General features: G+C 63.3%; 57 protein-coding genes and 7 pseudogenes (1 of these 64 cut by a window edge). 29 read left to right on the top strand and 35 right to left on the bottom strand.

Annotation, left to right across the window (positions count from 1 at the left end; genetic code table 11):
* From M5I08_RS17370 to M5I08_RS17325, 10 genes are all read right to left on the bottom strand, one after another.
* Window positions 1-261, bottom strand: the start of a protein-coding gene (locus tag M5I08_RS17370; protein ID WP_219070676.1) for a DEAD/DEAH box helicase. The gene continues 2,109 nt to the left of window position 1, outside the view; only the first 261 of its 2,370 coding nucleotides appear in the window; its start codon is at window positions 259-261; the stop codon falls past the left edge of the window.
* A gap of 34 nt (window positions 262-295) precedes the next feature.
* Window positions 296-808, bottom strand: coding sequence for a GNAT family N-acetyltransferase (locus M5I08_RS17365; RefSeq protein WP_219070678.1), 513 nt, complete (start codon window positions 806-808; stop codon window positions 296-298).
* 3 nt (window positions 809-811) lie between these two features.
* Window positions 812-1,081, bottom strand: coding sequence for a type II toxin-antitoxin system TacA family antitoxin (locus tag M5I08_RS17360; protein WP_219070687.1), 270 nt, complete (start codon window positions 1,079-1,081; stop codon window positions 812-814).
* Window positions 1,082-1,331: 250 nt separating this feature from the next.
* Window positions 1,332-1,916, bottom strand: coding sequence for an SIR2 family NAD-dependent protein deacylase (locus M5I08_RS17355; RefSeq protein WP_249762872.1), 585 nt, complete (start codon window positions 1,914-1,916; stop codon window positions 1,332-1,334).
* A gap of 71 nt (window positions 1,917-1,987) precedes the next feature.
* Window positions 1,988-3,235 (bottom strand): ISL3 family transposase, encoded by a 1,248-nt coding sequence (locus M5I08_RS17350; RefSeq protein WP_249762871.1) that lies wholly within the window; start codon window positions 3,233-3,235, stop codon window positions 1,988-1,990.
* A gap of 95 nt (window positions 3,236-3,330) precedes the next feature.
* Window positions 3,331-4,437, bottom strand: a complete 1,107-nt coding sequence (locus tag M5I08_RS17345; RefSeq protein ID WP_373368833.1) for a TOTE conflict system archaeo-eukaryotic primase domain-containing protein — start codon at window positions 4,435-4,437, stop codon at window positions 3,331-3,333.
* A 177-nt stretch (window positions 4,438-4,614) separates the two neighbouring features.
* Window positions 4,615-4,977 (bottom strand): VapC50 family PIN domain-containing toxin, encoded by a 363-nt coding sequence (locus M5I08_RS17340; protein ID WP_249762869.1) that lies wholly within the window; start codon window positions 4,975-4,977, stop codon window positions 4,615-4,617.
* Window positions 4,974-5,198: a hypothetical protein gene (locus M5I08_RS17335; protein WP_249762868.1), complete on the bottom strand. Its 225-nt coding sequence runs from the start codon at window positions 5,196-5,198 to the stop codon at window positions 4,974-4,976. Before M5I08_RS17335 ends, M5I08_RS17340 begins: the two co-directional genes overlap by 4 nt.
* Window positions 5,199-5,210: 12 nt before the next feature.
* A complete protein-coding gene (locus tag M5I08_RS17330; RefSeq protein ID WP_219070124.1) occupies window positions 5,211-5,747 on the bottom strand; it encodes a helix-turn-helix domain-containing protein in 537 nt (178 codons plus the stop codon).
* Window positions 5,748-5,773: 26 nt separating this feature from the next.
* Complete coding sequence (locus tag M5I08_RS17325; protein ID WP_219070126.1) at window positions 5,774-7,057, bottom strand: sensor histidine kinase; 1,284 nt, start codon at window positions 7,055-7,057, stop codon at window positions 5,774-5,776.
* 228 nt (window positions 7,058-7,285) lie between these two features.
* Here M5I08_RS17325 and fdhA point away from each other — a divergent pair, with 228 nt between their 5' ends.
* Window positions 7,286-8,506 carry a formaldehyde dehydrogenase, glutathione-independent gene (gene fdhA / locus M5I08_RS17320; RefSeq protein ID WP_249762867.1) on the top strand — a complete coding sequence of 407 codons (1,221 nt, stop codon included), beginning with the start codon at window positions 7,286-7,288 and terminating at the stop codon, window positions 8,504-8,506.
* A gap of 34 nt (window positions 8,507-8,540) precedes the next feature.
* Window positions 8,541-8,942 (top strand): GlcG/HbpS family heme-binding protein, encoded by a 402-nt coding sequence (locus tag M5I08_RS17315; protein ID WP_219070130.1) that lies wholly within the window; start codon window positions 8,541-8,543, stop codon window positions 8,940-8,942.
* 281 nt (window positions 8,943-9,223) lie between these two features.
* On the opposite strand, the gene M5I08_RS17310 is transcribed toward M5I08_RS17315, so the two are convergent.
* Both M5I08_RS17310 and M5I08_RS17305 read right to left on the bottom strand, forming a co-directional pair.
* Window positions 9,224-9,439, bottom strand: coding sequence for a hypothetical protein (locus M5I08_RS17310; protein ID WP_219070146.1), 216 nt, complete (start codon window positions 9,437-9,439; stop codon window positions 9,224-9,226).
* 90 nt (window positions 9,440-9,529) lie between these two features.
* Window positions 9,530-9,994 carry a hypothetical protein gene (locus tag M5I08_RS17305; RefSeq protein ID WP_219070132.1) on the bottom strand — a complete coding sequence of 155 codons (465 nt, stop codon included), beginning with the start codon at window positions 9,992-9,994 and terminating at the stop codon, window positions 9,530-9,532.
* A 600-nt stretch (window positions 9,995-10,594) separates the two neighbouring features.
* Between M5I08_RS17305 and M5I08_RS17300 the strand changes: the two genes are divergently transcribed.
* The 3 genes from M5I08_RS17300 (at window position 10,595) to M5I08_RS17290 (ending at window position 12,916) form a co-directional block, all read left to right on the top strand.
* Complete coding sequence (locus M5I08_RS17300; protein ID WP_219070144.1) at window positions 10,595-10,828, top strand: hypothetical protein; 234 nt, start codon at window positions 10,595-10,597, stop codon at window positions 10,826-10,828.
* A gap of 662 nt (window positions 10,829-11,490) precedes the next feature.
* Window positions 11,491-12,114, top strand: coding sequence for a GAF and ANTAR domain-containing protein (locus M5I08_RS17295; RefSeq protein WP_370328655.1), 624 nt, complete (start codon window positions 11,491-11,493; stop codon window positions 12,112-12,114).
* A 43-nt stretch (window positions 12,115-12,157) separates the two neighbouring features.
* A complete protein-coding gene (locus M5I08_RS17290) occupies window positions 12,158-12,916 on the top strand; it encodes a GAF and ANTAR domain-containing protein (protein ID WP_219070136.1) in 759 nt (252 codons plus the stop codon).
* A 5-nt stretch (window positions 12,917-12,921) separates the two neighbouring features.
* Here the strand turns inward: M5I08_RS17290 and M5I08_RS17285 are convergent, their stop codons facing one another.
* Window positions 12,922-13,725 carry a GAF and ANTAR domain-containing protein gene (locus tag M5I08_RS17285; RefSeq protein WP_219070138.1) on the bottom strand — a complete coding sequence of 268 codons (804 nt, stop codon included), beginning with the start codon at window positions 13,723-13,725 and terminating at the stop codon, window positions 12,922-12,924.
* A gap of 64 nt (window positions 13,726-13,789) precedes the next feature.
* A pseudogene (locus tag M5I08_RS17280) lies at window positions 13,790-14,988 on the bottom strand (AMP-binding protein).
* Between the two features lie 910 nt (window positions 14,989-15,898).
* Between M5I08_RS17280 and M5I08_RS17275 the strand changes: the two are divergent.
* Entirely contained in the window at window positions 15,899-17,215 is a 1,317-nt protein-coding gene (locus M5I08_RS17275; protein ID WP_219070140.1) for a fatty acid desaturase family protein, read from the top strand.
* A 184-nt stretch (window positions 17,216-17,399) separates the two neighbouring features.
* Here the strand turns inward: M5I08_RS17275 and M5I08_RS17270 are convergent, their stop codons facing one another.
* On the bottom strand, window positions 17,400-17,603 hold the full coding sequence (locus tag M5I08_RS17270; protein WP_219070142.1) for a cold-shock protein: 204 nt from the start codon (window positions 17,601-17,603) through the stop codon (window positions 17,400-17,402).
* Window positions 17,604-17,789: 186 nt separating this feature from the next.
* On the opposite strand from M5I08_RS17270, the gene M5I08_RS17265 reads away from it, so the two are divergent.
* Window positions 17,790-19,055 (top strand): integrase catalytic domain-containing protein, encoded by a 1,266-nt coding sequence (locus M5I08_RS17265; protein ID WP_249762798.1) that lies wholly within the window; start codon window positions 17,790-17,792, stop codon window positions 19,053-19,055.
* 107 nt (window positions 19,056-19,162) lie between these two features.
* On the opposite strand, the gene M5I08_RS17260 is transcribed toward M5I08_RS17265, so the two are convergent.
* Complete coding sequence (locus tag M5I08_RS17260; RefSeq protein ID WP_249762866.1) at window positions 19,163-19,963, bottom strand: transposase family protein; 801 nt, start codon at window positions 19,961-19,963, stop codon at window positions 19,163-19,165.
* Window positions 19,964-20,733: 770 nt separating this feature from the next.
* Between M5I08_RS17260 and M5I08_RS17255 the strand changes: the two genes are divergently transcribed.
* The 3 genes and pseudogenes from M5I08_RS17255 to M5I08_RS17245 form a co-directional block, all read left to right on the top strand.
* Window positions 20,734-21,045 carry a hypothetical protein gene (locus M5I08_RS17255; protein WP_219070701.1) on the top strand — a complete coding sequence of 104 codons (312 nt, stop codon included), beginning with the start codon at window positions 20,734-20,736 and terminating at the stop codon, window positions 21,043-21,045.
* A complete protein-coding gene (locus tag M5I08_RS17250; protein WP_219070699.1) occupies window positions 20,999-21,370 on the top strand; it encodes a transposase in 372 nt (123 codons plus the stop codon). Before M5I08_RS17255 ends, M5I08_RS17250 begins: the two co-directional genes overlap by 47 nt.
* A 9-nt stretch (window positions 21,371-21,379) precedes the next feature.
* Window positions 21,380-22,336: pseudogene (locus M5I08_RS17245) on the top strand (transposase); the annotation flags it as partial.
* Here the strand turns inward: M5I08_RS17245 and M5I08_RS17240 are convergent.
* The 3 genes from M5I08_RS17240 to M5I08_RS17230 form a co-directional block, all read right to left on the bottom strand.
* Window positions 22,217-22,714, bottom strand: a complete 498-nt coding sequence (locus M5I08_RS17240; protein WP_249762865.1) for a DUF5994 family protein — start codon at window positions 22,712-22,714, stop codon at window positions 22,217-22,219. The pseudogene M5I08_RS17245 and the gene M5I08_RS17240 overlap by 120 nt on opposite strands.
* Before the next feature lie 58 nt (window positions 22,715-22,772).
* A complete protein-coding gene (locus M5I08_RS17235; RefSeq protein WP_219070697.1) occupies window positions 22,773-23,576 on the bottom strand; it encodes a transglutaminase-like domain-containing protein in 804 nt (267 codons plus the stop codon).
* Window positions 23,577-23,767: 191 nt separating this feature from the next.
* Window positions 23,768-24,580, bottom strand: coding sequence for an ATP-binding protein (locus M5I08_RS17230; protein WP_219070695.1), 813 nt, complete (start codon window positions 24,578-24,580; stop codon window positions 23,768-23,770).
* Between M5I08_RS17230 and M5I08_RS26195 the strand changes: the two genes are divergently transcribed.
* Together M5I08_RS26195 and M5I08_RS26970 are read left to right on the top strand one after the other, a co-directional pair.
* A complete protein-coding gene (locus M5I08_RS26195; RefSeq protein WP_256469625.1) occupies window positions 24,579-24,707 on the top strand; it encodes a hypothetical protein in 129 nt (42 codons plus the stop codon). The two genes, M5I08_RS17230 and M5I08_RS26195, sit on opposite strands and share 2 nt — an antisense overlap.
* A gap of 49 nt (window positions 24,708-24,756) precedes the next feature.
* Window positions 24,757-25,272: a hypothetical protein gene (locus M5I08_RS26970; protein ID WP_370328501.1), complete on the top strand. Its 516-nt coding sequence runs from the start codon at window positions 24,757-24,759 to the stop codon at window positions 25,270-25,272.
* Between the two features lie 2 nt (window positions 25,273-25,274).
* Here M5I08_RS26970 and M5I08_RS17220 read toward each other — a convergent pair whose 3' ends face one another.
* The 3 genes from M5I08_RS17220 to M5I08_RS17210 form a co-directional block, all read right to left on the bottom strand.
* Complete coding sequence (locus M5I08_RS17220) at window positions 25,275-26,198, bottom strand: IS3 family transposase (protein ID WP_249762864.1); 924 nt, start codon at window positions 26,196-26,198, stop codon at window positions 25,275-25,277.
* Window positions 26,195-26,689, bottom strand: coding sequence for a transposase (locus M5I08_RS17215; protein WP_249762863.1), 495 nt, complete (start codon window positions 26,687-26,689; stop codon window positions 26,195-26,197). The genes M5I08_RS17220 and M5I08_RS17215 overlap by 4 nt, the downstream gene beginning before the upstream one ends.
* A gap of 685 nt (window positions 26,690-27,374) precedes the next feature.
* The gene (locus M5I08_RS17210; RefSeq protein WP_249763390.1) at window positions 27,375-27,848 is read right to left on the bottom strand and encodes a DUF732 domain-containing protein; all 474 of its coding nucleotides are present in this window, start codon (window positions 27,846-27,848) and stop codon (window positions 27,375-27,377) included.
* 1,015 nt (window positions 27,849-28,863) lie between these two features.
* Here M5I08_RS17210 and M5I08_RS17205 point away from each other — a divergent pair.
* The 4 genes from M5I08_RS17205 (at window position 28,864) to M5I08_RS17190 (ending at window position 35,382) form a co-directional block, all read left to right on the top strand.
* Entirely contained in the window at window positions 28,864-31,329 is a 2,466-nt protein-coding gene (locus tag M5I08_RS17205) for a SpoIIE family protein phosphatase (protein WP_219070376.1), read from the top strand.
* A complete protein-coding gene (locus tag M5I08_RS17200) occupies window positions 31,329-31,646 on the top strand; it encodes an STAS domain-containing protein (protein ID WP_219070368.1) in 318 nt (105 codons plus the stop codon). Before M5I08_RS17205 ends, M5I08_RS17200 begins: the two co-directional genes overlap by 1 nt.
* 200 nt (window positions 31,647-31,846) lie before the next feature.
* A complete protein-coding gene (locus M5I08_RS17195) occupies window positions 31,847-33,856 on the top strand; it encodes a glycoside hydrolase family 172 protein (protein ID WP_219070374.1) in 2,010 nt (669 codons plus the stop codon).
* Between the two features lie 41 nt (window positions 33,857-33,897).
* On the top strand, window positions 33,898-35,382 hold the full coding sequence (locus tag M5I08_RS17190; RefSeq protein WP_219070366.1) for an MFS transporter: 1,485 nt from the start codon (window positions 33,898-33,900) through the stop codon (window positions 35,380-35,382).
* 216 nt (window positions 35,383-35,598) lie between these two features.
* On the opposite strand, the gene M5I08_RS17185 is transcribed toward M5I08_RS17190, so the two are convergent.
* A complete protein-coding gene (locus M5I08_RS17185) occupies window positions 35,599-35,763 on the bottom strand; it encodes a hypothetical protein (RefSeq protein ID WP_249762862.1) in 165 nt (54 codons plus the stop codon).
* A 665-nt stretch (window positions 35,764-36,428) separates the two neighbouring features.
* Window positions 36,429-37,229, bottom strand: a complete 801-nt coding sequence (locus M5I08_RS17180) for a transposase family protein (protein WP_249762759.1) — start codon at window positions 37,227-37,229, stop codon at window positions 36,429-36,431.
* Between the two features lie 160 nt (window positions 37,230-37,389).
* Here M5I08_RS17180 and M5I08_RS17175 point away from each other — a divergent pair.
* Window positions 37,390-38,003: pseudogene (locus tag M5I08_RS17175) on the top strand (hypothetical protein).
* A 4-nt stretch (window positions 38,004-38,007) separates the two neighbouring features.
* On the opposite strand, the pseudogene M5I08_RS17170 reads toward M5I08_RS17175, so the two are convergent.
* Window positions 38,008-38,852, bottom strand: a pseudogene (locus M5I08_RS17170) (SDR family NAD(P)-dependent oxidoreductase).
* A 135-nt stretch (window positions 38,853-38,987) separates the two neighbouring features.
* Here M5I08_RS17170 and M5I08_RS17165 point away from each other — a divergent pair.
* Window positions 38,988-39,740: a GAP family protein gene (locus M5I08_RS17165; RefSeq protein ID WP_219070859.1), complete on the top strand. Its 753-nt coding sequence runs from the start codon at window positions 38,988-38,990 to the stop codon at window positions 39,738-39,740.
* 368 nt (window positions 39,741-40,108) lie between these two features.
* Window positions 40,109-41,374, top strand: coding sequence for an integrase catalytic domain-containing protein (locus M5I08_RS17160; RefSeq protein ID WP_249762861.1), 1,266 nt, complete (start codon window positions 40,109-40,111; stop codon window positions 41,372-41,374).
* A 67-nt stretch (window positions 41,375-41,441) separates the two neighbouring features.
* Here M5I08_RS17160 and M5I08_RS26965 read toward each other — a convergent pair whose 3' ends face one another.
* Entirely contained in the window at window positions 41,442-41,600 is a 159-nt protein-coding gene (locus M5I08_RS26965) for an integrase core domain-containing protein (RefSeq protein WP_370328500.1), read from the bottom strand.
* 266 nt (window positions 41,601-41,866) lie between these two features.
* Here M5I08_RS26965 and M5I08_RS17155 point away from each other — a divergent pair, with 266 nt between their 5' ends.
* Genes M5I08_RS17155 through M5I08_RS17145 form a run of 3 tightly spaced genes read left to right on the top strand, consistent with a single transcriptional unit; the run spans window position 41,867 to window position 43,577 of the window.
* Complete coding sequence (locus M5I08_RS17155; RefSeq protein ID WP_249762759.1) at window positions 41,867-42,667, top strand: transposase family protein; 801 nt, start codon at window positions 41,867-41,869, stop codon at window positions 42,665-42,667.
* A gap of 32 nt (window positions 42,668-42,699) precedes the next feature.
* Window positions 42,700-43,239 carry a DUF732 domain-containing protein gene (locus M5I08_RS17150; protein ID WP_219070919.1) on the top strand — a complete coding sequence of 180 codons (540 nt, stop codon included), beginning with the start codon at window positions 42,700-42,702 and terminating at the stop codon, window positions 43,237-43,239.
* Window positions 43,236-43,577, top strand: a complete 342-nt coding sequence (locus tag M5I08_RS17145) for a DNA cytosine methyltransferase (protein WP_219070920.1) — start codon at window positions 43,236-43,238, stop codon at window positions 43,575-43,577. The genes M5I08_RS17150 and M5I08_RS17145 overlap by 4 nt, the downstream gene beginning before the upstream one ends.
* On the opposite strand, the gene M5I08_RS17140 is transcribed toward M5I08_RS17145, so the two are convergent.
* The 4 genes from M5I08_RS17140 to M5I08_RS17130 form a co-directional block, all read right to left on the bottom strand.
* Window positions 43,459-44,034, bottom strand: a complete 576-nt coding sequence (locus tag M5I08_RS17140) for an IS3 family transposase (protein ID WP_249763389.1) — start codon at window positions 44,032-44,034, stop codon at window positions 43,459-43,461. The genes M5I08_RS17145 and M5I08_RS17140 overlap by 119 nt on opposite strands.
* A 159-nt stretch (window positions 44,035-44,193) precedes the next feature.
* Complete coding sequence (locus tag M5I08_RS26960; RefSeq protein ID WP_370328499.1) at window positions 44,194-44,472, bottom strand: group II intron maturase-specific domain-containing protein; 279 nt, start codon at window positions 44,470-44,472, stop codon at window positions 44,194-44,196.
* On the bottom strand, window positions 44,469-45,701 hold the full coding sequence (gene ltrA, locus M5I08_RS17135; RefSeq protein ID WP_249762860.1) for a group II intron reverse transcriptase/maturase: 1,233 nt from the start codon (window positions 45,699-45,701) through the stop codon (window positions 44,469-44,471). Before ltrA ends, M5I08_RS26960 begins: the two co-directional genes overlap by 4 nt.
* 555 nt (window positions 45,702-46,256) lie before the next feature.
* A complete protein-coding gene (locus M5I08_RS17130; protein WP_249762859.1) occupies window positions 46,257-46,538 on the bottom strand; it encodes a transposase in 282 nt (93 codons plus the stop codon).
* Window positions 46,539-46,607: 69 nt separating this feature from the next.
* Between M5I08_RS17130 and M5I08_RS17125 the strand changes: the two are divergent.
* The 4 genes and pseudogenes from M5I08_RS17125 to M5I08_RS17110 form a co-directional block, all read left to right on the top strand.
* Window positions 46,608-47,771: pseudogene (locus M5I08_RS17125) on the top strand (class I adenylate-forming enzyme family protein); the annotation flags it as partial.
* A pseudogene (locus M5I08_RS17120) lies at window positions 47,760-47,987 on the top strand (class II aldolase/adducin family protein); the annotation flags it as partial. The pseudogenes M5I08_RS17125 and M5I08_RS17120, both read left to right, overlap by 12 nt.
* 141 nt (window positions 47,988-48,128) lie before the next feature.
* Window positions 48,129-49,397, top strand: coding sequence for an amidohydrolase family protein (locus M5I08_RS17115; protein ID WP_219069033.1), 1,269 nt, complete (start codon window positions 48,129-48,131; stop codon window positions 49,395-49,397).
* Entirely contained in the window at window positions 49,397-50,206 is an 810-nt protein-coding gene (locus tag M5I08_RS17110; RefSeq protein ID WP_249762858.1) for an MOSC domain-containing protein, read from the top strand. The genes M5I08_RS17115 and M5I08_RS17110 overlap by 1 nt, the downstream gene beginning before the upstream one ends.
* Window positions 50,207-50,800: 594 nt before the next feature.
* Here the strand turns inward: M5I08_RS17110 and M5I08_RS17105 are convergent.
* Window positions 50,801-51,388, bottom strand: a complete 588-nt coding sequence (locus tag M5I08_RS17105; RefSeq protein ID WP_219069022.1) for a hypothetical protein — start codon at window positions 51,386-51,388, stop codon at window positions 50,801-50,803.
* Window positions 51,389-51,556: 168 nt separating this feature from the next.
* On the opposite strand from M5I08_RS17105, the gene M5I08_RS26955 reads away from it, so the two are divergent.
* Window positions 51,557-51,865 carry a trehalase-like domain-containing protein gene (locus M5I08_RS26955; RefSeq protein WP_307728247.1) on the top strand — a complete coding sequence of 103 codons (309 nt, stop codon included), beginning with the start codon at window positions 51,557-51,559 and terminating at the stop codon, window positions 51,863-51,865.
* On the top strand, window positions 51,820-52,509 hold the full coding sequence (locus tag M5I08_RS17100; RefSeq protein ID WP_307728245.1) for a glycoside hydrolase family 15 protein: 690 nt from the start codon (window positions 51,820-51,822) through the stop codon (window positions 52,507-52,509). The genes M5I08_RS26955 and M5I08_RS17100 overlap by 46 nt, the downstream gene beginning before the upstream one ends.
* Here M5I08_RS17100 and M5I08_RS17095 read toward each other — a convergent pair.
* Window positions 52,506-52,646: a hypothetical protein gene (locus M5I08_RS17095; protein ID WP_249762857.1), complete on the bottom strand. Its 141-nt coding sequence runs from the start codon at window positions 52,644-52,646 to the stop codon at window positions 52,506-52,508. The genes M5I08_RS17100 and M5I08_RS17095 overlap by 4 nt on opposite strands.
* Before the next feature lie 36 nt (window positions 52,647-52,682).
* On the opposite strand from M5I08_RS17095, the gene M5I08_RS17090 reads away from it, so the two are divergent.
* Window positions 52,683-52,988, top strand: coding sequence for a hypothetical protein (locus M5I08_RS17090; protein ID WP_249762856.1), 306 nt, complete (start codon window positions 52,683-52,685; stop codon window positions 52,986-52,988).
* Between the two features lie 21 nt (window positions 52,989-53,009).
* Here the strand turns inward: M5I08_RS17090 and M5I08_RS17085 are convergent, their stop codons facing one another.
* The 3 genes and pseudogenes from M5I08_RS17085 to M5I08_RS17075 all read right to left on the bottom strand — a co-directional run bounded on the left by M5I08_RS17085 (window position 53,010) and on the right by M5I08_RS17075 (window position 56,246).
* Window positions 53,010-53,426: an FAD-binding oxidoreductase gene (locus M5I08_RS17085; RefSeq protein ID WP_249762855.1), complete on the bottom strand. Its 417-nt coding sequence runs from the start codon at window positions 53,424-53,426 to the stop codon at window positions 53,010-53,012.
* 94 nt (window positions 53,427-53,520) lie between these two features.
* Window positions 53,521-55,323, bottom strand: a complete 1,803-nt coding sequence (locus tag M5I08_RS17080) for a thiamine pyrophosphate-requiring protein (protein ID WP_219069020.1) — start codon at window positions 55,321-55,323, stop codon at window positions 53,521-53,523.
* Window positions 55,324-55,357: 34 nt separating this feature from the next.
* Window positions 55,358-56,246 (bottom strand): annotated as a pseudogene (locus M5I08_RS17075) (SDR family oxidoreductase).
* Window positions 56,247-56,428: the final 182 nt, after the last annotated feature.

Genomic DNA, 56,428 nt, shown 5'->3' with positions numbered 1-56,428 from the left:
ACGGCCATCTCGACGACTCTCCCAGCGCAGCGCGTAAACATCGGTGCGACAACGGAACAACTCGAAGAAGAACCGCACCTTGTCAGCGGAGCTGGAGCCCATTGTCACCGGTGAGGCCAGCGCCCCCGTCAGCGTCGCCTGGTCACTGGCGGCTGCGCGTGCCTGTTCCTCACTCAGCTGAAGAAGACGACGCAAACGCACATTGTCGACACGCAGCGTGTCCAACTCGCCAGGGAAACTCTCGACACCGCTAACGGTCAACTCCTTTGTGCAGCACACTCTTCGGCGGAAGGGTTTACTCGCGCCAGCGCTCCCCGAGCGCTTTCGCCGCTGTGGACACCTTCATGACCAGACGACGCTCGCGGTTCCTGACGGGAACGAAGTGGTAGTGCTCGTAGAAGGATTGTGCTTCGTCGTCGATGGCATCAACGACGATGAGCCGGCCGCCGCCGATTTCCGATGCGGCGACGGCTTTGCCTAGTGCGTCGAGGAGCAGCTGCTCGCCATATCCCTGACCCCGCAGCGACGTGTCGATCGCCAGGCGGGCAATCAAGTATCCGGGTATGCGGGAATAGCCGCCGGCCATGGATCCCGAGACGCCGTCGTCGTTGCGTACTATTTCGGTGGGGCAGATGGCGAAATAGGCGCTGACTTTCTGTTCGCCGAGCGGGGTCCACACGTAGACGTGCGCGACTCCGCTGCTGTCCGCGCGACGGGCATGGGCGATGAGCCAGGTATTCAGCGACTCCTTACCGCAGTCGAATCCTTCCAGCGTGTGGGCGTCGGTGAGTCGCGCGGACTCGAACATTGTTCAACGCCTTGTGAAGACCGCTGGTTTGCGTGCGGCTGCCGCCAGCCGCGGCGCTTCGTCGGCAGCATCGAGCGAGGACATCAGTTTGTCGAACTGTTCGGGCTCCATTGCCGTTACCAGCTCCTGACGCAGGATGTCTTCGGCCCGTTGCATCGCAGCTTTCCGCACGAACTCCGACGTCTGCTCATGGACAAGGTTGGCGGCGCGCTGGATGCGGTCCAAGGTCGCTTGCTCCGCGCGAAGCTCGATGCGCTTCGTTTTGACTGACACAGCGACACCTCCTTCCTCCAGTCATCTCTGCTCGTAGCTGTTGGTTGCTTCATTGTACGGTGAATGTACGTACGCGGCTAGTAAGAGTTGCGGCCAGCACCTGGGGACCACCCAGGGACCACACGTCATGCGCGATGCCGAACGACCTGTACGTCGGTGAACGTCACGCACCACGTCCTCGCAGCGAAAACCGCTGGCGACCTGCGAAAACGCGCTACCGCCACTTCCTGGGGGTCAAGTGGTCGCAGGTTCAAATCCTGTCAGCCCGACACACGAAAAGGTCATTTGAACTGCACTTATTCGGATCGACCGATTGTCCCTGTCGTCGGTTCTGGGACCAATTTGGGACCACGCCCCCGCATTCGCCGGTTCGCGCCCGCCGCCGGCGGGGGCTTAGTTGGCGGTTGTAATCGTCGACGCCGGGGCAGGCACGGACGGGTTGATGCGCGTCAGAAAGCCGGGCATATCGTTCCAGCCTGTCTAACCAGACGGTGTTCACCCCGAGCGAGCCAAGGTAACGCTCCTTGACTGGGTTGCGACGTCCCTGCACCGTGTACGACGCGGGCAGGTTCATTCCGTATACGAGGCGGATGTCGTCGTGGATCAGGTTGAAGTTGGGATCACTGAGGCTGAAACCCACGAACAGGAACGCCGTGTCGATCATCTCGTTACGTAACGCACTCAGCATCTCAGTGCGCTCCGCACGAGCCCGTGCGTAATCGAGCCTGGTTAGCACGATGGTGTCTGGTTGATCGATCGACCCATGAAGCTTGACCAGATGCCAGGGCGGCCTCTCGGCACGCCGCGCTCTGAACTGTTCTTCGGTGATACTCACGCGCAGAGATTGGCCTGCACTCAGATACGCAGCTTCTATCAGGATCTCCTGACGTTTCCGTGGGTCGGGTTTCATGCTGCTCGGCCGGGTAGTGCGGGGCACACGCCGCCGCGGGTGAGCATGGCCATGCCGATCAGCGCCTCAGGGCTGTGAAACCCGTACGCACGCTTGGTCAAGGCCCGCAGGTGGGTATTGGTGGCTTCCGAGCGGGCATTCGACAGTTGGTGGTCGAGGGTGTTGCCGATGAGCTCCTTGTGACGGCGGACGGTGCGGGCTACGGCGACGAACTCCGGGATGCGCGAGTGCGACGCCCAGGACAGCCAACCGGCCAGCAGACGACGGCCGTCGCGCCCTTTGACCCGGAAGACTTCGCGGAGTTGCTCTTTGAGCAAATACGCCCGATACAGCGTGGCGTTGGTAGCCGTGATTGCGGCCAGGCTGGTGCGTTGCTCACCGGTCAAGTCGGCCGGGTTCTTGCGCACCGCCCACATCGCATGCCGGTCGCGGACGCCGGCGCGGGCCATGGTACGCACCCGCACCTTGTCGAGGGCCTTGAGCGCCCAGGCCACGACATGAAACGGATCCAGGCAGATCACCGCGGCCGGGGCCCGGTCCCGCAGCACGGCGTGAATCCATTCCGCCCCATCACAGCTGACGTGAGTCAACGCCGCGGCACGTTCGGCGCCGAGCTGGTCGAAGAACCGGCCCAGGGTGTCTTTGTTGCGGCCTTCGGCGGCCCACACCAACCTGCCTGTCGTGTGGTCGATCACGCACGTCAAGTAGCGGTGGCCTTTGCGGTAGGCGATCTCGTCGATGCCGATGCGGGTCAGTCCGACGAGCAGGTCGTTGGTGTCGCGGCCATCGGCGACCACCCGGCCCACGATCGCGGCGATGGTGCGCCAGGCCACCCGCAAAAACACCGCGACCACACTGATGGCGGCATGCGCGCTCAGCCACGCGGCTGTGTCCTCAAACGCCCAGGTGTGGCGGGCGCCGGGCCGCGCCCAGGGCACATGCGCCACCACCACTCCATGCTCGGGGCAGGCTACCCGCGGTGCGGCGGCCTGCAGATAGGCCTTCGTCGTCCCCAGATCCAGGCTGCGCCAGCGCCTGATCGCGTCCCCGCCGTCATAGCCCGGACAGCGTTTCTGGCACCGCGAGCACCGGCTGGCCTGGTTTGCCTTGGGCCGCACCGCAAACACCAGCGCTTCGCTGGTCACCGGCCGCTTGCCGCGCGAAGTCTCGGTCTCGATCATCACGTCGTCGATGACCATGTCCTGGCCGCCGAGGACCGTCGCGAATACCCTGGATTTGCGCAACGCCGTACACCCCTTCCGTCTTGAACCCGATTGCAGTCCAAAACGTAAGCAGGACACGGCGTTGCGCCCCAAAACCCCTGGTCACGAACCCACGACTATGGCAGAAGAGCCAACGGCGTGCTGCAGGTGAACTCGTGGGGTTGACCGAGGATGCGTTTGTCGTCGACGTGAAGCGTGCTGTCGGCCGATTCGACGAGTTCTGTCAGCAGAGGATGGAGGCCGCGAGGCAGAACGAGATCACCATCGGCCGTTTCGTCGTAGCTGTAGAGGAACCGCGGTGTGTCCCAGGTGCTGCGGCGGGCACGTTGACGTGCATCGAATTCGGGGTTGCGAATCGATGCGGCATGTTTGACGGCCGAGATCATCGCTGGGCCAAGATCGTTGGCGGTCAAGGTGAGTCGTGATGTGAACGTTGCGCGCACGATTGCCGCCGGCCGTGGGATGATTCGCGATGAGGTCGGTGGCTGCAGACGCCGGACGGTGTGGCCGACTTGCGGGTCGGGGAGTTGGCGTGCCAACGCGGTCACATCTTTCGTAGACAGTCGAGCGATGCTCGACAGGTAGGCCCACTGGTCCTCGTATGGCTCCAGGTTGGCGGGATCGAGGAAGACGGTGGTGCCGTGCTGCCGCCGCTTGCCGTTCATCGGTGCGGCGATCAGATTGCCCACCCATCGCCCCGTGTGGACATCCTGGGAAGGGAACAAGCGGTCATAGCTGCTTAGCTGCATGCTCCCGCGCAGGCGAAACGCCTCACCCAACAGACTTGTAGCGACGCTGCGGGCAACGGAAGCTGAGATCGCATGAGCAAAGAAGATCCAGACATGTGCTCCTCGTCCGGATTGTGACACCTCCAAAGCAGCCGGAACCCCATGGGAGCGAGCTGCTTTCATATACGCGAGCGCGTCGAGCATTGCGGCTTCTTTGTCGAAGTCCGCTGCGACCCACCAGCAGGCGTCGTCGTCGCCGAGTGGGTAGAGGCCGATGTGCGCGTCTCCCCGCAGATGAGAATCAACGACTTCCGGGGTCAACGGGAGGTAGGGGGCGTCGGCCCGATTCATGCCCTTGCGCCAATAGCCCTTGATCGCTGGCATCCATCCCGATCGACCATCTCGCCGGTTCTCCCAGCGCACCGCGTAAACGTCAGTGCGGCAACGGAACAGGTCAAAGAAGAATCGAACCTTATCGGCAGAGCTAGAGCCCATCGTCACCGGCGAGACCGGGGCTCCTGTCAGTGTCGCCTGGTCACTGGCAGCCGCACGCGCCTGTACTTCACTCAATTTAAGGAGATGACGCAAACGCGTGTTGTCGGCACGTAGCGTTTCCAGCTCCCCAGGAAAACTCTCGATACCGCTAACGATCAGATCTCCTTTCAGTACTCGTTAAGTGGCGCCTCGGATAAGTTCGACAGCCTCGACCATGGCGTAGCGTGCCGCGAGGCGGTCGAGGATCTCGTCGAGGGTCGACGGCGGTCGAACGAATCTGGTAGCCATCGCAATGACTGCTTGGCGGGCGTTGTCGGGCGACACCGCCACGGTGTCAGCAGCGAACTGTGCAGGCGAGATCACCTTGAGCGGTTGGGGGATCTGTTGCGGTGGAAAGTCTTTCAAGTTGCTGGTCACGATCACCTTCGCTCCGCCAACCAGTGCGGCCGCAACCACGTGTTCGTCATCGACGTCGGGCAGTCCGAACGTGCCCGGCAAGCTTTCCCAGTTCAACACGATGGCGTCATCAAAAGCACTCATTTGATTGACGAGGCGTTGTGACCGCTGCGTGGTGACCGCTGCTCCGCAAGAACTCGATCGTGGCCGCGACCTACGAGCTTTCGCGTCTCGTGATAGCGCAATTCATCGAGGATCGCAGTGGACCGCAACGGCCGATACAACCCCTCGACAGCAAGCGAAAGCAGAAAGTCGCGCTGCAGGCTGGGCCATAGCACCCAGGTATCCAACGTCGCGGCGAACATTGGTCGATGTTGTCAGCGCGTTGAAGCCTTGGAACGCCGCCGTTCGGCGACGACCCGGCGGGCTTCGCGCAGTCGCTCGCGAACGACTTCAGGATCGTCGTCAGCGTCGATGTCCACCGCTGTGGCCGCCAGCGCCTCGTACTGGCGATTGCGGCGCCGCTCACGGTAGGCGAGAACATCGTCGAGTAGCAGTCGGTGACGATTGCCGATCCGCTCCGCCGGCAACGTACCGCCGGTGATCAGGCGGACCACCGTCGGTCGGCTGACTCCCAACAGATCTGCCGCCTGTTGGGTGGTTAGCTTCATCGTCTGCGGGGCGATGGTGACTGCTTTGCCGGCATGCAGCGCCGCGACGACCTTGGCCAATGCTTGGTGCACTGAACGTGGTAGCTCGATGCGGTCATGTTCACCGATCCCCACGAGGGCATAGCTAGGCGATGCCACCGTTCCTCGGAGTCGCTCATGGGTAGCGAGAAACCCGACGACCGAGGCGAGCCCGTCAGGATCCTCTGGGATGAAGGTGGCAGCCTCTGCGGCTTCGGCGCTCACGTCTGCTCCTATCTGAACTATCCGAATTAATTTTCGGAACGTTCGAATAGTACTGCAGAATGCCGACACAGTGTTAGCGCGCTTCGCTCCGAGCAGCTGCAGATCCGGCGGCACTGCGCCTTTTCCGAGGACCACGCTGGGACCACACGCTGTGCGCGATGGTGAACGACCTGCGCGTCAGTGAACGTCGCACACCACGCCCCGCCCCCGACCACTTCGTGCTCGCGTGGGCTGAGACTTGCCAGGCGTGATTGGTCGTGGAGGAGGGGCGGCGGATCGAGCGGCATGACGACCCACATCTGCGATCCCCAACCGCTGGTAGCGCTTACGCCGAGCCGCCCGTTGAGCGCCGTGACGCGCTGCTGGAGTGGTTGGAGCTGGGGACTCTTCAGCGATAGCCGACCAGGCCCGTCATCGCGCACGTCAATCAAGAGATTCTTGCCGTCGCAATCCCATTGAACGCGAATCCTGTTGACGCCGTCCTGGTCGGCGACCGCCAGGATGGCGTCCCGGACGACTGCCCGTGCTCCGTGTGCGATCTCACTTGGCGGGGCGCGTCCGTCGACTGGTGGCTCCACGAATTGGACGTCGACGTCGCGATACGTCACCAACGGCCGCAGATCGTCCCGCAGACGTGCAAACGCACAGGTGACTGGCTCCTCGGTGTACGTCAAGATCTGGTCGGTCGCTGTTCGTAGGCGAACCACTGCCTCTGTCGCCAGGATGGTGGCTGTCTGGCGTGCCCCGCGGTCATCGAGGTTCGTCGAGCGCAGGACACCGAGCAGCGATTCGAGGGTCGTCGTGTGGTGGTCCGTGAGATCGTTGACCGCCCGGGCCCGTACGCTTGCGGCCGCCCTCGACTCGATGAGGTAGGTCGGTGACGCTTCGCGCGCGTGGTGCTGAATTCGCAGGGCAACGATCTCCCACAGGCGTGCGACCAGCTGGCCCTCGGGGTCAGTGAGCACGAGGACCGCGTCGGTGCGGGCGACGGCCGCGAGCACCGGCCGTGACTCGCGAGCAAGCAGCGCGTCGTACCGCAGGTGCTGACCGGTCGGGATGCGGTCGCGGATAGCCCGCAGCTCCTGCAGGGTCGCCGCTGCAGTGATGGTCGCATCGCCCGAAGTACTGACGGGGTGACCGACGTCCGCAACCGACAGGATGAGCGGCGCTGAGTGCGGGACGTTGGGCGCGACAAGGTCTGAGACTGACCTTGCGATCGCCGACATCGGCGCGGCCAGCACCGAAGCCACCTTGTCCAGAACCGTCAGTGGCACCCGGGCGGCCGAACTCACCTGGCCTGATGGATTCATCTCCGCAGACTCGGGGACCCTTTGTCGCCAACTTGTTGAGACTTGTCTTGAGTTTTCAGGCTGCTTTTGTGGGAGCCTGGCCGTATCGATGTATTTGGTGATGTGAAAGTCTATGGAAGTTCGCCGCCGTAACCGCCCGTTCGGGTGGTCGGGACCGTCCCGAACGATGATCGCGCTACCCGAAGGCGCCGGCCAGGCTCGATGAGAACACCCGCGAGGAGGGGCAACGTGTCAGGGAATAGAGCAGTCGCCTACAAGGGCCCGGGATTAGTTGATGTAGTCGACATCGACTACCCCACTTTCGAACTGAAGGACGGCCCCGGAGTCAATCCCGCCAACGTCGGGCGAAAAGTCCCGCACGGGGTAATCCTCAAGACCGTCACTACGAACATTTGCGGGTCCGACCAGCACATGGTGCGCGGTCGGACGACGGCGCCGACCGGACTGATTCTCGGGCACGAGATCACCGGCGAGATCGTCGAGGTCGGCTCCGACGTCGAGTTCGTCGCAGTGGGCGACATCGTCTCAGTTCCGTTCAACATCGCCTGCGGACGTTGCCGAAACTGTAAGGAGGGCAAGACCGGCATCTGCCTCAACGTCAACCCCGATCGTCCCGGCAGCGCCTACGGCTATGTCGATATGGGTGGTTGGGTCGGCGGACAGGCCGAGTACGTGCTGGTGCCCTATGCCGACTGGAACGTGTTGAAGTTCCCCGACCGCGACCAGGCGCTGGACAAGATCCTCGACCTGACGATGCTGTCCGATATTTTCCCGACCGGTTTCCATGGTGCGGTGACAGCCGGCGTCGGTGTCGGCTCGACCGTCTACGTCGCCGGCGCGGGACCGGTCGGGCTGGCCGTCGCCGTCTCAGCCCAATTGTTAGGCGCCGCAGTGGTCGTCGTCGGCGACCTCAACGAGAGCCGCCTTGCGCAAGCACGAAGTTTTGGTTGCGAGACGATCAACGTCGGAGCGGGCTCAGTCCCGGATCAGCTCGCTCAGTTGCTCGGCGTTCCCGAGGTCGACGCGGCTGTGGATGCCGTTGGTTTCGAGGCCCGCAGCCAGGGCCACGGCGCCAATGCCGCCGAAGCGCCCGCGACAGTACTGAACTCCTTGATGGAGATCACCGCTGCCGGCGGAGCGATCGGTATTCCCGGTCTGTACGTGACGGGCGACCCCGGCGCCGCGGACGAGGCGAGCAAGGTCGGCACGCTGTCACTCGGTCTCGGCACGGGATGGGCCAAGTCGCTGTCCTTCACCACCGGCCAATGCCCCGTCATGAAGTACAACCGTCAACTCATGATGGCGATCCTGCACGACAAGGTCGCCATCGCGAAGGCTGTCAACGCGACCGCCATTTCGCTGGACGACGCGCCCCGCGGCTACGCGGAGTTCGACGCCGGCGCCGCAACGAAATACGTCCTCAACCCCAACGGCTACGTCTCGGTTTGAGGCGTCCCCGGCTAAACCCAAACGAAGGAGACGCATGTCGCACCTCACCCTCGCCGACGCATGCACGATCATCGCAGCAGCAGGGAAAAAGGCCGATGAGATCGGGCAGCCGATGAATATCGCCGTCGTCGACGCCGGCGGCAACCTGATCGCGCACGTCCGACAAGACGGCGCATGGATCGGCGGCATCGACATCTCCATCAGCAAAGCGTGGACTTCCAGGGCATTCGACATCCAGACCAAGGACCTCGGCGACAACTCGCAACCAACACAACAGTTCTTCGGAATCCACACCACCAACGGTGGCAAAGTCGCGATCTTCGCCGGCGGCGTTCCGCTGAGCCGCGATGGCGTCATCGTCGGTGGTCTCGGCGTCAGCGGTGGCTCCGGTGAGCAGGATCAAAGTGTTGCGCTGGCGGGCCGGGCCGCGCTGTGACACAGGCATGGCCACCGCGGGATGGCCGTGTAGGTGCTGGAGGTCCCGGACTCGCACTCGCGCCCGGTTTCTGGGAGTGCGCCCGGTGTTCTCAGCCACCCGTGAGCAGCGGTGCCGGTACCATCAGCGGCCAACGTCGTTGCTGCGCTCACGAAATCACCACTACGGGGCGCGATCGCAGCAACGCTCGACATTGATTCCCGCTCGCGTTGCCGGCCACTGCGACGATCGATCCCATCTACCGTTTATCCGCGGGTCAGCTCCGCCCGCACCGCGCAAAACTAGCCAGCGTTAAGGCCGGCAGAGTGGCGATCGAGCGCGGCGAGGATGGCTTCGCGTGCAAGGGATGCGGCCCACCGGTGATCTCCCTGAGCGTCCTGGCTGACCGCAGTGGCGTGGGTTCCACTGCCACGCTGTGGCGGCTGGTCGATGCGCGCATCGACGCCGTCCACCTGCCACGGATTCAGGCGGCCCGCGCGCACGCCCGAGCCTGTCACGAATTTTGTGTAAGTCAGAGGTGACTTGACTGCGAATTGTATTCTGACGCTACGTAATTCGTCCTGGAAACAGTCTGACCAATCTTCGCGTCAGAACGTATTCGTCAAATACAATTGCAGCGAGTCCAATACGCTCTCGAGCAGTCCGCTGCCAGCAGCGCCGTGCTCGAATACCGCGCTTATCCAGGCGTCGAAGTTGTTGACGTCGCTGTCGGCGATGTTGACAAGGGTGAGGTCGCCCTCGGTCGACGTGGTCGCATCCGCGACCTCCGTCGGTGTCAACCCCACGTATTCCACGTGCGGGCCGACTATGTCCAGCAGTGCGCTAAACAGGCCCTTGCTATCGAAGACGTCTTGGAAGTTGGCGACCGGATCGGTGTCCAGGCTGTAGATGGTCGCTGGATAGAGATCATCCGGCGTCACGTTGCCCAGGACGGCGTCAAAGCCGAGATCCGTGAGAATAGTGTTCGTCAGGCTCGAGCCGAATATCGTGTCCATGTCTGGTTCCAGGTTGGGCCATATGCCGCCCGGCAGGGAGGGGTCGCCGATGAACACGAAGTGCAGATCGTTGCTGGGGGACGCCGGCTTCTTCGAGTCGGGTCATTGCGATCGACTCCGCGGTGGCGCTCTGCGAGTAGCCGAAAATCGTCAACGGGTGCTCGGCGCTGATAGCGCCTGGATCGCCGTTCATTTCGTTCTCCACGGCGAGGACGACGTCCGACGCGCCGGTGAGACTGCTCGGGCCCTGCTGGATCAGTTCGGGCGTCGTCAGCACCTGCAGCGGCGCGCTGCACGGGTCGGTCCCGATCATGTCGCAGACCGTCGAGTAGGTCGCGCCGTCGTCGAAACCCAGCGGGTAACATCGCGCTACGAGCACCAAACACCTGGGCCCAGTCAACGGTCCCCAGCGCGGCGTGAAGCGCGGCAGCCAGCCACGAACAACAGCTGCAAGCCTGGCCATTCATGGCCGGGTAGTTGACAAGACTCCGTTTGGGGGTCCGGCTCGCTGGCCGGGGCAGCGTTGCGCCACCTTGCCTTTTCTCCGGCGTCACTAGAGGAGAATCCCGGCGCCGGTCGGGGGCAGGCCCAAGGCGTGATTGTCGGCATCCGATGCCGCGCAGGGGTAGTCTGATGGAAACAAAGGAAATGGGTGGCATGGCCATACAGAACTGGTGCGATGCACCCGAGATTCATCCGTCGAAGATCCGAGTCGGCGACATCATCGGCACGACGAAGTCCACGGATCAGCGATATACGGTCAAGCTAATCAGCGAACCTCAGAAAAGTCCGGGGCAGTGGACATTTTTCGGGCGCGACGCCAAGGGGCTCCAGCACACGAAAACGTTTGGAGACGACGAGTTAGTTCGCCGGTTCACCACAGCATCGTGACAGCGTTCTGAAGGCTGGCCTACCCGAATTAGGTTGCAACACAACGTAATTCATTCGGGAGCGATTACTCTCTGATCTGGCGATTGACGAGGCCCGTAACGAACCGGGAATCGATCTTCTCGCCCCATCGCCGTAGTAATCGCCGTAGTAGTAGACGCGATAGCTATCCTCGTCGGAGCAGTCGTGCGCGACGCTCATCGTGCCGTCGGCGGTTCCCCCAGCCTTGATCCACTTGCCAGAGGCCGGAGCTTGGAGCATGCCGCCCTCGCGGATTTCCGACAGCGGCATCTGTTCGATTGCATGTTCAGCCGCTTCTTGCGAGGAATCCCGGTCGTTGACGTCGGGGAGGAATCGCATTGCTTCCCCTGGGGGCCGTCTCGGCGTCACCCTGAGCATTGTCCGCCCGAGCCCGCCCGGGTCAATCACAGATTTACCCGGGTGGCCGAACCGAGCCTGCGGGTCAATCACACAGCGGCCTCGCTCGTAAAACACCCCGACTAGTGCCAGGGTAAGAGGATGACGTTCGCGCCGAGACCCCCGGGCGCCCGTACGGCTGCCCGGAACGTGGTCGGCTAAGTGTGGAGATCCACGAGCGGTTCCTCGCCGCCGTCGACGGCCACCGTGGGGTAGCAGCCGCCGACGGTCTATGCGACGCCTGCGTGATGCTCCTGCACGTTGACGCAGCAGCGATTTCGCTCGTCTTCGACGGCACCAACAGCGGAACTATGGGATCGAGCAGCCCGGCCGCGCGCCAGTACGACGAACTGCAGTTCACTCTCGGCGAGGGACCGTGCCTGGAGTCGGTCACACGGCGGATTCCGATTCTGGTCGTCGACCTCGAGGATCCCGAAGAGGCTCGGTGGCCCGCGTACCGGCCCGCCATGCTGGCCCACCAGATCAGGAGCGTCTATGCGATACCGGTCGTGGTGGCCGGCGAATTCGTCGGCGCCCTCGACCTCTTTCGCGCGGAGCCGGGCCCATTGGGGGGCAAGCATCTGGTCGGCGCCGTCGCCGCCGCAGAGTTGGCAGCCATCCCGCTTCTGGACCTCTTGGACGCCGACATGCAGGCCGCCGTCGCTGACCCCGCCAGCAATGCCTGGGCCGAACTCAATACCCTAAGCCGCTCGGAGGTTAGCCAGGCCACTGGCATGCTCGTCGCCCAACTGGGCGTTGAGCCGGCCGAGGCCCTCGTCCGGCTGCGCGCCCACGGTTATACCGAGGGCCGTAGCGCCACAGACGTCGCTCGCGACATCCTCGACCGCCGACTGACGCTCGAGGCCGACTGATGCCGGCTCGCACAGACCGCAACAACCCAGAACGGAGGGCGACGTGACTGACGTTTGTCGTGAATCTCGTGTGCTAGACGCCGTCGTCTCACTCGTCGATAGCCTGCTCGACGACTTCGACGTCGTCGACCTGGTGACCGAGCTCACGGAGCGATGCGCTGAGCTCCTCGACGTCGAGGCCGCGGGATTTCTGCTCGCCGACCCCCTACACCGGCTCCGCCTGTTGGCCGCCACATCGGAGCAGGCCCGCGAACTCGAACTCTTCCAGCTGCAAGCCGACGAGGGTCCATGTGTGGACTGCTGCGCCACCGGCCAACCGGTCTCGATTGCCGACGTTCAACGGGCAGCAGGCCGGTGGCCGCGGTTCGTTCCGGCCGCGGTCGGGGCCGGCTTCGCCTCCGTACACGCCGTTCCGATGCGCGCCGCCGGCATCGTGTTGGGAGCGCTCGGTTTGTTCGGCACCCGTCCGGGCGAGCTCAACCAGGCCGATCTACTCGTCGGCCAGACCCTGACGCACATCGCATGCGTCGCGATCCTCCAGGAGCACTCGCCCACACCCTCGACGGTCATGCCGCAACTACGCTCCGCGCTGATCAGCCGCGTCATCATCGAGCAGGCTAAGGGCTTACTGCGGGAAATGCTTGATGTGTCGGTGGAGGAGGCATTCCGCCTGTTGCGCACCTACGCCCGGACCACAAACGAACATCTGACTGATGTCGCCCGAAAATTGATGAGCGATAGGCAGTCTCGCCCGGCACTCGTGGCCGAGATCGCTGACCTCCTGCCCGCGCCACCGCACTGACGGGTTCAGCGATGCCGCGCGCGGGCGCGCCGCACGGCCTCCTCTACCAGTCGCTCAGCGACGGCGCGCAGCTTGATGTTCTCGGTCTGGCTGATGTGTGCGAGCCGTCCGAAGGCCTCGTCAGCGGTGCTTCCCGACCGGCTGCGGATGATGCCGATCGCCTGATCGATCACTGCGCGGCTGTCCAATGCGCGCTGCAACCGCATCGTCCGGTCATGGGCGTTGGCCAACAACTGTGCGTTGTGCACCGATACCGCAGCGGGTCTAGCAAACTGGGAGCCCAACTGCACGGCGTGTTCGCCGAACGCGTCGCGGCTTCCGGCATAGGCATTGATCGAACCGATCAGCTGATCGTCGACGATTAACGGCAGCGCTAGCGCGGAGTGCACGCGCATTCGGGCGACCCGGCCACCGAAGTGCGGCCAACGGCTGTCAGCGCCCAGCGATCCGCTTACTGTGGGTCGCCGCGACTGCATACAGGTGATGCAGGGGCCCTCGTTCAGTTCGTCGTATTGAATTGTGTCGATCTCCTGGATCAGTCCGGCTGTCGCCGCCCAGTTCCTGACGCTCGACACGCCGTGTCGCGGGTCGATCAACGCCACGCCCACGCCGTCGGCGCCGGGAATCGCCAGGGCGGCGTACTGCGCCACGTCGTGGAGAACGTCGATCACCCCTTGGGCGCCAGCCACGATCCCGGCCACTCCGCGAAGCCCGGCATACAATTCAGCCTCGTCTGCTTCCAGTTGCGCGGGGGAGGGTTCGGGCTGTGGTGGCGTGTTGCGACCGGACTGGGCGTCGAAATCGGTCAATATCCCCTTCCTCCCCATGCACTCTTGATACGACGAACTTACTCTCCGGCGCGTCCCGAAGAAGTCAGTCGACGAGTGCCAGGGTATGGGCGCGCCGCAGCTTGCCCGAAGGCGTCTTCGGAACCAACCCCGGCTCGAGCACAACAACGTTGCGGGGCCGAACATCGACTTCGGCAACCACCTCGTGGGCCACTTGATGCTCTATTCGGCGCACCTCGGCGGAATCTCGCCAGCTCTTGGACTCTACGGCGACGGCAAACGTCTCCCGCGAATGTCCGGCATGCAGGCGCACCGCCACCGCGCAGCCGGGGCGGACCCCCAAGACGCGCCCGGCGGCGCGTTCGATGTCGGTCGGGTAGATGTTGCGACCGGCCATGATGATCACGTCCTTGACTCGGCCGCAGACGACGACGCGGCCGGTCTCGGTGAGGTAGCCCAGATCGCCGGTGTCATACCAACCGTGCTCGTCCTGAGCCGCAACGAAACCGCCCATCGTCACGTAGCCCGCGGTCACCGGTTCGCCGCGCACGTGAATGACGCCGACGCCCCGCGCTGACAGGATGTTGCCGTCGTCGTCAACGACACGGGCCTCCAGCCCCTTCAGCGGACGGCCAAGCGTGGTCAGGCGGCGGGTTTTCCCCCTGGTCGCCGGGACGGCTCGGTGCAGTACGGCGAGCAGGTCTGCGTCGACCTCATCGACCACGAGGCCTGCGCCGCACTCGGAGAATGACACCGCCACGGTCGTTTCGGCCATGCCGTAAGCTGGATGATCTGTACGGCCTTGGGCGCGCCGGTAGACCCCGATGTCAACTGCAGCAGCGCGACGTCGTCGTCATCGGTGTCGACGGGATCGATCGGTCTGCTGTCGAGTAGCTGCTCGATGGTCAGCACCCGCGTACCCAGCTGGGACAGCAACGGCGCCGCCGTCACGAATGGATCGGAGATGACGACCGTTTTGGCACCGATCATCTTGATGACAGCGGTAGTTTCCTCGGCCCAGCGCGCCAGGTCGGTGCGTGGAGTGGGCTGGTGGAGCATGGTGAGGCTGGCACCACGCATCCAGACGCCCTGCCCGGCCGGGGCGATCTCGGCTGGAGCGCCGGCCAGTAGCGGGACGGCGTCACCCCAGCCGATGCCGGCCGCGGCCAACCCGCCCGCGATCCGACGGGCTCGCTCGTGCACTTCGCCCCAGGTATGCCGGACGGGGCAGTGGGGCTCCCCGGTCACCAGACCCCGGGAACTGGACTGCGCTGTGCCGTACATGGTTTCGGTGAACTTGCTCAAGGTGTGATTCCTTTGGCTACGGCGCCGCGGTTGGCCCTGTGACCGTGCTTCCCGGCGTTGAAGGCGGACTTGCGAGCATGTGTGAAACCAACGCGCCGGTGTTGAGTCGCGCGACGTTGAGCGAGATTGCGGACGCGTCAACACTGATGTCGCTGCGGTAGGAGTCCGCCGCCCACGAGCGGGGCCGATGGCTGGTGGGGCGGAGCGCGCCCTTCTCACGCACACCCCAGATGCTTCATCGCTCTGGTCGAAGGAAGGCCTCGAGCATGTCAGACACGCCGACTGTACATACTCGCGGGCAATCGCCCAGCAAGGCGCGCCGATATCGCGGGCGGGCGCAGCGACCAAACCTCTGAGCACCGGGTTCCGTCACGGGCAGTCCGAATAGCACACCCGTTGACCGTGCCGGACTGCACGTGGTGGGCATCGGAGGGTGCGATTCCCTCCGGCCACTAGGGGCCACTAGGTGGGTAACTAGCTTGGGGTCCGCGAGAGGCGTAGCGTTGGCGGCGCTGAGTCCATCAGCCAGTCGGGAAGCGAGTTTGGCTGTACGCCGCTTAACTTGATGAGCGCCTGCGAGTGCTGAACATCCCAATATCTATGTCTACCCCGCTTCATTCCGGGACAGCCTACACATACCGCTCATCAACCGGGAATTCGGAGGACCATCACACCTGAGTCCCCAGAAGGAACCGTAAAACCGTCAACAATCTGCCGGCGAAGTCGGCGGCCAGCTGTTTTGTCGTATCAAACCATCCAGGTAGCGGCCTTGCTGGTCGCTTAGGCGCGCTGGCAGGTGGTCTGCCGACCGGCTGCGCTGGTTCGGAGTTCTTTCTTGCCGATGACGCCGGCAAACACGACATACAAGCTCGATGAAAGAGAGCCAACGATGGCGATTACCGACATTCCGGCATTCGCTCACCTGACCGACGCAGATATCGAGAATCTGGCCGTTGAACTGGACGCGATCCGGCTGGATATCGAGGATTCCCGTGGTGAGCGCGACGCACGCTACATCCGCCGTACCATCGCCACGCAGCGTGCCCTTGAGATAGCCGGCCGGCTCATGCTCGCCGGCAGCTCGAAGCGCGCTACGTGGTGGGCGGGAACGGTGAGCCTCGGTCTGGCCAAGATCGTCGAGAACATGGAGATCGGCCACAATGTCATGCACGGCCAGTGGGACTGGATGAACGACCCCGAGATCCACTCATCGACGTGGGAATGGGACATGAGTTCGGTATCCAAACACTGGCGCTTAAGTCACAACTTTCAGCACCACAAGTACACCAACATCTTGGGCATGGACGACGATGTCGGTTACTTCGTCCTGCGAGTCACCCGTGACCAGCCCTGGGAGCTCTCCAATATCGGCAACCTGCTCTTCAACGCTGTCCTCGCGCTTGGTTTCGAGTGGGGAATTGGTTTGCAGACAATCGATTACGCCAAAGTCTTCAAGGCTGACCCGGACCGGGAGATCACCCTTCAGCAGATGCGCGAATTTTCGGTCAAGGCCGGAAGGCAGGTAGTCAAGGACTACGTCGCGTTCCCGGCGCTTACCGCGCTGTCGCCGGCGGCGACCTACAAATCGACCCTCAAGGCCAACGCGGTGGCCAACCTGATCCGCAATGTCTGGGCCAACGCGGTGATCTTCTGCGGGCATTTCCCTGATGGCGCAGAGAAATTCACTGCTACCGACATGATCGGGGAAACCCGGGGGCACTGGTATCTGCGACAGATGCTCGGTAGCGCGAACTTTGCCGCTGGGCCGGTGATGCGCTTCATGAGCGGCAATCTGTGCCTCCAGATCGAGCATCATCTTTACCCCGATCTGCCCAGCAACCGGCTGCACGAGATCTCGGTGCGGGTCAAGGAAGTCTGCGACAAGTACGACCTCCCCTACACCACGGGTTCGTTCCCGGTGCAGTACGGCAAGACGTGGCGCACCATCGCCAAACTGTCGCTGCCGGACCGTTATTTGCGCGACACCGCCGACGATGCCCCGGAGACCCGCAGCGAGGGGATGTTTACCGTGCTGGAACCAGATTTCGCCGGGATCGACCTAGCGACTGGGCGCCGCCGCGGGCTCAAGTCAGCAATAGCAGCAGTCCGCCAATGGCGTCGCGAGCCGCACGTCAGCGAAGGCAGGGATCGATCGGGCCTGAGTTCGCGAAGGCGCCGGCGGCTGTCCAGGGCGATTCCCGAGTAGTCCACGGCGCAGCACAGATGACGCGACGCCGCTGAGGCGCCGCTCGCCTTACTTGGATTTCCGCCGCTTAGCGGATCCGCCGGGGGACAGGTGTTTTCGGACACCCCTAGGGCCGACAAATGACAGAACCAGTCGATTAGAAGGACGACAGGCGATCAGCCCCAGGGGTTTTCATGCCGAGTCGCTAGGCGGAGCTAACTCCCACCGCCTGAGGACCTTTGGGTCCCTGGACGATCTCAAACTGCACCCGTTGATTCTCATCAAGGGAATGAAAACCGTCACCCTGGATCTCTGAATGGTGGACGAACACATCTTTTGCGCCGCCGTCAGGAGCGATAAAGCCGAAACCCTTCTCGCTGTTGAACCATTTCACGGTTCCTTGTGTCATGCTAACTTCTTTCTTTTTTCAAGCGCGCGCGATTAGGCTACGCTCAGAATCAACTATAACATAAATAAATTTAAAAGATAGCCCGCGACTTGACTCACGAAAAGTGCCCGCGAAACACCCTCGGTGCCTCACATAAGAATGCCCGCGAAACGGTGACCGTCGTTAGGCATGGAATGTGGGTTGTCGATGACGTCTCGTGCCGAGATCACCACCAGGTACGCCAAGGCGTATGTGAAGGCCTCGAAGAAGAACAGGGGGCAGATTCTGGACCAGATCGTTGAGGTGACGGGCTGGTCGCGCGACAACGCCCGCCGCAGGCTCACGGCAGCGGCAAAGCGGCCACCGGGGCCGGGGCGCAATGTGGCGAAGCGGCCCCGCAAGCCCAGGGCTGTGAAGTTTTCCTACGACGCGCTCAAGGTGCTGCAAAGGGTTTGGGCCGCCTCGGGTGGGCAGTGCGGGAAGTATTTGGCTGCTTCGATGCGCTTGCAGCTCGACGGCCTGCAACGCCACGATGAGCTGGCCTTCGGTCGTGACCGCTACAGCCCGGACGTGCGTGCCGAGCTGCTGGAGATGAGCGCGGCGACGATTGACCGCTATCTGGCGCCGGCGAAGGCCAGGGACCAGATCAGTGGTGTTTCGACGACGACACCCTCACCGCTGCTGCGGAATTCGATCAAGGTTCGCAGGGCTGGCGATGAGGTAGAAGACGAACCCGGTTTCTTCGAGGGTGATACGGTCGCGCATTGCGGCCCAACACTCAAAGGCGAGTTCGCCCGCACCCTCAACCTCACCGATGTCCATACCGGCTGGGTGTTCACCCGCACCGTGCGCAACAACGCCAACACCCACATCCTGGGCGCACTGAAAGCAGGAGTGCATGAAATACCTTATGAGGTAACCGGTTTGGACGTCGACAACGGGACCGAGTTCCTGAACAAGGCTGTCATCAAGTGGGCGGCGCAGATGGAGATCTTCTTCACCCGCTCACGGCCCTACAAGAAGAACGATCAGGCCACGATCGAGTCCAAGAACAACCACCTGGTGCGCCGATACGGATTCTACTACCGCTACGACACCGACGAGGAACGCGCGGTGCTCAACCGGCTCTGGCACCTGGTCAACGACCGGCTCAACTACCTGACCCCCACCATCAAACCCATCGGCTACGGCTGCAGCCGCGACGGTCAACGCCGCCGGCTCTACGACAAGCCCATGACCCCGCTGGACCGGTTGCTGGCCGCCGGGGTCCTCTCAGCGGCGCAGAAATCGGAGCTGCTCACCTACCGACACAGCCTCAACCCGGCCGCGATCGCCCGCCAGATCGCCGACCTGCAGGCTGCCCTGCTCAGACCCGCCAAGGACAAGACCGAGCAGCTCTACCTCGCCTCTATACCCGCCGCCCTGCCCGACGTCAGATCCGGCATCCGCACCACGAACAAGACGGCCAGCTGACCCTGATTTCGCGGGCATTCCTACGTGAGGCATGGATCAGGTTTCGCGGGCATATTTACATGAGGCATTACGCTGCGTCCGTCAGAAGAATGCACGTTGACGTTTTCTCAGTAATTTCCGCGTTGGAGAGTCGATAGTACGATGGCCGCTGCAACAACTGCGCCAATCCTGTTTGGGCACAGGCGGATTCGACGGAGGCAGCGCCAACGTCGTTTGAGTTCGGCGTTGGCGCGTTCACCGATGGCGCGCGCCGCGGTGAGCAGCATGTTGTAGTTCTGATTCTCCACGTCCAGGCCGTGGCCCTTGACCGGAGTGTGCACCCCGATCCCGGCACCTTCGTAGCCCTTGTCGGCCAAGGTCGGCACCCCGTCGGCCGCGGACTTGTACAACGCGCCCAGACAGTACTCGCGGGCGGCGGTGATGTCGTGAACACTGCCCGGTTCGACCTCACTGGACCACACCGGGAACCCGCCCGGGTCGGCCAGTATCTGCACATTGCCGCCCTGGGTCTTGTGCTTGCCCGAATACCACCGGTGATGGCCGTTGTCGTTGCGCTCGTCCACCCGATCGATGGCGATCAGCGTTCCGTCCAACGTCACGTGCGACCAGCCTTCCCGTTTCGCCTGGTCGAGCACGTCATGCAGGTCAGGAGCCTGCTCGGCGATCACGTCGATCGGCTCGTGCAGATACCGGTAGGAGGCGGAGATCGGCAGCCCGGCCTCCAACGCAAGCAGCCGGATCGGGGCATCGCCACGAAACCAGCGCAACACCAGCTTGGCTTGCGTGCGGACCGTTCCCGCGCGTCGCCCGACGCGGGTGCCGATCTCGCGCCGGTGCGCGTGCAGCAACGCGGTCACATACCGCAGGGTTTCCTCAGGGACGTCGCAGATGGCAGAGTAGGTGAACACGTGGGGTCCTCTTGCGGCAGAACGGCTTTCTTCGTCGAAACCGATCCTGAAGCAGGGACCCCACGTCCTGCTCTCACGACACGCCGGAAACTCCAGTCACAGCAACCTCACACACCCCAAGTGAGAAAACCTCAATTTATGTCCGGTGCTTTGTTACGTGTACGGGTTAGGCTCAGGCGCTCGAGCGAGACTTGGCACCAAGGCCACCCCCCCGTAAGAGCAAACGACGTGACCAGTGCATACTATCGAGCGACAGCTCAAGACAAGGGATTTCGCAACATTGCGACCACTGCTGGCGGCATTGTCCACGTCGCACGAGGCGGGTGTTTGGCACGGATCATGGGATTGCCGGGGATTATGAAGCCTGTTCGAACGAGATCCGTTAATTCCCAGTGGGTTTGCGCGATCACTGCCTGAACCGGTCTATACCCGGGTTTCCCATTCCTTCGCGTTGATCATAAGGCCTGGATTTTTCACGCAGGTTGGCTTTGATGGGTGTCGTTAACGTGAAAGATGCACTGCCGCAAGGACAATAGGAGTATTCGAGGTTGCGTTATCCAAGGTGGGAATGCACTTGCCGCAAAATTTCGCGCGGGTGCGTGCGCTCCCGCGGCGTCGGCGGCTGACGTTTGTTGATCTTGTTTTTTTCGGCTCTCCTGACGTCGATGTGGATCGCCGAGCGTGTGGTATGGGGCGAGGAGGGTGCGCGGGGGCACACGGACGTGATCTAGGTTCGAAGGCTCTAACCCCAATCGATCCTGGAGCCGTCCGTGCGCGCGTCACCCCTACTCGATGCCTTCTTCGAACTGCCCGGCGCGCGTGTCGGCAAGGCCGCGGTCGAGGACGGCGAGCTACGGGTGACGGCCAGCTTGTGCCGGCGGCGGCTGGAGTGTCCGCAGTGCCGGTTTTCGGCCCGGCACCGCTATGACACCCGCGAGGCGGACTCATCGTGGCGGCATCTGGACACCGCTCGGCGGATCTGCCGAATCCTGTCCGGCACCCAAGCCCACACCCTGCGGGAAATGAAACGCAGCGGTGGAATCCTTTGGCGCGCCGACCAAACTCAAGGAAGCGCTTCGTGAGATTTTCGCCGGCGACCTTGACGCAGCCACCACAGCCGAGCTGCGCGGTCGTTGGTGCGCACGAGCCCAACAAAGCCGCATCCCCGAGTTCGTCAAGGCCGGGCGCATCATCCGTAAACACCGCGCCGGCATCGACGCCGCCATCGACCGCCAACTCTCGAACGGCCGCCATGAAGGGCTCAACACCAAGGTCCGGCTACTCATCCGACGCGCCTACGGCTTCCACAGCGCCCAGGCCGCCCTCGCGCTCATTCTCCTGGCCTGCCGACCCGTCACCCTCGAACTCCCGTACCACGCACGAAGTCATCCACATTCACGGCAGTAGAGCCACTTTATCGACGCCGAGCAGCTGTTGGCCGATCAACTCGCCCGGGCCAGCCCGGACATGCTCCGCGGGCTGCTGTCGGTGTTCATTCACGCGTTGATGGGCGCGGAAGCCGACGCGGTCTGCGGGGCCGGCTACCGCCAGCGCAGCGACGAGCGGTCCAATAGCCGCACCGGCTACCGCAACCCGTGATTTCGACACCCGCGCCGGCGCCATCGGCGTGGCCGTTCCCAAGCTGCGCCAGGGCAGCTATTTCCCGGACTGGCTGTTGGAGCGGCGCAAGCGCGCCGAGCGTGCCCTGACTAGCGTGGCGGCCACCTGCTACCTGTTGGGGGTCGGATGGAACGCCTCGTCGAATCCCTGGGTGTGACACGGCTTTCCAAGTCGCAGGTGTCGATCATGGCCCAAGAGCTCGACGAGGCCGTTGAGGCGTTCCGCACCCGCCCGCTCGACGCCGGCCCGTACACGTTCGTCGCCGCCGACGCCCTGGTCCTCAAGCTGCGCGAGAACGGGCCGCGTCGTGGGCGTGCACACCCTGATCGCCGCCGGCGTCAACGCCGAGGGCCATCGGGAGATCCTGGGCATCCAGGTCAGCTCCGCCGAGGACGGGGCCGGCTGGCTGGCGTTCTTCCGCGACCTGGTCGCCCGGGGCGGCGCTGGTCACCAGCGACGCCCACCCCGGCCTGGCAGCGCTGCCGCACCCATTACGCGGTGAATCTGATGTCTGCCACCCCGAAGTCCTCCTGGCCGTGGGTGCGCACCCTGCCGCACTCGGTCTTCGACCAGCCAGACGCTGAATCGGTTGTCGCCCAATACGATCGAATACTCGACGCACCGACCGACAAACTACCCGAGGTCGCCGAGCACCTCGACGCGGCCCGCCCGGATCTGTTGGCGTTCACCGCTTTTCCCAAGCAGATCTGGCGCCAGATCTGGTCCAACAATCCCCAGGAGCGCCTCAATCGGATATCCGTCGAGCCGTACTCTATGCCCCCCGACCACGAACTTCGAAGGTGGCGTTGCCCATTCGTTCATGTTGTAGATCACGCGGTCAATCTGCCCAGTGGGAACCGACAGCACGACAGCAGATCCGGTAAGCTCCGCGGTCAGGTCCTCACTGTGCGGCCACGAAGCCCCATCGACAAACCCGCTCTGATGCGCCTTGGGCTTGAGCCTCAAGCGCGGTGTGAGTCCGGTGGGGTGTGCTGGCACCCGACGTTGGTGCGGACTGTATTCAGCGTCATAGCGAGGCTCCCGCCTGACCGTGATACCGGTCAAATAATTCGAATCGGCGACGACATGGCCTTGAGTCGTCAGGTACGGGGTATCGCCGATGGTTCCCACAGCACTCGGCTGGTCCAGAACGAATCACGCCGACCTGATGGTTCGTGATGGGGCGTTCTCAGCGGATGGAAACCAGACGGTCGATCGAATCCGTCGGCAAGTCGCCGGCAACGACGGCGCTCACGACCAGCTGGTTCAGCATGATCGCGCCTTTGTGATTATCGAGGAACGCAATGTCCGCGGCGTCACGGCCGGTGGCTATGCGCACCAGAGTTTGCCGGGGCGCTAGGAGTGTGGCGTCGACCACCCGCCAATGCTCCTCGATAAACGCCTCGGCCACCGCGTGGAAGTCCATCGGGTACACCCCCGGTGCGTAGACCGACACCACGCGGGCTGGGACGTTGACGGCCCGCAGCAGCGCCACCACCAGATGAGCGTAGTCGCGGCACACACCTTCGCCGGCTAGCAATGTGTCTACCGCCCCGTCGATCGGATCGCTTGAGCCTGGCACATAGTTCAGCCTTGTGCCCACCCACGAGCTCACGTTCTCCAACAGCGTCGCAGAATCACCGTAAGTGCCGAATTCGGTTGCAGCGAAACCGTAGAACTTGTCGGCCTCGGCATAGCGGCTAGGGCGCAAATACATCGACAGGTCGTATTCGGTCACAGGTGCCGGATCCGTCTGGCCCACGATCGTCGCCGCGTAATCCACTTTCAGTGAGCCCACCGTCGCGTCGAACTTGTGGATGCGGTTGCCATGCATACCGCTGACTTCCAAAGGCTGCACGGGCCTTCCGTTCAAGATGAAGCGCAGCGATTCGAAGACCTCCGTGCGTGGATGCGGAGCCACCGCAATCTGAAACTCCAGCGTCGTGGGCGCGATGATTTCGACTTCGATCTCGGCGCCCACTTCGCGTTTCATAGCGTGATAATGCGCCAATCGTTGTGCATTTGCCAGGCACGCGACGGCGCGATCAGACCGGCATGTTCCGGGCACACGCCTCCGGCAGACCCGAACCGGGCAACCTGGCACAGTCGAGATGCCCAAATCGCGGGGCCGCCGCAGTGATCGTGTCATTTGCCATGAGGATGGGGCCACCGGTTGGCCAGCAACTATGGACCGCCAGTTTGGCTTATTGGGGATGATCGGCGGTCGTTGGGGCTGGTGTCAACTGAGGGCTTTTGGCGGCGCCGGTAGGACTGGCCCTCGATGATCGGTTCGTGCGCTGTTGAGGTAATCCTGTCGATGGCCGCGAGCAGCGGGTCAGTCATGACGGCCAGCCATTTATCGGGGCTGCGGTTGGAGGTGAGCACGGTCGAGCCGCGTTGGTGGCGGGCTACGACCAGCTCGTAGAAGTCGGTGGCCGCGGTGGCGTCTATGGGCTTCGGTGCGAAGTCGTCGATGATCAGCAGCCGGATTTGGGCCAGGCGGCGCATCTGGGCTTCGGTGCTGTTGTCAAGGCGGGATGCTTTGGGCTGCTTGAACAGTGCGTCGGCGCGCAGCATCAAGGTGGGGATGCGCCGGCGCGCGGCGATGTGCCCGAGCGTGGTGGCCAGGTGAGTTTTTCCTACCCTGACCGGCCCGAGCGGCAGGGCGCCGTGTGGGCCGTCGAGAAACCGCAGGCTGGTCAGGTCGGTCCGCAGGGCGCGGTCGTAGCGCACCGCGGCGGACTCGTCCCAGGAGTCGGGGCGCATGGCCGCATCCAGGCCTGCTTCGCGGGCGCGGCGGGCGGCTGAGCTGGTGTCGCGGCGGTGAGCCTCATCGGCGAGGACCAGCTCCAAAAACGCCGCGTGCGATAGGCGCTGCTGGTGGGCCAGGGTGAGCCGCTCGGGCAGGGTGTCGAGCATGCGCCCGAGTTTGAGCTGGCGCATCGCACGCTTGAGGTCAGTCGAGATCGGGCCGGTGACAACGGGTTTGGTCGCCATGATGAATCACCGCCCCCGGCTCTCGCCGCCGCTGGCGGGGGTGGCGCCGCCGTCGATGACGGCCATCGGGTCCGGTCTGTTTCTGGCCGGGCTGCGGTATTCGCCGGGGCCGGGCCGTAGCGTTTGACCAGCCCCAACAGCCGATACACCTGCCGCATCCGCGTCCAGGGCGGCTGGTGATCGAGCAGGCGTTCGGCGTCGATGCCGATATCGGGTCCGTGGCCGGCGGCGGTGGTGATCAGCCGAGTCAAATCCCGCATCGCGTAGCCGGTCTTGTCGGCGGGCAGATCGGCCGGGTCGGTGGATCGCCCGCCGGCGGGCTGGCGGGGATGGGTTTTGATCAGCTTGCCGGCCTGGGCGTCGGCCAGTTCGGTGAAGTGTTCACCGGCGAAGAAGTTGCCGCGCACATACTGCGCCATGCGCTTCACCCGCGGCTTGCCGCACGGGCGGGCCGCCCTGGCCGGGCCGGTGAAAAATCCGCGGGCTTGCGAGTACTCCGTCCATCCCACGCTGAACTGCGGATCGGCCGAATCCGCCTTGGGCACGATCGGTGTCATGCTGTCGGGGATCAACACCTTGAAGACGCCGCCGAAGAATGCCCAGGCCGCCTCACACCCGGCGATGATCGCGTCCAGCGTCTGGTTAAACGCCAGCCACACGAACTGGAGAACCCCCACTTTCGTAGACACTAGCATTATGCTGTTGCGGCCAATTCATCGTCAATTGATTCGAGCGAATTGTGGTCCATTTCACACGGCGTCGCATTTCCGATATTGCTGTGCGGACGCTGACGATTGTAGTAGACTTCGATATATTCGAAAACCGCGTGTCTCACCGCGCGTAGAGTCGGCCAGGTGTGCAAATGGATGAGTTCCTTCTTGATGGTGGCGTTGAACGATTCAGCCATGGCATTGTCGTAACAAATACCGGTGTTTCCGACTGAAGGAATTATGCCGTTCGCCAACGCGAGAGTGCGGAAGTCGATACTCGTGTATTGACAGCCGCGATCGGAATGGATTATGACATCCCCGATTCCCGGTCGCTGCCGTTCGATTGCCATCCTCAACGCGTTGGTGACCAAGGTCGTGCGCATATGGTTATCTACCGACCAACCGACGATCTTTCTTGAATAGCCGTCGATAACCGCGGCTAAATACGCCCAGCCACCCCACGTACGAATGTAGGTAATGTCGGTGAACCACAATTGGTTCGGCCCCTCTGGCACGAAGTCGCGCCCTACGAGGTCGACCAGACCGTCGCTGTTGGTGTCGTCCTGGATCGTGGTGGCCCGGTACGGGCGCGGATGCACGCATGTCAGGCCCGCGCCGCGGGCGAGGCGGCGGACCCGCCGCGGTGAATGTCGCCGGCCCTGCTTGGCCAGCTCGGCGACGAGCCGATCGATACCCAAGCGCCCCTTGTGATCTTCGTGGATCTTTTTGATCACCTCGGTCAATTCCGCGTCGTCTTTTTCTCGATCTGACCGGTCTCGTTTCAGCCACGCATACCAACCGCTGCGGGATACATCGAGGACGTCGCACATCAAGGAAACAGGAATTCTAGCTTTGCGTGGTTTACGTCGTTCTTCTTCATCCAGATCGCGGATGAAAGCGAACTTCACATGCTCTCTTTCGCAAACCACGCCGCCGCTTTTTTTAGAATCTCCCGTTCCATCCTCAAACGGCGGTTTTCCTCTTCCAATTCCTTCAGTCGTGCACGCTCGTCGATCTCGAGTGGCTTTTCCTTGAACTCGCCGCGTTTCTTCGCTGCTTTCACCCAGTTCCCTAACGTTCCGTCACCGATTCCAAGATCTCGGGCAATTTCGGCTATCGGCTTACCCGAGCTGATGACCAACTCTACGGCCTCGGACTTAAACTCAGGGGTGAACTTCCGCCGTGTCGAACCCATAACAGTTTTCTCCTTGCAGACAATCATTCCACTTCGATGACTGTCTACGGAAGCGGTCGTCCTCCATCTCTGCCCACCAGCACCCAGGCAGTGGTCCATGTTTGAGTCTTTTATCGTTGCGGCATCTGGCATACCCTGGAAGTCGGCGATGGGTTTGGGCAGGTTGCGTTCGTAATCTGTTGCTAGACGGCCGTTGGTGCGCAACTGTGGTGTTAAGCAGTCAGCACCAGACCGGCCGCCGTCGAAATCTTCACTGTGTGTACAAACGCAGCAGAGCCCTTCGATAGAGCCCGTATGGCCCCGCACTCGATAGTCATGCACAGGGTTACGTGGACATGGTGGGGCGGAACTTCTAGACCCAACTCATCGAACAGAAGAACCAACTCGCTCGTCACATCACAACGTGCCTGCGGTCGACGACAGTGGGACGAGGGCGGTGGTGGACTGTCCTCCCGGGCAAGGGGTTCCGGTATTCGTTAGTCGGTTTGCGAGCCCAGGGGCGGTCGTTCGCGCGGTTCACCCTGGCTGTTTCCGGTCGTCGGCGTATCTCTTTGGTTTCGGAACAGACGTCTCGCGACCACGTGTCGTTCTTCGCAGCGTCGGAACAATTCGTTGAGTTCTTCTGGCGTCGTGGCCTTTCTAGTCGCGTAGAAGTGCATCGCGCATCCACCCTTTCCTGTGTGGTACCGGGTGCGATGAGGTGCGAGGCCAATCCAGTCACTGCGGTGTCGATGGCAGCACACGCCGCGGACCCAAGTCGTTGCCGCTACCGTCCCGGGCGACAAACCACCGCCAGTGACGGCCGCTGCCGCGATGAACCGGCGCTCACAGCGGCGACGAGACTTCGTCGGGGGCCTTCCCTGAAAGCGCTATTCGGCAGCGGCGGTCATCAATGGCCCGGTATCGCCGGCAGATCATCTCGGATGCCTTGAAGATCGTCTTGGATATGTTGCAGTTCACCTTCGACGCGTTGCAGATCCGAAAGCGCATTCTCGGATGCTTGCTGCGCCCGGTCCTGGGTTGCAGCTTTGTACTGAGGACAGTACGAGACGATGGCACCAGCAGCGAGGTCGGCGCTTTGATTGGCGTCCCATATCGACGTTCGCTGCACGAGGCTGACGGCCTCTTCGAAGTTGGGTTGGCGCGCGAGGAAGTCGCAGACCGCGTGCCCGTGGACCGTCACGTATTCGCGGCTGGGCACTGGCACGCCCTCGTGTTTCAACGCGTCGATAAGCGCCGTGTCGACGATGTCAACCGCTGGAGCGAGTGCTTTCGGTGCAGCCGGGGCGGGCGCTTTCGGCACCGTCGACGGCGGGACTGCCGCCGGCTGCGCCGCCGAGTGTGTGTTGTGAACCGCAAACATCACGACGAACACGGCGGCGACAGCTACTACGGATAGCGGCAACGCTGCGCGGGAGCCGAGGCGAAGTAGTACACCCTTGCGAGCCGTTAATCGTGATGTCGTCGGTTTCGTCGCGCTACGGACTGGTGCCGACAATGTCCTCGGTGTCCTCGGTGTCCTCGGTGTCCTCGGTGTCCTCGGTGTCCTCGGTTTTGATGCCTCTGCGCGGTGTCCTAGGCGCTCATCAAGGAGCTCGTCGATCTGACGACTGGACAGCGCGCCGGCGTGCTCTCGGATCGAACGGCGCAGCGCTGCCAGACGCCGCAACTCGGAGTCGATCGCGTCCCGATCGCGCATGCCCTGAGCGTAAAGCAGTCCGCCCCTGTTCGTTTGGCAATGGGCCTCCCCGCGTCACTTAGGTACGGCGCCGGGAAGGTGCAACCGGACTAGGTGCCGGGCCAGGAAGTCCACGTGGTGGCGGTCCTGAGTTCAGGGCAGCACCGGGACCCGCGTTCCCGGGCACATTCGACGTCCGCATCAGAATGTCTTGCAGTCCGTCGTTATAGAGCACGCCATTTGGCGGCGCACGCCTCGCGTACCGTACGCGCTGCTGCCGAGACATTTCGCCCCTCCTCCAGGCTTGGCTGTCTACAAGGGAACTACGACTGGCGCCCAACCGATACCGACGAGTAGGAATACGACGGATCCGTACAAGGGCGGTTGCATACCCTGCCCGAAGAACAGCTCCACTGTGCCGTTGCAACCGCCGCCCGTGCACGCTCGCTATGCGGCTGTAAGAGGTCGCCTGCCCAAGACCGTCCGCCTCATGGCACCGATCTTGGCTCGATCACAGGTTTGATCTCTGGCGAATCGTGCAATTAACACGTACACGGATCGCGTCGTTCGACTTTTAAGAGATTAAGTTCATATTCGTGGGAGCGAACGGGGTGGATACGTATTCACCGCTTAGGGCCGGCGTGATCTGGTGAGCCGAGTGCATGAACAGCTCGACGGGCCGGTGGCAGATCGCGACCAGATGGAAAAATTTGCGCAGGTCATCGCCGGGATCGGTTCCGATTTAGACCTGGGCGTGACGCTGCATCGAATTGTCAAGGCGGCGATGGAGCTGACCGACGCCCGCTGCGGAGCCCTGGTTATCCGCGCCTCCGACGGCACGCTGGTCTCTGATGTCCACGCGGGGATCGACGACCGGACGGCGCGGCGACTCGGCGATCTGCCGGTAGGTGAGAGTCTTCGCGTCGAGGACGTCAGCGCTCATCCGCAGGCGGCGTGGCTACACGAGCATGACCCGCGGATGCGCGCACTCCTGGGGATACCGATCACTGTGCAGGCGGCGCACTTCGGCGACCTTTACCTGGCCGACGACCGGCCCGACTCGGTGTTTTCGGACTCCCAAGAGAGGGCCGTCCGGGCGTTGGCGTCGGTGGCGGCGGCCGCCATCGACAATGCGCGAGTCTTCGAGCGAGAACGCGAGTCGGCGAGATGGGCCAAGGCCAGTCGCGAAATCACGACGGCCGTTTTGTCCGGCGACCCACAGACTGGGCCGCTGCAGCTCATCGTGAACCTGGCGCTGCAGTTGGCCGGTGCGGAGCAGGCGATCTTGCTGGTTCCGAGCGAATCCAACCTGCCTGCCCAGGAAGTCAACACCCTTGTGGTGGCGGCTACGGCGGGCCGGTACCCGGCTGAGGTGATCGGTGGGCATGTTCCGGTCGACGGCTCCACCGCCGGCGCAGTCGCGCGTCGCGGTATACCGCTGATCACTGATTCCTTCGAATACCCAATCGAGGGGTTCACCGATGTCAGTGAACGGTCGGCGATAGTCATGCCGCTGATAGCGGACGACGCGGTACTGGGCGTTATCGCCGTCGCACGCAACCCGCGGCAGCAGCCATTCAGCAGTGATTACCTCGAGCTTGTCAGTGACTTTGCCCGACACGCGGCAATTGCGTTGGCGCTGGCGGCAAATCGCGAACTAGCGCTCAGCCAGCAACTCGCCCAAGCTGACACTGTCGAGAGCGCAGTGCGAGCAGCAGCAGAGGAACTGCGACGACTATGGCGGGCCCGTAGCGTTCTGGCCGTCACCTTCCCTGCGGGCGAATCCTCCGCGGAATCGACCTCCGGTGCGCCCGACCTGGTGTCGGTCGGCGAGCCCGCGAACTGGGACGACCTGTCATCCGAAACACGCCAGATGTTGGTCTCGTTGCGCGACGGCGACCTGCTCGCGCCCAACACAGCGTGGCTGGGGACCGCCGGGATCGCATTACCGCATCCCGAGGGTGTCCTCGTCGTCTGGATCCGGTTGGCCGAAAGGCGACCGTTCGCCCTCGAGGACCAGACCTTGCTAACCGTGCTCGCCGTCCGCCTCGGCCAGAGTCTGCAGCGGGTACACCAGGCTGACCAGGAGCGCGAGACCGCCCTGGCGCTGCAGCACGCAATTCTTGGGCCCGCTGATCTGCCGCCCGGGTTCGCTGTGCGGTATCAGGCAGCAAGCCGGCCCCTACAGGTCGGCGGTGACTGGTACGACATTGTCGGTTTGGCGGACGGGCGCATCGCGTTGGTCGTCGGCGATTGTGTTGGCCACGGCCTCGCCGCGGCGGCCGTGATGGGACAGGTGCGAAGCGCCTGCCGCGCACTGCTGCTCGACCATCCCAGCCCAGGTGCCGCTCTCGCGGGGCTGGACCGCTTCGCCGCGCGACTACCGGGCGCGCACTGCACTACCGCCGTCTGCGCGGTGCTCAACCCTGATACCGGTGAACTCGTGTACTCCAGTGCCGGGCACCCGCCGCCCATCTTGGTCTACGCCGACGGCACCACCCGGACCCTCGAGGATGGCCACACTATTCCGTTGGGACTACGACTCGACCGGCACCGCCCGGAAGCCCACGCGACCGTGCCCGCGCGCGCGACCCTGCTGCTTTATACCGACGGCCTGGTCGAGCGGCGCGGTAGCGCACTGGACCAGGGCATCGCCCGCGCCGCTGCCCTCATAAAGGGCGGCCGCGACTGCCGATTGGATGATCTGGCGAAGCAGATGATGTCTGATCTCGCGCCCAGCGGCGGCTATCAAGACGACGTCGTGCTGCTGCTCTACCGCCATCCCGCTCCGTTGGAGCTGGACTTCCCGGCCCACGTCAGTCAGCTCGCCCCTTCACGCGCCGCCTTGCGCGCCTGGTTGAACCGAGCGCGGGTGGCTCCAGATCAAGCTCATGACATGCTCGTCGCAGCCGGAGAAGCCGTCGCCAACGCTATCGAGCACGGTCACCGCAATAGTCCAGAAGGCGTCATTAGCCTGCGCGCGACCGCGTTGGTTCATCAGGTGCGGTTGACCATTGCCGACAACGGCTCGTGGAAGCCTCCGCAACCGGCTGCTGATGCTCATCGGGGCCGTGGTATTGCCCTCATGCGAGCGCTCATGCACGACATCGCAATTCGCACCGAAGCGGCGGGAACGACAGTTGATTTGTTCGCGAGGATCACCTGATGCCCACCCTGCTCACTCTGAACACCCCGCGCAGCGACGACGGTAAGCTAGTCCTGATCGCAGCGGGGGAGATTGACCTCAGCAACGTCGACATGTTCACTCACGCCCTCACCGCCGCCATCGCGGAGACGGCTGGTAGCGACGAGAAACTCACGGTCGACCTCAGCACGGTGAAGTACTTGGACAGCGCCGCCGTGAACGTCTTGTTCCACCACGCCGAGCAGATCCGGCTCATCGTCCACCCGTTTTTGATCCGCATCTTCACCGTCACCGGCCTGAACGAACTCGCCACCGTCGAAGTCGCACCGCCGGAATAGTGATGCACCTTTCGGCCAGCGGGAATACAGCTGTGCCGTTGAGTATTTCGCTACGGCGCGTCGGTTGAGCGTGCCCATCGACAGGGAAGCACGGCACAATTTCAGTTTCGGTCACGCAACAGGGAGCGGCGGTGATGGACTGCTATGTGTTGAGTCGATTAGTCGCTCCCATGCCGGTCGCTGTTCGTGCGTCGTCGGCGATGTTTGCATTGCTGGTGCTGGGGATTGGCGGTGCTGCGGGCGCCTCCGCCGCACCGGCCAAGCCAGTTAGCAGCGCATTCGATGAGAAGACGGTGGGCTGGGACACCTACCGTCATTTGGACCGGTTGCCGTATCTGAGTGCCGACACGCAAACTTCGCAGCTGTCGAGCTTCGATCGAAGCGGCGGCAATTTCGACATCTCCACCGGCAATAAGAACGGCAGCGGGGGCTGTCTGGCAGTTGGTGGTGCCGGCTGTGTCATCGCGGAAGATCGCGGCGCCGGTGAGATCGATTCGATCTGGTTCACCCGCGACGGCGGCAACGTGACCGCGCTCGGAACAGTCCGCATCGACCTGGATGGCCGGACGGTGCTAGAGGCACCGTTGCAATCGCTGGTCGACGGCGCGCTGGGCGCGCCCTTCGCCTGGCCGCTGGTAGCCAACGCCACGCAGTCGCCGGGAGGCGTATACGTCAAGGTCCCGATGCCCTACCGGCAGTCGATGCGGATCAGCGTCGCATCGCATTTGGAGTACTACCACGTTGACTATCGCCGGTTTTCCACAGCCGACGGCGTGCTCACCTTCTCACCGGCTGACCCCGCACTCGACGTGCTCGCCGCTTTCCGCGCCGCCGGCGTCGTCGACCCGAAACCGGCGGCACCCAGCACGGGTCATAACCATCGCGTCAACCAGATCCCCGCCGGCACTGGGCTGCAGATCGCGGAAGCGACTGGCTCTGGCAGCATCTCGGCGCTCCGGTTGCGATTACCGTCACCGGCGGATCGACTCCTGGCCGGGCTACGGCTGCAGATCGAGTTCGACGGTCGAACGATGGTCGACTCGCCCCTTGGCGAATTCTTCGGCGCCGGGCTGGGCATCGACAATGTGCGATCGTTGATGTTCGCCACCGTCCCAGAGCTCGACGGGTCTGTGTCGTTGGCAGCCTGGTGGCCAATGCCGTTCGCGCACACCGCCCACGTCACACTCGTCAACGCCACCGGTGGCCCCGTGACAGGAATCGACAGCGACGTCGTGTTCACCCCCGACCCGCAGTGGGCACCCGCGCTCGCCAGCGGCCGCGCCGGGTACTTCACCGCACGTTCGCATGCCGGACCGACGACTCCGGGGCAGGACTGGTTGTTCGCCGACGAACAAGGCCACGGAAAATTCGTCGGCGTCAGCCACACGATCCGCGGTTCTCGGATCAAAACGTCCTTCGGTGACGAGTCTCCGTACTTCCTCGAGGGGGCCGAACGGGTCTACACAGACGGTTCCGCGTCGCCGCAGTGGTATGGCACCGGCACCGAGGACTTCTATGAGGGAGGCTGGTACTTCCATAACGGCACTACCTACAGCGACCCGCTCACCGGCCAACCCGATCAACGCACGGCCGGCGGTGGTTGCGCAGACTATTGTGTGGCCGCTTATCGGCTCATGCTCGCCGAAGCGATCGACTACCGCTCCGCCATCCGCTTCGGCATCGAGCACGGTAAACGCGACATGGTCCAACCGGACTACAGTTCAACAGCATTCCTTTACACACAACCCAACGACACCGCCACCGGAAGCGATGACGTCAACCCGGCAGAGCTCATCAGTCGGCTCATGCACGGCTACTCAGACAGCGACGCAGTCGATCAGCTGTTGGTCAGCGAATATGAGGGCACCGAGGATGTCCGCCCGGTCGCCGGGTTAATACGCGCCACCAATGCTGCGATCACATTCCATGTTCTGATCAGTCCGGACAATCAGGGCATCCTGCTACGCCGGACATCGGACCAGGCGACCGGTTACCAATCGGCCGAGGTCGCCGTCGATGGCGCACCTGCCGGGATCTGGCTAGAACCACGCAGTAACAACTCACACCGCTGGCTCGATGACATCTACCTGGTGCCGGCTCGGCTGACCGCCGGCAAAAACCTCGTCACGATCACGCTCACACCGACCCCCGGCACACCGCCCTGGACTGCCAGCCGCTACCACATAGACACAATGGGGCTTGCGATATAGCCAAAGCGGGTAACGCTCGGTCCAACACAGAACGGAGCAGGATGAGCGAACGCGTGCAGACCGGAACCATCACCACGCTCGTGCCGGCACGGTTGGACCGATTGCCCTGGGCGCGGTTCCACTGGCGCGTCGTTATCGGTCTCGGCGGGGTATGGATCCTCGACGGACTCGAGGTCACGATGGTCGGCAACGTGTCGTCCCGACTCACCGAGAAGGGGAGCGGCATTGAACTCGACCCCGCACAGATCGGCGTGGCCGCGGCGGTCTATATCGCGGGAGCCTGCTTGGGCGCACTGTTCTTCGGTCACCTGACGGACCGCTTCGGGCGACGCAATCTGTTCATGCTCACCCTCGCGGTCTATCTGGTCGCCACCGTGGCGACCGCGTTCGCGTTCGCGCCTTGGTATTTCTTCATCACCCGCTTTTTCACTGGCGCCGGGATCGGGGGCGAATACGCCGCCATCAACTCAGCGATTGACGAGCTGATCCCGGCGCGTGTTCGCGGGCGTGTGGACTTGGTCATCAACGGGACATATTGGCTGGGTTCGGCCGCCGGAGCGGCGGGCGCCCTGCTCGTTTTGAACACGGCGAACTTCCCGGCCAACATCGGATGGCGGCTCGCCTTCGGCATCGGAGCGATCTTCGGCATCTTCGTCCTACTTGTCCGGCGCAACGTTCCGGAAAGTCCCCGATGGCTGTTCATCCACGGCCGCGAGCAGGAAGCCGAGCGGGTCGTCGCCGAGATCGAAGAAGAAATTCAGCAGGACACCGGCCAACCATTGCCTGAGCCGCGAGGGCAGCCGCTCAGAGTTCGCCAGCGCGAGACGATTTCGTTCCGCGAGATCGCCCAGGTGGCTTTCAAACTCTACCCGCGGCGCGCTGTCCTGGGGCTGGCGCTATTCATCGGGCAGGCTTTCCTCTACAACGGCGTGACCTTCAATCTCGGCACGCTGTTGAGCGGGTTCTACGGCGTCGCATCCGGGAAGGTGCCGCTGTTCTACATCCTCTGGGCGCTCAGCAATTTTGTCGGCCCCCTGGCACTCGGGCACCTGTTCGACACCATCGGCCGCAAACCGATGATCACGTTCTCCTATGTCGGTTCGGCCGTCGTGGCCGCCGTCCTCGCGGCGCTTTTCGTGACCCGGACTGGCGGCGTCTGGACGTTCATCATTGTGCTCGCGTTGGTTTTTTTCTTAGCCTCAGCCGGTGCGAGCGCGGCGTACTTGACCGTCAGCGAGATCTTTCCGATGGAGACCAGGGCGCTGGCGATCGCCTTCTTCTACGCCGTCGGCACCGCGATCGGCGGTATCACCGGGCCGTTGCTGTTCGGTCAGCTGATCAGTTCGGGTCAGCGTGGCCTGATGGTCTGGTCGTTCCTGATCGGTGCCGCGGTGATGGCGGCGTCCGGCCTCGTCGAACTGTGGTTCGGTGTCGCCGCCGAGCAGCGGCCGCTAGAAGAACTGGCGTTGCCGCTGACGGTGGCCGATGCCGAGCGCGAGCAAGAGTCCGGGCGCACTCCCGGCTAGGTCGGCGACGCCGTCGTTAACGCCGGCTGAACTCTTGTCGTACCTACCAGGACCCGGCCGCCGCCATCGCCGTTATGCGAGCTAGTCGACAAGGGGACACCGGACGCTGAGATTGTGGACAATCCGCAGCTGCGCAACCCGGGATTCACCGGGCAACGGCGCCGCCAAGTTCGCGACGCTAGCGGCCGGCGAGTATTGCCCGAACTACCTGACCGGCTAAACCCCGCTGCGAACCACCTCGTCGGCGATGGCGCGCATCCGCTCCGACAATCGAAGCAGATCGTGCTCGCCGATCCCGTTCTGCAGCGTGTATGCGAGTTGACGTAATTCGACGGAGCAGTTGCGCAATTCTTCACGAAGCCGCGCCTCAACGGTGAGCATGACCATCTTCCTCATACCGGGCCGGGCTCAAGACCCGACGATTCGACTTAAAAAATGTGGCTCTTCTGCTGTTTCCGTGGGTGCCCGACGGAGCGCTGGTCACGGGTTCGGTTGGGTGAACGCGGATCTGGGCCGCGCCTGCTACGGACGCACCCCTCACGCGTCAAGGGCGCTGCGCGTCGCTTCGCGATGGCCTTTGGCCACCCTTGACCCGCGAGCCTCTATGCGCCCTCCCGGCAGGCGAAAGGGCAGGTCACAGACCTGCCCTGGCCACTGGCGCGGCCCAGAGAACAAGCCTGTCCGGGCCTCGAAAGCCACCCACGGAAACGTCAGTAGATCCAAAAATGTATGCCGTCCAGTGGCCGGTCCGCGAGATATCGCGGGCCTTTTTTACATGACTTTGACATGCCACCTACGCCCTCGAGCAAGCTCGGGAAATTGACTTAGCCTCGCAGGCGTAGGTCTGCCGAAGCAGACGACATTTCTCGCCCGACTCGGGCTCGTATCTCATGGCACCGCAATGGGCTGACGGTAGGCGTCCACCCTGCGTGCGACATTAAGAATGTGGATGAGGTTGCTGAGAAATAAGCAAGCGGAGCCCCGGGCACGCAAAAGACAGCCTTTGTTCAGTTCGATGTATTTGCCGTCGGCAGACTGACGTTTTCTCAGTAATTTCCGCGTTGGAGAGTCGATAGTACGATCGCGGCGGCAACAACTGCGCCAATCCTGGTTGGACACAGGCGGATTCGACGGAGGCAGCGCCAACGCTGTTTGAGTTCGGCGTTGGCGCGTTCACCGATGGCACGCGCCGCGGTGAGCAGCATGTTGTAGCTCTGATTCTCCACGGCCAGGCCGCGGCCCTTGACCGGAGTGTGCACCCCGATCCCCGCTCCTTCGTAGCCCTTGTCGGCCAGCGTCGGCACCCCGTCGGCCGCGGACTTGTACAGCGCGCCCAGGCAGTGCGCGCGGGCGGCGGTGATGTCGTGCACGCTGCCCGGCTCGACCTCGCTCGACCACACCGGGAACCCGCCCGGGTCGGCCAGTATCTGCACATTGCCGCCCTGGGTTTTGTGCTTGCCCGAATACCACCGGTGATGGCCGGCCTCGTTGCGCTCGTCCACCCGGTCGATGGCGATCAGCGTCCCGTCCAGCGTCACGTGCGACCACTGTTCGGCCTTGGCCCGGTCGAGCACTTCGTGCAGGTCAGGAGCTTGTTCGGCGATCACGTCGATCGCCTCGTGCAGATAGCGGTAGCTGGTGGAGATCGGCAGCCCAGCCTCCATCGCCAACAACCGGATCGGGGCGTCGTCGCGGAACCACCGCAGCACCAGCTTGGCCTGCGTGCGCACCGTACCCGACCGCCGCCCGGCCCGCGTTCTGATCTCGCGCCGGTGAACGTGCAGCAGCGCGGTCACATGCAGCAGGGTTTCCTCCGGCACGTCGCAGATGGCAGAGTAGGTGAACACGTGGGGTCCTTTGCAGCGGAGCGGGTTTCCTCGTCGAAACCGAATCCTTGAGCAAGGACCCCACGCCCAGCCACTACGACACGCCGAAAACTCCAGTCACACCAGACTCACGAGCCCCAAGTGAGAAAACCTCACTTAACGTTCCTCCGGTGCAGCTCGCATCGCGCCGCTTGCACTCGTCAAACCGGCCAAGGCAAACCCCGACGTCGCGGTGACCGCCGTCGCGGCGCGTGACGTTTCCCGTGCGCCAGCCTTTGCGGCCAAACACGACATCGCCCGGATGCACGACAGTCATGACGCTCTACTCGCCGCCCCTGAGCTCGACGCTGCGGTCCACATGGTCCGCACATTCGGAGGCTCACGCCGGAAGTCATTTCAGTGCGAGCAAAAATGCGCGATCCGCAGGTCGACCGGGCCATGGCGGCCGAGGTGCGCGATTCCCCGAGGGGCACACGGGCCGGATCCGTTGCTCCATGTAGTCGTCGCATCTGCTGGAGTTCAGCGGCTCACGTGGTGGGCGACCGCGGCGAGCTTCGCGCAGTCAACCCGGTCATGCCGAAGGTCTACCATCGACTCTCAGTTCGATCAGCTGCCGGTAAACGCGTCGAGCATTTTCCGCGCCGCGCCTCCTACGCGTATCAGCTCGACGCCTTCGCCGCGGCAGTACTGCGCGGTGAACGGGTCAAGACCACGCCCGAAGACGCGATCGAGAACATGACCGTTATCGATGCGATTTATCGCGCTGCCGGCTTGCCGCTGCGCGAGCCGAGCTGATCGGTCAGGGCGCGACGGGGCGGTTAGTCCATTCTCGGTGGGGCCGGCGTGAGGATCGAAGCCACCCACCTGCTGCCGCGGTGCCACCGTCGGTCGGGATCGTGTGGCCGGTGACGAACCCCGACACGCCGGAGGCCAGAAACAGGATTGCCCGGGCCTGGTCATCGGGCAGCCCTATCCGCCCGACCGGAACCCATTGCGGCCACTGCAGCTGTTCTTCGTCGGAGAGCCACTGCGAATGCGGCACCTGCAGTGATTCGGTGACGTCGGGCCCGATTGCGTCGACGCGCACCCGTCGCGGCCGACCCTGCACCGCAAGGCTGCAGGTGAAGTGGATGACGGCGGCTTTGAAAGCCGCATAGACCGGGTCATCCGGGCAGCCGCGCAGCCCTTCGACCGACGAGACGTTCACAATCGCGCCGGCCGCCTTGGTCCAGCATGGTCGGCAGGAAGGCATGCGGCACGAGGAAAACGTGGTGCAGGTTGGTACAGCTCCTCCCACACCTGGGAGTCGGTGCCGACGAAGTTGCCCGGGTGGCGAAGCCAGTGGCCCACGTTGTTCACCAGAACGTCGACCCGGCCGAAGCGCTCGACTACTGCATGCGCCAAGCCGCCGACCTGGTCGACGTCGCGGACATCGGCGACGAGAGCGAGAGCTGACCCGCCCCCGTCGACGATCTCGTCGGCGATCTGCTGAGCGCGTTCGGAGTCGATATCGGCAATGACCACGTCGGCGCCGTGCTGTGCGAATAGCCGCGCCGTCGCCGCGCCGATACCGCCGCCGCCGGTCACCACCGCAACCCGGTCCGCCAGCAGTGCGCCGGCGACCGCCGCGTCGTCGATCGTCATATCATGGCTCCTCGGGGTGGTAGAGCACTCAACGCTTAGGCTTACTCAACGTAATCAACGCGGCATTGCGGATCTAATTCTGGCGCAGCCAGCTTCGATACCGACCAACACAAGCGGGGCGGTAGGTTTGCGGCCATGTGGAGCTCGCTGTTGGCGCTGGCGATTCCCATCGCGCTCGACCCGGTGCGTCTCGGACTCAACCTTCTGCTGGTTTCCCGACCACGGCCGGCACGGGACTTGCTTGTCTACTGGGTCGGTTGCGCGCTAGTCGGCTTTTTCTTATTGCTGATCCCGATTCTGGTGTTGCATTTCACGCCGAGTCTTTCTTCGTTCGTGCACGACTTGGCGAACCCGGCCACGGCCGCCAGTGCAGGCGTCCGCTACCTCGAAATCGTCGCGGGTGTGGTCGTTTTATCCGTCGCGGCTTTCTTGACGGTCGGCTTTTTCGGGCGTCAGCGAGCGCGCCTGGCGACACGCGGCGCCAGCACGTCGACCTTGGTGCTGGACTCCGATGCGCCGAATCTCTGTGTAATCCGTCGTCTGGTCGGCCGGGCCAACACCGCTTGGGAAAGCGAGTCCTCGTGGGTCGCGTTGGCGATGGGGTTCTGGGCCGGGCCTAATCCCGCCATGGTTGTCTTCGGCCTCACCACCGTCCTGACCTCGGGAGCCCCCCTTGGCGTGCAGGCCGGCGCCGCCATCGTCTTCATTGTCGAGACGCTTGCGGTTGTCGAAATCGTTCTGCTCGGCAACTTGATCGCACCAGCCAAGACCCAGGCGCTTTTGCGACGGCTACATGACTGGGCACGGTCCTACCGCCGGCAGATCCTGGTCGCGATGTTGGGATTGGTCGGGCTCGCGCTGGTGGCGCAGGGCATCGGCGCCATCTGAGCTGCCGCAAATCGGCTGACGGCCCGGTGAGGCGTCCCGTGCATCGAGTGTGAATCCTGGGCTTCGACCGTGAATCTTGGGCGAGAAAAGCGAAACTTCCGCCCTCCGTTCACACTCACTCGGAGCCGTCCGGCCGCATCCTCAACAACCGTCGATACTGACCTGCCCGGCCGTTTTCGGACAGTTGTTTATTTATCGTTTTAGGCGGCCCTGTGGTTATTGAACCATTCGGATTCTACCTCATTCGGCGTGCAGTAGTCCAGTGCTCGACTTGACTCACGAAAAGTGCCCGCGAAACACCCTCGGTGCCTCACATAAGAATGCCCGCGAAACGGTGACCGTCGTTAGGCATGGAATGTGGGTTGTCGATGACGTCTCGTGCCGAGATCACCACCAGGTACGCCAAGGCGTATGTGAAGGCCTCGAAGAAGAACAGGGGGCAGATTCTGGACCAGATCGTTGAGGTGACGGGCTGGTCGCGCGACAACGCCCGCCGCAGGCTCACGGCAGCGGCAAAGCGGCCACCGGGGCCGGGGCGCAATGTGGCGAAGCGGCCCCGCAAGCCCAGGGCTGTGAAGTTTTCCTACGACGCGCTCAAGGTGCTGCAAAGGGTTTGGGCCGCCTCGGGTGGGCAGTGCGGGAAGTATTTGGCTGCTTCGATGCGCTTGCAGCTCGACGGCCTGCAACGCCACGATGAGCTGGCCTTCGGTCGTGACCGCTACAGCCCGGACGTGCGTGCCGAGCTGCTGGAGATGAGCGCGGCGACGATTGACCGCTATCTGGCGCCGGCGAAGGCCAGGGACCAGATCAGTGGTGTTTCGACGACGACACCCTCACCGCTGCTGCGGAATTCGATCAAGGTTCGCAGGGCTGGCGATGAGGTAGAAGACGAACCCGGTTTCTTCGAGGGTGATACGGTCGCGCATTGCGGCCCAACACTCAAAGGCGAGTTCGCCCGCACCCTCAACCTCACCGATGTCCATACCGGCTGGGTGTTCACCCGCACCGTGCGCAACAACGCCAACACCCACATCCTGGGCGCACTGAAAGCAGGAGTGCATGAAATACCTTATGAGGTAACCGGTTTGGACGTCGACAACGGGACCGAGTTCCTGAACAAGGCTGTCATCAAGTGGGCGGCGCAGATGGAGATCTTCTTCACCCGCTCACGGCCCTACAAGAAGAACGATCAGGCCACGATCGAGTCCAAGAACAACCACCTGGTGCGCCGATACGGATTCTACTACCGCTACGACACCGACGAGGAACGCGCGGTGCTCAACCGGCTCTGGCACCTGGTCAACGACCGGCTCAACTACCTGACCCCCACCATCAAACCCATCGGCTACGGCTGCAGCCGCGACGGTCAACGCCGCCGGCTCTACGACAAGCCCATGACCCCGCTGGACCGGTTGCTGGCCGCCGGGGTCCTCTCAGCGGCGCAGAAATCGGAGCTGCTCACCTACCGACACAGCCTCAACCCGGCCGCGATCGCCCGCCAGATCGCCGACCTGCAGGCTGCCCTGCTCAGACCCGCCAAGGACAAGACCGAGCAGCTCTACCTCGCCTCTATACCCGCCGCCCCGCCCGACGTCAGATCCGGCATCCGCACCACGAACAAGACGGCCAGCTGACCCTGATTTCGCGGGCATTCCTACGTGAGGCATGGATCAGGTTTCGCGGGCATATTTACATGAGGCATTACGGTGCTAAATGAAGTCGTTTGTTGTTGTAGCGCAGTTCGATGTATTTGGTGATGTCCTTTCGTGCGTGTTCACGTGTGGGATAGACGGTGCGGTTCACTCGCTCGTTTTTCAGGGTGCCGTTAAACGATTCGGCCCAGGCGTTGTCGTAACACACACCGGTGCGGCCGACGGAGCGCAGGATGCCAAGCCCTTTCGCGTGATCGGCGAAATCCTGGGAAGTATACTTGAGTCCCGCGGTCCGAATGGAAAATTGTCATTCCGGCAGTGATAGGATCTACACCCACACTGAGGTTTTCTCACTTGGGGCTCGTGAGTCTGGTGTGACTGGAGTTTTCGGCGTGTCGTAGTGGCTGGGCGTGGGGTCCTTGCTCAAGGATTCGGTTTCGACGAGGAAACCCGCTCCGCTGCAAAGGACCCCACGTGTTCACCTACTCTGCCATCTGCGACGTGCCGGAGGAAACCCTGCTGCATGTGACCGCGCTGCTGCACGTTCACCGGCGCGAGATCAGAACGCGGGCCGGGCGGCGGTCGGGTACGGTGCGCACGCAGGCCAAGCTGGTGCTGCGGTGGTTCCGCGACGACGCCCCGATCCGGTTGTTGGCGATGGAGGCCGGGCTGCCGATCTCCACCAGCTACCGCTATCTGCACGAGGCGATCGACGTGATCGCCGAACAAGCTCCTGACCTGCACGAAGTGCTCGACCGGGCCAAGGCCGAACAGTGGTCGCACGTGACGCTGGACGGGACGCTGATCGCCATCGACCGGGTGGACGAGCGCAACGAGGCCGGCCATCACCGGTGGTATTCGGGCAAGCACAAAACCCAGGGCGGCAATGTGCAGATACTGGCCGACCCGGGCGGGTTCCCGGTGTGGTCGAGCGAGGTCGAGCCGGGCAGCGTGCACGACATCACCGCCGCCCGCGCGCACTGCCTGGGCGCGCTGTACAAGTCCGCGGCCGACGGGGTGCCGACGCTGGCCGACAAGGGCTACGAAGGAGCGGGGATCGGGGTGCACACTCCGGTCAAGGGCCGCGGCCTGGCCGTGGAGAATCAGAGCTACAACATGCTGCTCACCGCGGCGCGTGCCATCGGTGAACGCGCCAACGCCGAACTCAAACAGCGTTGGCGCTGCCTCCGTCGAATCCGCCTGTGTCCAACCAGGATTGGCGCAGTTGTTGCCGCCGCGATCGTACTATCGACTCTCCAACGCGGAAATTACTGAGAAAACGTCACTGCAGGAGAAGGAAAATGATCATGACCGACGACACCCGCACACAGCTAGGCCCGCACGCTGAGGAACCGCCAACACAATTCGCGGACTACCCACTCGCGACTGAGGGGGGTCCTCCCGAAGCGTATTCCGCTGAGCAGGAGATCCCCGCGCCGCGCCGGCGGTTGTGGCGCGACCCGCGCACACGGGTGACCGTCAGCCTGACGGCGGCGCTCACCGCAGCCACCGTCGCAGCCTACCTGGCTGGCGCTGCGCATCCGCGGATCGAACAGGCCGCGCCTATCGTCAAAACGGTGATAAAAACAGTGACAAAAACTGTTCCAGGGCCGCCGGACGACGACGGCTACATTAAAGCGCTGAACGATGAGGACATAACCGGCGACCCGACGGGACTATTAACTCAAGCGCACGATCTGTGCGCAAACCTGTATGACGGTAAGACGAAAGACCACGAGATCGGTGAAATTGACCACGGCAATCCTGGCCTGCACCCTGGGGACAGCGTCATGATCCTGCTCAAAGCGGAGCAGTTCTTCTGCCCGTCCATGGAAAAAATCCCGTGAAAGTCGGGTCGCTGTTCTCGGGCGCCGGCGGTTTAGATTCGGCTGTCGAGAAGCTGTTCGGCGCGCAAACGGTGTGGCAGTGCGAAAATGATCCGGCCGCGGCGGCCGTGCTGGCGCGCCGCTGGCCTGAGGTCCCGAATCTGGGGGATGTCACTGCGGTGGACTGGGGGTGTGTCGAGCCTGTCGACGTGCTGTGCGGGGGGTTCCCATGCCAAGACGTCAGCGCTGTCGGGTTGCGCGCCGGCATGCGCCCCGGCACACGCTCCGGTCTGTGGGCGCAGTTCCGCGACGCGATAGCCGAATTCTGTCAGCAGCCATGGATAATGCGTCGCAGGTGAGTGCCGATGTCATGGTGGAGTCCATGGCATATCCGAGGACTTTCTTGCTGAAACAATCCAGCACGGTCGCCAGGTACAACCATCCTTCCCAGGTGCGGATGTAGGTGATGTCCCCGACAAGCTTGGCCCCGGGCGCGGTCGCGGTGAAGTCCCGGTTGACCAGATCAGGCAGGCCGGCGATATCGCCAGCGATCGTGGTGACAGGCCTAAACGGCCGTGGCTGGCAGGCCACCAGGTGCAGATCACCCATGATCTGGCGGACGGTGTCGTCGTCGATCTGCTCACCCTGGCGCGCCAGCTGGGCATGCACACGCCGGTAGCCATACGTGTGGTCGGAATCGTCGAAGATCGCCACGATCAGGTTCTCCAAGCGACGCCGTTCGAGGTCCCGGGCACACGGTACATGGTTTTTCCACGCGTAATAGCCCGACCGGGACACTGATACGGCATTGCACATCATGGCCACCGAATAGTTGCCTTCTTCAGCGGAAATAGCTGCGTAAACGTCTACGGTTGCTGTTTCTTCGCGAAGAAGGCGGTAGGTCGAGTGGCCCGGGGGAATCTCACCCCCGGGCTCTCACAGAACCGTGCGTGACAGTCTCCCGTCACACGGCTCTTACCATCCAGTCGCCATGAAGCCACGGGTATATTCCCAGTGAGCAAACATTCGAGGATATCGTTCCCCCAAGGCTTTCCACCAGGCGTTGACCTTCTTGAACCCGTGCAACCGTCGATATTTCTTGCGAGCCCACCGCACCAAGTAGGTATTGATGCGTTTGCACAGCGCATACAGTTTCGTCCGATAGAACAGACCGTAATATCGCAGCCAGCCTCGCACGATGGGGTGTTGGGCGTCAGTCCGAATGCACACGGATTGGTCATTGAAGGCGATCATGTCCATTCCTCGATACGTGCCGCTTCCTGCCGCCGGGAGGAGGGAGTCAAGGTGGAGTCCCCGCAGCGTAGCGAGGAGAACCGACCTTGACGCCCGACGAATGGTGGCGATGATCGGCAGCGAGGAATGGCCTTGAAGGTGGTCGCCTTGAGTGTCCGTTGGTCGTCATTTTCAGCGTCGCGCAACATGGGGTTGATCCATCGTGCGATCCGGCCCAGAGTCCAATCCGTGTGTCGGTGCAGGCCCCAGCTGCGGACCTCCCGGTTGATGCGTTTCTCCGCGTCGCGGCTGATGGCAGGCAAGAACGAGGTGAACAACTCCCCGAACTTGTTGCGCGCCGACCGCATTCGGAACTCATAGCCGAGGAACGTGAACGAGGTGTGCTCGGAATCGAGCGTGCGCTTGTTCTCGTCCCGGCAGTAGACGATCTTCGTCTTGTCCGGATGCAGCTCCAACCCCACCGCGGCGAAACGTTCCCCAATGGCGGCCTTCAGCATCAGCGCCTGACGCTCACTGACACAGTGGATCACCGCGTCATCCGCGTACCGTTCGAAGTCGACGTCCGAGAACTTCCGGGCCATCCACATGTCGAACGCGTAGTGCATGAACAGGTTCGCCAGAATCGGCGACACCGCGGACCCCTGCGGGGTACCTCGATGCCGCACCTCTTGCGTCCCGTCCGGGAGTTGCAGCGGAGCCGAAAGCCACCGCCGCACATACAACACCACCCAGTCCTGGTCGGTATTGGCCCGAACCGCTTTGACCATCAATTCGTGGTCGACGGTGTCGAAGAACTTGCGGATGTCCAGATCGACAACCCAGTCCTTCTTGAAACACCGCTGTCGGCATGACGCGACTGCGTCCAGCGCCGAACGCTTGGGTCGATAGCCGTAGGAGCCCGGATGGAAAATTGGCTCCACCCGCTTTTCCAGTTCCATGGCCACCACCGTCTGCGCAACCCTGTCCGCGATCGTCGGCACACCGAGCACCCGCACACCGCCGCCAGCCTCCGGGATCTCCACCGCCCGCACGGGCGGCGGAAAGTACGTCCCCGACGACATCCGGTTCCACACCTTGTAGAGGTTGCCCTTCAGGTCGGACTCGAAGCCCTCGATGGACAACCCGTCCACACCGGCGGCACCCTTGTTGGCCTTGACCCTGCGATACGCCTCCGCAACAGCCCATTTCGATATCTCGAACGGCTTTCCCAGCGATTTCGATTGCTTCATCCAGCTCCTCCCGGCTGCCGCCGGTTGACTGCTTCACCAACCCGAATGGTCCGGCCCCTTTGCTCCGCGCCCATTACAGGCGGTTCAGCGCTACTACGAGCCGGTCCGCCAGCACACCCCGCGTCGGTACTCAACGGCTCACAGTTTCTGCTGCCCGCCGCGCTCCCTCTCGCCCTCACCGAAGCGAAAACTGTATCGGGGCATGCCTTCCCACGTTCCGCGTGAACGCCGCAGACCAGGATCACGTCGCCTCCATGCCGGACACCGCCTGGCCAGAAATCGGGATACCCGCCAAACTCATCCCGGCGCCAAAAAGAAGCCCCGGTTTCGATGCCATCTCATCCATTTCGACACGTCGTCAGCGATTCACTCGCGTTCGTCTTCCTGATCCCCACCTGACGCTTCTAACAGCGCCTTTTCCTCATCGCTCACCACGACGGTCTTCAGCCAACGCAGCATGAGGCGGTTTGAAGCCTCCCACCCGACGGGCGACTCCGAAGGGCCACAACCCCTTCATCATTCACACAGCACCACGTTCCTCCGCGATCTCCTACATCACGCAGCCTCCCGTGTTCGTGGCACACCTTTTCCCAGGAACTCGACCTCCTGTTCCAGTGATTTCACACGCCGTCGCAGCCGACGCAACTCGTCCATTTCTGATTCTGTCAATTTATCGCCAATCTCGGGATGTTCCTCCTTATACTGGCGGACCCATCGCGAGACAGACTGTTCCGACACGTTGTTTTCGCGTGCAATATCAGCAATCGCACGCGAATGCTCGATCACCTCCAGTGCAATACTGGCTTTAAACCCAGCGGAGAACCGGCGACGTTCCATACTTGCGACTCCAATTCGGCTCGGCCTCAACAATAGTCAAGGCGTTGTCCGAAAGTCGCCGGGCGGGTCATACCGTACCGCGCAAGCGGTCTGACCACCACGCTCTCCGACGCCGTGCGTCGCAATGCCGAACAGTCGCCGGACCGCGTCGCCTATGTCGACCATCCCGGCGTGTCGTTAACCTGGCATGAATTCGATTACGCCGCACGATCTCTGGCGCAACAGCTAGCCGGCTTGGGCGTCACACCGGGTGATCGAGTCGCGTTATGGCACGGCGACTCGACTGCGATCCATGTGCTGTTCGTCGCAATCGAACGCTGCGGTGCGGTGGTCGTCGATATCGGCGCACGCGCCGGCACCCGCGAGGCCGCGCAGATACTGGGCAGTGCGCAGCCGAAGATCCTGGTCGCCGACCAGCAGCGCAGCGGCCTGGCAGCGGGCATGGCCACCGAGTCGATGGTCTTGAGCCACGACGCGGGTGCGCTGTGTCTGAATACCGACGCGACGCCCACGGCGCTGACGGTCGAGTCTCAGCTCGGCCCGGACGACGTCTTCCTCATCAATTCCACCTCGGGTACCACCGGGGTGCCCAAGTGCGTCGCGCACACCCAAAATCGTTGGTACTACTTCCACCAGAAGGCCGTCGCCCACGGGCTGCTTACACCGGACGACATCTTCTTGCCGGTCATTCCAACACCTTTCGGCTTCGGGCTATGGACCAGCCACACCACCCCGATCTGCCTGGGCGCCACCGCAGTGGTCCTGGGACGTTTCACCGCCAGAGCGACCTCTGAGGCAATAGCCCAGCACCGGGCCACCGTATTGTGTCGTGTCAGCACGCAACTGACGATGCTGATGGCCGATTCCGCATGTCGGGACTACGACTTGAGCTCGTTGCGTGTCGTTTTCACCGGTGGCGAGGCACTGCCCTACCGGCCGGCTGCCGAGTTCGAGGAGCTTACCGGGGCAAAGATCCTGCAGTTCTACGGCTCCAACGAAACCGGCCTGCTGAGCGGGACGACCTTGCACGACTCGCAGCCACGCAGACTGCGCATCTGCGGCCGCAGCGTTGCGGAAATGTCGGTCCGGCCCTTCGACGGCGACGACGATGTCACCGCGGCCGGCCGAGGCCAGCCTGCCTGCCGTGGTCCGGCGACCAGCCTCGGCTACCTCAGCGGTACTGACCACGATCAGTTGTTCACCCGTGACGGGTGGACGCGGATGGGCGACATTGTCCACACCGAACTGCACCATGTCCGCGGCGACGCCCGCGTGGTCATTCACAACCACCCGTATTACGTGTACCTGCTTGCCGTGCTGGGCATGCTGCCCGAGCTCGTTCATCAGGCCGATTCGCTGTTTCTGGATGACCTGTGCCTCGTCGACAGATATGACGGCGAGATCGACGGTCGTTCCCGCGCAGCGGCTCTCGCGGCCCGCATTGGTGGCGCGAACCTGACCATTTTGGCCGACCACGGCGTTATCGCGACCGGCCGCAGCCTGGCCGACGACCGGCTTCGCCACCACCGCGCACCCGAAGCCGTCACCGCACACTCGATCGCGCCGGTCCTGCAAGGAGATAATCGAGAAATGAAATCGATCGACGAGCTGGCCGCCAACCTGAACTTCGCCACCGCCAAAACCGGCGACGAGCGCTCTGTCACGTTTCTGCCGGACCCAACGCGGGCGCCCCGCCGCTACACGGTGATCTCGGTCGACGATCACATTGTCGAATCGCCGGACACATTCACCGGACGCTTGCCCCGCAGATTGGCCGACCGGACACCCCGGGTTGTGGACATCGACGACGGCGGGCAAAACTGGGTTTACGACGACCGAGAACTGCCTAACGTCGGGTTCAACGCAGTGGTCGGGCGGCCGGTGTCGGAGTACGGCTTCGAGCCGGTTCGGTTCGATGAAATGTGTTGTGGCGCATGGGATATCCACGACCGCATCAAAGACATGGATTTGAACGGCATCTACGCCTCATTCAACTTTCCCTCGTTTCTGCCAGGGTTTGCCGGCCAGCGGCTGCAGCAGGTGACCGACGATCGCGATCTGGCGTTGGCCTGCGTGCGGGCACGGAATGCCTGGCACCACGAGGTTTGGGCGGGTTCGTATCCCGACCGGATCATTGCACGTCAATTGTCCTGGCTGCTGGATCCCGAGCTGGGCGCCACAATGATCTCCGAGAACGTGGAGCGCGGCTTTCACGCCGTCACATTCAGCGAAAACCCCGCGCTGCTCGGGTTGCCCAGTATTCACTCGGGGCATTGGGATCCGATGATCGCGGCGCGCGCCGAAACCGGCACGGTCGTGAACCTTCATATCGGATGTTCTGGTTCGTCGCCGTCTACCACTGAAGACGCGCCACCAGATGTGCAGGGTGTGTTGTTCTTCGCCTATGCCATTTCGGCAGCGGTCGACTGGTTGTACTCCGGGCTGCCCAGCAAGTTTCCGGATCTGAGGATCTGTCTGTCCGAAGGCGGGATCGGCTGGGTGGCGGGGTTGCTGGATCGCCTTGACCACATGCTCAGCTACCACGCGATGTACGGAACCTGGGCGTCGTCGGGTGAGCGCGTCACTCCTGCAGAGGTTTTCACCCGCAACTTCTGGTTCTGCGCGGTGGAAGACAAGTCGTCGTTCGTACAGTGCGACCGGATTGGCGTCGACAACATCATGTTGGAAGCCGATTACCCGCATTGCGACTCCACCTGGCCGCACACCCAAGAGGCGATCCACGAACAAATCGCGGATCTTCCGCAAGGCGTGATCCGCAAAATCACCTGGGAGAACGCTTCGCGGCTGTATCGCCATCCGGTGCTGCCCGAGGTGCAGCGGAATCCTGAAGCGTTCTGATGACTGCGATGCACGTGGAGAGCCTGCGACGCTACCCGGTGAAGTCGATGCTCGGCGAGATCGTGCCATCAATATTTGTCGATGAGCGTGGCGCGTCGGGGGACAGGCGGCTAGCCATTGTCGACGCGGAGACCAACCGGGTCGCCAGCGCCAAGCAGCCGCGGTTGTGGCGCAAGCTTTTACAGTTCACCGCGAGCGGGGACACCGGTCGGGTATGCATACGGTTGCCCGACGGAGCGACCATCGCGGCCGACGATCCCGGTGTCGACGAAGTGCTCTCCAAGCTGGTGGGACGGCCAGTCAGCCTGGTCAGCACGCGCCCGCCGGGCGCCACCCTGGAGCGGCCCGATCCCGAGACGGTGCTGGAATTGGGTGAAGATGCCGAGGTTGCGGGTCAGGTCCTCGAGATCGCCCGAGCGACGCCCGGCGACTCGTTCACCGACCTCGCACCGCTGCACGCGATTACCACGACCACCGTCGGGCACATCGGCACCGAGGCGCTGCGCTACCGACCCAACCTGGTCATCGCCACTCCGCACGACTATCCGCCCTATGCGGAAAACGACTGGGTCGCCCGGGATCTGACCATCGGCAAGACGAGGTTGCATGTTTTGAAGCCAACGTCACGATGCGCGTTGCCCACGCTCGAGCACGGCGAGCTACCGCGAGCACCCCACGCACTTCGCACCCCGGCGGCCGAGAACCGGGTCGAATCACCGGGATCCGCTGCGCTGCCCTGCGCCGGGGTCTACCTGACGGTGCTAAAGGAAGGCACGATTCGCATCGGCGATCCGGTAATTCTGCAGTAGCGTCGGCCACCCGCGCATGTCGGGATCGATAGACTCCGCGGCCATGATCGTCCATCATTCAGCGCTGACGGGTCGGCGCATGTTGATCACCGGCGGTGCACCGACATCGGTGCCGCCGCGGTGCAGGTGCTGCACGACGCGGGGGCGCACGGCCCCGATGCCGGGCATTCATCGATCAGCAGATGAAGTTGTCGATTCCGCTCGGCGGCCGAGCGGACCCGCTCGGTGGATCGTCTCGGTTTCGAGATGCTCTGCGTGTTCGGCATGCCGCCGGTCGACTACGTGCGCCTCGTCGCAGATTTGGGATGCCACAATATCACCACTGGCATGATTGGCTTCGCGCCAGTGAAAGTGCTCGGTATCAACCGTTTTCGCTACGCGACGATCCCCGGCTGCGCCGAGAGCTCCTTGCGGCGATGGGCGAACGCGGGGTGTCGATCTCATTGGGGGAGGGCTTGCTGATTGCGCCGGGAGTCGACGTCCGTTCGTACGCTGCCGATCTGGACATCCTGGCGCAACTGCGGATCCCGCGAATCAACACCGTCAGTTTGGAGCCGGACCGGATACTTCCCTGCGTCGAGAGCGCCCGGGCGCTTAGCTGCCGAGGCCCTTCTTGATGGCCTCGTCTTGTTTGCGACCGACGTCGGCAACGAATTCCGGTGGTGCCAGTGCATATGACGGACCATCGAATTCCATCGTGACGAACGCCTTGCCCTCGGTGAAGAGCAACATCGTGACTCCCTTGGAGTGATCCGGCGAAGGCCCTGAGATCGTCGCGCCGTCGACCCCGACATCAACCCCTAGGGGTTTGGCGAGCAAGGCTTCGTGGTGAACCGCCTTCGCCGAATCCAGCGCGTTCGCAGCGGCCGCAGGGTCCAGCATGATCTGGATCGTGTCGATAATCGTGTGTGCCTTGTCTTGGTCGGTGAACGTGATTTGTGCGCCCTGCTGGCCGTTCGGGTTATTGACCGGTGGGCCTGCGGTGAAAGGTTCGGGTGCGTTGATGTCACTGGCCTTGATCAACAGCTGGGTGTAGTCGCCTTGCTGTGCTACGTGCATCGAGGTGGTCGATCCCGATGTCGGCGTCGAGGGCTTTGAATGGCTGCTGCAGCCGGCCACCGACCCCCCCGTCAGCGTTGACGCCGCGATCACACCGGCGATAACCGGGTGGGAAATCCTCATCGGGCCGTGCTCCCTTCAACCGGGCTAATCGGGAAACGGTAACCCAGGTGAGATCTGTCTGGTCGGATGTCGCCGTTGTCGGCGATGTGAGCACACTCGGAACGGCTACCGCCAAGCGAAACCGGGTATGCCCGCGTGGTGGGTGCAGCGTCTGATGCGGGCCGCCGCATGCAACTAGGCGAAACGGTTTCCGAGCAGCTCCTGCCGCAGGTGTTACGGCAATACGCCTTGCTCGCGGACGGGGAGCGGGGAATCCTGGTTGGCCCGCGAGGCGATTTTTGCTGGATGTGTTTGCCGCGTTGGGATGGCGCTGCGCTGTTCAATTCGCTGCTGGGCGGTGGCGGCGTGTACGCGGTTTCGCCGGACGATGCGCGATTCGTGTGGGGTAGGCAGTTGCTGCCGCCGGCGCCCGCCCGCTGCTCGATGACGCGGTGCGCTATGCCAGTGAGCGCATTCTTGCCGACGGCCCTGCGCTGAAGCCCGCCTACTCGGCCGCGGGCGAGGCGGTGCCAGACGAGCACGACGTGGACCTTCCGGGTTACCCCGGCGGCGGTTTCGCCGAGGTGGGCAACTGGGTGACCGACCAATTCCAGCTCGACGCGTACGGCGAGGCGCTACTGCTCTTTGCCGCGGCCGCCCGCCTCGACCGGATGGATTGGACCCATTGGCAGGCAGTCCAGACCGCCGTCGACGCAATCGAAAAGAGATGGCGTGAGCCCGACTCCGGAATGTGGGAATTGGACAAAAACCACTGGGCGCATTCTCGGCTGACGTGCGCGGCGGGGTTGCGCGGCATCGGTGCGGTGGCGTCACGACAGCAGGGCGGCAAATGGCAGCGTCTGGCCGATCTGCTGGTTGCCGACACTGACACCGACTGTTTGCACCCATCCGGCAGATGGCGGCGGGCGCCCGATGATCCACGGATCGATGCGGCGTTGCTGATGCCGTCGATCCGCGGCGCAATCCCGCCAAACGATCCACGTACCGTCGCTACCATCGAGGCGGTCCGCGCCGAATTGAGTCAGGACGGATTCATCTACCGGTTCCGACCGGATCGGCGTCCACTCGGCGAAGCCGAAGGCGCCTTCCTACTCGACCCGCGCGACGCGGAAAACGGTTAGTCTTTCAGGGCAGCGGCAATGACCTGTGCGATGTGCATCGGGCGGTGATCGGCGGAGAGCTCGCGGATTTGGGTACGGCAGCTGAACCCGTCAGCAAGGACCAGCGCATCGGGATCGGCCTTGCGCAGCGCCGGCATGAGTTTGTCTTCAGCACAGGCTGCCGAAACGTCGTAATGACCCTTCTCGAAGCCGAAATTGCCTGCCAAACCACAACATCCGGCGTCGAGGACATCCAGCTCAACTCCGGCATCGACAAGCAGCTGCCGGTCCTCGCCGCAGCGGTGTTGAGTTGGCCGGTGGAGATCCACGTCAGCCCGCAACATACGGTTCGGCGTGGAACCTCGACAGCGAATCCCGCCGATTCCAGCACCGCGACAGCGGCTTTGCCGACCTCGGGATCGAAGTTGTTGACGAAGGTATCCGGCCAAAGCAGCACCCGCCCGCGCGCCGCGGGGGTGGGCGCCGACCGGCGGTGGTGAAACCATCTAGTGAACCGCTCGTCAGCGAAGTTCGGCATGTCGCGGTGGACGTCGATCCCGCCCGCCTTTTTCGCCAGTGTGGAAAGTCCACGGGTATGCGTGACGGTGTCCCACCATCCAGCCCGACGAGTCGAGCTCGTCGTTGAGTTGGTCGAGCTTGATGCCGGGCTCCACAACGGCGATACCGGCGTCGGTGTCGACGGAGGTGACGCGGGTGCAGTACTTGCTCCAGTCGATGACTACTCCAGCGTTACAGCATTGCCCGGCCAAGCTGGTACCGCCGCCGCGGGACAGCACCGGCACGTCGTACTGGCGGCACACAGCGAGGGCCGCCACCGCGGCATCCGGGTTGCGCGGCATCACAACGCCAATGGGCACCTGTCGGTAGTTGGATGCATCGGTGGAGTAGGCGGCACGTGAACCGGGATCGAATCGCACCTCGCCGTCGACGCGTTCGCGCAGGTCGGCAGCTAGCGCCTCGTAGACCTTAGGTGACGGGCTTGGACGTCTTTGAGTTGTGCCGGCGCGGCGGTCACGCTTCTCGATGTTTCTTGTGCGGCAAGAACTCTTGCGCCTTGGTTTTGAGACCGGTCTTGATGAAATCCCTCCGGTCCTCGTCGCCGGCCAGCACGGCGGTGGTGACCGCTTTGAACTGATCCCAGGTGGCATGCGGCGGGATCGGGGGCATGTCGGGGGAGGTGTGGACGTCCAGGACGGTGGGACGGTCGGCTGACAACGCGTCGCGCCAAACGTCCGCGAGTTCGTCGGGGTCCTTGACCGATGACGCGTTGAGTCCAAGGCCGGCCGCAAACGACGCATAGTCGACATCGGGAAGGGTCTGCGATTCAACGAATTTGGGCGCGCCCGCCATTGCACGCATTTCCCAGGTGACTTGGTTGAGGTCGTTATTGTGCAGGATCGCCACAATCAGACGCGGATCGTCCCACTCGCGCCAGTATCGCTTGATCGTGATCAGTTCGGCCATGCCGTTCATCTGCATCGCACCGTCACCGCTGAACGCAATGACCGGTCGTTGCGGCTGAGCGAACTTGGCTCCGATCCCGTACGGCACACCGGGGCCCATGGTGGCAAGCGTGCCCGACAGTGAGCCGCGAATCTCACCGCGGAACACCAAGTTGCGTGCATACCAGTTGGCCGCCGAACCGGAATCGGCTGTGACGATGGCGTTGTCGGGCAGCTGGGGAGACAGCTCGGAGAACAGCCGCAGCGGGTTGATCGGATCGGTAGTGACCATCGCCTCTTTGTGCATGGTTTCCCACCACCGCGCGACGTTTTTCTCGATGCCCTGCCGCCACGACCTGTCCTTCTTGCGCTTCAGCAGCGGAATCAGGGCCCGTAACGCGGCCCCGGCGTCGGCGACGAGGTTGATCTCGTACGGGTAGCGCATTCCGATGAACCGACCGTCGATGTCGATCTGCACCGATCGGCACTGCCCGAATTCCGGCATGAACTGGGTATACGGGAAGCTGGATCCCACGGTCAGCAGGGTGTCGCAGTCGCGCATCATCTCGTAGCTGGGCCGGGTGCCCAGCAGACCGATAGACCCGGTCACCCACGGTAATTCATCGGACAGCACATCCTTGCCGAGCAGCGCTTTGGCTGCTCCGGCACCGAGCAGGTCGGCGACTTCGATGAGTTCGTCGCGTGCCCGGCGCGCGCCGGTGCCTACCAGTATGGCCACTCGCTTGCCTTGGTTGAGGATGTCGGCCGCGCGGGCGATGGCCGCGTCGTCGGGATCGATCGCCGGCCACTCGATGCCCATGCTGGACGGCACCATCTTGAACGCGTGAGTCGGCGGCGAATATGCTAACTCCTGCACATCGGCCGGGATGATCAACGCTGTCGGCACGCGTTGTGCCAAGGCCACCCGGATAGCGCGATCGAGCACGTTGGGCAATTGTTCTGGTACGGTGACCATTTGGACGTAGTCGCTGGCAACATCCTTGTACAGGCTCATCAGGTCGACCTCTTGTTGGTACGACCCGCCCATGGCGCTGCGGTTGGTCTGGCCGACGATGGCCACCACCGGCACGTGGTCGAGCTTGGCGTCGTACAGACCATTCAGTAGATGGATAGCGCCAGGTCCCGACGTCGCCATGCAAACGCCGAGCCGGCTGCTGAACTTGGCGTACCCGACCGCTTCGAACGCGCTCATCTCCTCGTGCCGAGATTGAATGAACATCGGCTGGTTGTCGGCTCGTCCGAAAGCGGCCAGGATTCCGTTGATGCCGTCGCCGGGGTACCCGAAGACGTGCTTGACATCCCATGCCCGCAAACGCTCGAGTAGGTAGTCGCTGACTTCTTGTTCGGCCATGGAATTCCCTCCTGATCTATGACTTTCAGCGTAGCTAATTCGCTCGATGGTGGTCACCGGCTCCCGCCGCCGCGGCAAGTGCGGCTGCCGCCGCGCCACCGAGAAGTCCGTGATGTTGCGAGGCCCACAGTTGAATGCTGCGATCTTTGGACTGGTCGTCGAAAATGCCTCGGGCGCAGTAGTCCTCGCCGTTCTTACCGTCCGCGGGTTCCCATAGATTCGCCGGCTGGCCGGGTGGGCGGTCATCCTCAGTCTGCTGCGAGTCGAAGCCGGTACGGGCGAGGTAGCGATCTAGCAGACCGGGCGCTATGGCATTGGCGACCGGCGTGCCTGCCGTGCTGCCACCTACCCAGTACTCGCGGCGGCGAGGATGATCGGCGGCATACAACACCGTCCGCGCGGCGACTTCAGGCTGGTAGATAGGCGGAACTGGCTTGGCCTGCTTGGGCAACCGGGATAGCACCCAGGAAAACTGCGGTGTGTTCACCGCCGGCATCGTCACCAACGTGACGCGGACCTTGCTGCCTTCATGCGGCAACTCGCATCGCAGTGCCTCGTGAAAGCCCTGAATCGCGTGCTCGGCTGCGCAGTAGGCGCTCCGGAGCGGGATTCCCCGGTAGCCAAGGGCAGAGCCAACCTGTACCACGGTGCCGGCGTTTCGCGGTTTCATCCGCCGCAGCGCCGCCCCGGTGGCGTAGACGTAGCTGAGGTAGGTCACCTCGGTGACGCGCCGGAACTCGGCGGGCGTGATCAGCCACATCGGTAGGTATCGCGCAGGCCTTGCCGCCTGCGGCTTCGACATCCCGTGCAGCACCGGCAAGCCCCTTCTCACCGCGGGCCACCAAGCCGACGTGTGCGCCGCGGGCCCCAAAGGCTTTCGCTGTGGCCCGTCCTATCCCGCCACTGGCACCGGTAAACACCACAACCCGGCCCGGATGGGCAGCTTTTCACTTACCACGCTCATCCAGGTACCCGTAATTCCCTACGTTATTCCTCTTGACAGTGGGCAGGCAGGGCGTAGTCCGGGCCGGCCGGGGTATGACCGGCGCGCCCTGGTGTTTGAGGTCGCGACGCGGTGGGAAACCTCGTCGGTGCCAACGTTGCC

Origin of the sequence: Candidatus Mycobacterium methanotrophicum (genome assembly GCF_023515995.1) — a bacterium.
Lineage (GTDB): Bacteria > Actinomycetota > Actinomycetes > Mycobacteriales > Mycobacteriaceae > Mycobacterium > Mycobacterium methanotrophicum.
Note: the sequence above shows the minus strand (reverse complement) of the source record. Positions and strands in the feature narration are given on the sequence as shown.

Bases quoted from the DNA above. Each gene is read 5' to 3' on its own strand.
- M5I08_RS17365 (WP_219070678.1), bottom strand. From the start codon at position 808: ATGTTCGAGTCCGCGCGACTCACCGACGCCCACACGCTGGAAGGATTC.
- M5I08_RS17345 (WP_373368833.1), bottom strand. From the start codon at position 4,437: ATGGGCTCTAGCTCTGCCGATAAGGTTCGATTCTTCTTTGACCTGTTC.
- M5I08_RS17340 (WP_249762869.1), bottom strand. From the start codon at position 4,977: ATGAGTGCTTTTGATGACGCCATCGTGTTGAACTGGGAAAGCTTGCCG.
- M5I08_RS17335 (WP_249762868.1), bottom strand. From the start codon at position 5,198: ATGTTCGCCGCGACGTTGGATACCTGGGTGCTATGGCCCAGCCTGCAG.
- M5I08_RS17325 (WP_219070126.1), bottom strand. From the start codon at position 7,057: ATGAATCCATCAGGCCAGGTGAGTTCGGCCGCCCGGGTGCCACTGACG.
- M5I08_RS17315 (WP_219070130.1), top strand. From the start codon at position 8,541: ATGTCGCACCTCACCCTCGCCGACGCATGCACGATCATCGCAGCAGCA.
- M5I08_RS17300 (WP_219070144.1), top strand. From the start codon at position 10,595: ATGGCCATACAGAACTGGTGCGATGCACCCGAGATTCATCCGTCGAAG.
- M5I08_RS17295 (WP_370328655.1), top strand. From the start codon at position 11,491: ATGCTCCTGCACGTTGACGCAGCAGCGATTTCGCTCGTCTTCGACGGC.
- M5I08_RS17275 (WP_219070140.1), top strand. From the start codon at position 15,899: ATGGCGATTACCGACATTCCGGCATTCGCTCACCTGACCGACGCAGAT.
- M5I08_RS17270 (WP_219070142.1), bottom strand. From the start codon at position 17,603: ATGACACAAGGAACCGTGAAATGGTTCAACAGCGAGAAGGGTTTCGGC.
- M5I08_RS17265 (WP_249762798.1), top strand. From the start codon at position 17,790: ATGACGTCTCGTGCCGAGATCACCACCAGGTACGCCAAGGCGTATGTG.
- M5I08_RS17235 (WP_219070697.1), bottom strand. From the start codon at position 23,576: ATGAAACGCGAAGTGGGCGCCGAGATCGAAGTCGAAATCATCGCGCCC.
- M5I08_RS26195 (WP_256469625.1), top strand. From the start codon at position 24,579: ATGATGAATCACCGCCCCCGGCTCTCGCCGCCGCTGGCGGGGGTGGCG.
- M5I08_RS17230 (WP_219070695.1), bottom strand. From the start codon at position 24,580: ATGGCGACCAAACCCGTTGTCACCGGCCCGATCTCGACTGACCTCAAG.
- M5I08_RS17210 (WP_249763390.1), bottom strand. From the start codon at position 27,848: ATGTTTGCGGTTCACAACACACACTCGGCGGCGCAGCCGGCGGCAGTC.
- M5I08_RS17205 (WP_219070376.1), top strand. From the start codon at position 28,864: ATGGAAAAATTTGCGCAGGTCATCGCCGGGATCGGTTCCGATTTAGAC.
- M5I08_RS17200 (WP_219070368.1), top strand. From the start codon at position 31,329: ATGCCCACCCTGCTCACTCTGAACACCCCGCGCAGCGACGACGGTAAG.
- M5I08_RS17195 (WP_219070374.1), top strand. From the start codon at position 31,847: ATGTTTGCATTGCTGGTGCTGGGGATTGGCGGTGCTGCGGGCGCCTCC.
- M5I08_RS17190 (WP_219070366.1), top strand. From the start codon at position 33,898: ATGAGCGAACGCGTGCAGACCGGAACCATCACCACGCTCGTGCCGGCA.
- M5I08_RS17185 (WP_249762862.1), bottom strand. From the start codon at position 35,763: ATGCTCACCGTTGAGGCGCGGCTTCGTGAAGAATTGCGCAACTGCTCC.
- M5I08_RS17165 (WP_219070859.1), top strand. From the start codon at position 38,988: ATGTGGAGCTCGCTGTTGGCGCTGGCGATTCCCATCGCGCTCGACCCG.
- M5I08_RS17160 (WP_249762861.1), top strand. From the start codon at position 40,109: ATGACGTCTCGTGCCGAGATCACCACCAGGTACGCCAAGGCGTATGTG.
- M5I08_RS17150 (WP_219070919.1), top strand. From the start codon at position 42,700: ATGACCGACGACACCCGCACACAGCTAGGCCCGCACGCTGAGGAACCG.
- M5I08_RS17140 (WP_249763389.1), bottom strand. From the start codon at position 44,034: ATGTGCAATGCCGTATCAGTGTCCCGGTCGGGCTATTACGCGTGGAAA.
- M5I08_RS26960 (WP_370328499.1), bottom strand. From the start codon at position 44,472: ATGATCGCCTTCAATGACCAATCCGTGTGCATTCGGACTGACGCCCAA.
- ltrA (WP_249762860.1), bottom strand. From the start codon at position 45,701: ATGAAGCAATCGAAATCGCTGGGAAAGCCGTTCGAGATATCGAAATGG.
- M5I08_RS17130 (WP_249762859.1), bottom strand. From the start codon at position 46,538: ATGGAACGTCGCCGGTTCTCCGCTGGGTTTAAAGCCAGTATTGCACTG.
- M5I08_RS17115 (WP_219069033.1), top strand. From the start codon at position 48,129: ATGAAATCGATCGACGAGCTGGCCGCCAACCTGAACTTCGCCACCGCC.
- M5I08_RS17110 (WP_249762858.1), top strand. From the start codon at position 49,397: ATGACTGCGATGCACGTGGAGAGCCTGCGACGCTACCCGGTGAAGTCG.
- M5I08_RS17105 (WP_219069022.1), bottom strand. From the start codon at position 51,388: ATGAGGATTTCCCACCCGGTTATCGCCGGTGTGATCGCGGCGTCAACG.
- M5I08_RS26955 (WP_307728247.1), top strand. From the start codon at position 51,557: ATGCAACTAGGCGAAACGGTTTCCGAGCAGCTCCTGCCGCAGGTGTTA.
- M5I08_RS17095 (WP_249762857.1), bottom strand. From the start codon at position 52,646: ATGCCGGCGCTGCGCAAGGCCGATCCCGATGCGCTGGTCCTTGCTGAC.
- M5I08_RS17090 (WP_249762856.1), top strand. From the start codon at position 52,683: ATGACCCTTCTCGAAGCCGAAATTGCCTGCCAAACCACAACATCCGGC.
- M5I08_RS17080 (WP_219069020.1), bottom strand. From the start codon at position 55,323: ATGGCCGAACAAGAAGTCAGCGACTACCTACTCGAGCGTTTGCGGGCA.